40 protein-coding genes, 2 pseudogenes and 1 riboswitch are annotated in these 53706 nt (G+C 41.8%); of the genes and pseudogenes, 14 read left to right on the forward strand and 28 right to left on the reverse strand.

Going from position 1 to position 53706, the window contains the following annotated elements:
* Positions 1-112 precede the first annotated feature (112 nt).
* From JUI58_RS12220 to JUI58_RS12235, 4 genes are all read left to right on the forward strand, one after another.
* Complete coding sequence (locus tag JUI58_RS12220) at positions 113-916, forward strand: Tab2 family RNA-binding protein (RefSeq protein ID WP_204104067.1); 804 nt, start codon at positions 113-115, stop codon at positions 914-916.
* 23 nt (positions 917-939) lie between these two features.
* Positions 940-2691 carry an adenylate/guanylate cyclase domain-containing protein gene (locus JUI58_RS12225; protein ID WP_204104068.1) on the forward strand — a complete coding sequence of 584 codons (1752 nt, stop codon included), beginning with the start codon at positions 940-942 and terminating at the stop codon, positions 2689-2691.
* Positions 2692-2759: 68 nt separating this feature from the next.
* Positions 2760-4247, forward strand: coding sequence for a polyphosphate:AMP phosphotransferase (gene pap / locus JUI58_RS12230; protein ID WP_204104069.1), 1488 nt, complete (start codon positions 2760-2762; stop codon positions 4245-4247).
* Between the two features lie 125 nt (positions 4248-4372).
* On the forward strand, positions 4373-5419 hold the full coding sequence (locus JUI58_RS12235; RefSeq protein WP_204104070.1) for a YdcF family protein: 1047 nt from the start codon (positions 4373-4375) through the stop codon (positions 5417-5419).
* A 1-nt stretch (position 5420) separates the two neighbouring features.
* On the opposite strand, the gene JUI58_RS12240 is transcribed toward JUI58_RS12235, so the two are convergent.
* From JUI58_RS12240 to JUI58_RS27740, 6 genes and pseudogenes are all read right to left on the reverse strand, one after another.
* The gene (locus JUI58_RS12240; RefSeq protein WP_204104071.1) at positions 5421-6593 is read right to left on the reverse strand and encodes a patatin-like phospholipase family protein; all 1173 of its coding nucleotides are present in this window, start codon (positions 6591-6593) and stop codon (positions 5421-5423) included.
* Between the two features lie 28 nt (positions 6594-6621).
* A complete protein-coding gene (locus JUI58_RS12245; RefSeq protein WP_204104072.1) occupies positions 6622-12750 on the reverse strand; it encodes a PAS domain S-box protein in 6129 nt (2042 codons plus the stop codon).
* A 125-nt stretch (positions 12751-12875) separates the two neighbouring features.
* A complete protein-coding gene (locus tag JUI58_RS12250) occupies positions 12876-13349 on the reverse strand; it encodes an NUDIX domain-containing protein (RefSeq protein WP_239121429.1) in 474 nt (157 codons plus the stop codon).
* The gene (locus JUI58_RS12255; RefSeq protein WP_204104073.1) at positions 13346-15097 is read right to left on the reverse strand and encodes an ABC transporter ATP-binding protein; all 1752 of its coding nucleotides are present in this window, start codon (positions 15095-15097) and stop codon (positions 13346-13348) included. The genes JUI58_RS12250 and JUI58_RS12255 overlap by 4 nt, the downstream gene beginning before the upstream one ends.
* Positions 15098-15138: 41 nt before the next feature.
* Entirely contained in the window at positions 15139-16035 is an 897-nt protein-coding gene (locus tag JUI58_RS12260; RefSeq protein WP_204104074.1) for a pentapeptide repeat-containing protein, read from the reverse strand.
* Positions 16028-16165: pseudogene (locus JUI58_RS27740) on the reverse strand (addiction module antidote protein, HigA family); the annotation flags it as partial. The gene JUI58_RS12260 and the pseudogene JUI58_RS27740, both read right to left, overlap by 8 nt.
* A 280-nt stretch (positions 16166-16445) precedes the next feature.
* Between JUI58_RS27740 and bchH the strand changes: the two are divergent.
* Entirely contained in the window at positions 16446-20186 is a 3741-nt protein-coding gene (gene bchH / locus JUI58_RS12265; protein ID WP_204104105.1) for a magnesium chelatase subunit H, read from the forward strand.
* Between the two features lie 56 nt (positions 20187-20242).
* Here bchH and JUI58_RS12270 read toward each other — a convergent pair whose 3' ends face one another.
* From JUI58_RS12270 to pyrE, 6 genes are all read right to left on the reverse strand, one after another.
* Complete coding sequence (locus JUI58_RS12270) at positions 20243-20923, reverse strand: 3'-5' exonuclease (protein ID WP_204104075.1); 681 nt, start codon at positions 20921-20923, stop codon at positions 20243-20245.
* 25 nt (positions 20924-20948) lie between these two features.
* The gene (locus JUI58_RS12275; RefSeq protein WP_204104076.1) at positions 20949-22667 is read right to left on the reverse strand and encodes an RNA-directed DNA polymerase; all 1719 of its coding nucleotides are present in this window, start codon (positions 22665-22667) and stop codon (positions 20949-20951) included.
* A gap of 11 nt (positions 22668-22678) precedes the next feature.
* Positions 22679-23623, reverse strand: coding sequence for a hypothetical protein (locus tag JUI58_RS12280; protein ID WP_204104077.1), 945 nt, complete (start codon positions 23621-23623; stop codon positions 22679-22681).
* Positions 23624-23699: 76 nt separating this feature from the next.
* The gene (locus JUI58_RS12285) at positions 23700-25574 is read right to left on the reverse strand and encodes a methyl-accepting chemotaxis protein (protein WP_204104078.1); all 1875 of its coding nucleotides are present in this window, start codon (positions 25572-25574) and stop codon (positions 23700-23702) included.
* Positions 25575-25619: 45 nt separating this feature from the next.
* Entirely contained in the window at positions 25620-26252 is a 633-nt protein-coding gene (gene ruvA / locus JUI58_RS12290; protein ID WP_204104079.1) for a Holliday junction branch migration protein RuvA, read from the reverse strand.
* 38 nt (positions 26253-26290) lie between these two features.
* Positions 26291-26854 carry an orotate phosphoribosyltransferase gene (gene pyrE / locus JUI58_RS12295; protein WP_204104080.1) on the reverse strand — a complete coding sequence of 188 codons (564 nt, stop codon included), beginning with the start codon at positions 26852-26854 and terminating at the stop codon, positions 26291-26293.
* Between the two features lie 146 nt (positions 26855-27000).
* On the opposite strand from pyrE, the gene psb28 reads away from it, so the two are divergent.
* Both psb28 and JUI58_RS12305 read left to right on the forward strand, forming a co-directional pair.
* Positions 27001-27345: a photosystem II reaction center protein Psb28 gene (gene psb28 / locus JUI58_RS12300; RefSeq protein ID WP_204104081.1), complete on the forward strand. Its 345-nt coding sequence runs from the start codon at positions 27001-27003 to the stop codon at positions 27343-27345.
* 554 nt (positions 27346-27899) lie between these two features.
* On the forward strand, positions 27900-28406 hold the full coding sequence (locus JUI58_RS12305; protein ID WP_204104082.1) for a MogA/MoaB family molybdenum cofactor biosynthesis protein: 507 nt from the start codon (positions 27900-27902) through the stop codon (positions 28404-28406).
* A gap of 175 nt (positions 28407-28581) precedes the next feature.
* On the opposite strand, the gene JUI58_RS12310 is transcribed toward JUI58_RS12305, so the two are convergent.
* Positions 28582-28758 carry a DUF4278 domain-containing protein gene (locus JUI58_RS12310; protein ID WP_204104083.1) on the reverse strand — a complete coding sequence of 59 codons (177 nt, stop codon included), beginning with the start codon at positions 28756-28758 and terminating at the stop codon, positions 28582-28584.
* 45 nt (positions 28759-28803) lie between these two features.
* Positions 28804-28882, reverse strand: a riboswitch (Glutamine riboswitch).
* An 82-nt stretch (positions 28883-28964) separates the two neighbouring features.
* A complete protein-coding gene (locus JUI58_RS12315) occupies positions 28965-29891 on the reverse strand; it encodes a branched-chain amino acid transaminase (protein ID WP_204104084.1) in 927 nt (308 codons plus the stop codon).
* Between the two features lie 495 nt (positions 29892-30386).
* Here JUI58_RS12315 and JUI58_RS12320 point away from each other — a divergent pair.
* Positions 30387-30668, forward strand: a pseudogene (locus JUI58_RS12320) (septal ring lytic transglycosylase RlpA family protein); the annotation flags it as partial.
* Positions 30669-30894: 226 nt separating this feature from the next.
* Here the strand turns inward: JUI58_RS12320 and JUI58_RS12325 are convergent.
* From JUI58_RS12325 to plsX, 4 genes are all read right to left on the reverse strand, one after another.
* Positions 30895-31551, reverse strand: coding sequence for an NAD(P)H-dependent oxidoreductase (locus JUI58_RS12325; RefSeq protein ID WP_204104086.1), 657 nt, complete (start codon positions 31549-31551; stop codon positions 30895-30897).
* Between the two features lie 178 nt (positions 31552-31729).
* On the reverse strand, positions 31730-32008 hold the full coding sequence (locus JUI58_RS12330) for a DUF4212 domain-containing protein (protein ID WP_204104087.1): 279 nt from the start codon (positions 32006-32008) through the stop codon (positions 31730-31732).
* Between the two features lie 177 nt (positions 32009-32185).
* Positions 32186-33187 (reverse strand): beta-ketoacyl-ACP synthase 3, encoded by a 1002-nt coding sequence (locus JUI58_RS12335; RefSeq protein ID WP_348539880.1) that lies wholly within the window; start codon positions 33185-33187, stop codon positions 32186-32188.
* 69 nt (positions 33188-33256) lie between these two features.
* On the reverse strand, positions 33257-34348 hold the full coding sequence (plsX, locus tag JUI58_RS12340; RefSeq protein WP_204104088.1) for a phosphate acyltransferase PlsX: 1092 nt from the start codon (positions 34346-34348) through the stop codon (positions 33257-33259).
* A gap of 103 nt (positions 34349-34451) precedes the next feature.
* On the opposite strand from plsX, the gene JUI58_RS12345 reads away from it, so the two are divergent.
* Entirely contained in the window at positions 34452-35741 is a 1290-nt protein-coding gene (locus tag JUI58_RS12345; RefSeq protein ID WP_204104089.1) for a D-alanyl-D-alanine carboxypeptidase, read from the forward strand.
* Positions 35742-35802: 61 nt separating this feature from the next.
* Here JUI58_RS12345 and JUI58_RS12350 read toward each other — a convergent pair whose 3' ends face one another.
* The 3 genes from JUI58_RS12350 to JUI58_RS12360 form a co-directional block, all read right to left on the reverse strand.
* Positions 35803-36342, reverse strand: a complete 540-nt coding sequence (locus JUI58_RS12350) for a shikimate kinase (protein WP_348539881.1) — start codon at positions 36340-36342, stop codon at positions 35803-35805.
* A 75-nt stretch (positions 36343-36417) separates the two neighbouring features.
* Positions 36418-40224: a CHAT domain-containing protein gene (locus JUI58_RS12355; RefSeq protein WP_204104090.1), complete on the reverse strand. Its 3807-nt coding sequence runs from the start codon at positions 40222-40224 to the stop codon at positions 36418-36420.
* 142 nt (positions 40225-40366) lie between these two features.
* Positions 40367-40765, reverse strand: a complete 399-nt coding sequence (locus JUI58_RS12360) for a gamma-glutamylcyclotransferase (protein ID WP_204104091.1) — start codon at positions 40763-40765, stop codon at positions 40367-40369.
* 81 nt (positions 40766-40846) lie between these two features.
* Between JUI58_RS12360 and JUI58_RS12365 the strand changes: the two genes are divergently transcribed.
* Positions 40847-41449: a GNAT family N-acetyltransferase gene (locus JUI58_RS12365; RefSeq protein ID WP_204104092.1), complete on the forward strand. Its 603-nt coding sequence runs from the start codon at positions 40847-40849 to the stop codon at positions 41447-41449.
* A gap of 227 nt (positions 41450-41676) precedes the next feature.
* On the opposite strand, the gene JUI58_RS12370 is transcribed toward JUI58_RS12365, so the two are convergent.
* The 6 genes from JUI58_RS12370 to JUI58_RS12395 are packed head-to-tail and all read right to left on the reverse strand — an operon-like array spanning position 41677 to position 48269.
* On the reverse strand, positions 41677-42819 hold the full coding sequence (locus JUI58_RS12370) for a glycosyltransferase family 2 protein (RefSeq protein WP_204104093.1): 1143 nt from the start codon (positions 42817-42819) through the stop codon (positions 41677-41679).
* The gene (locus JUI58_RS12375; protein ID WP_204104094.1) at positions 42819-45032 is read right to left on the reverse strand and encodes a hypothetical protein; all 2214 of its coding nucleotides are present in this window, start codon (positions 45030-45032) and stop codon (positions 42819-42821) included. The genes JUI58_RS12370 and JUI58_RS12375 overlap by 1 nt, the downstream gene beginning before the upstream one ends.
* A gap of 35 nt (positions 45033-45067) precedes the next feature.
* Entirely contained in the window at positions 45068-45751 is a 684-nt protein-coding gene (locus JUI58_RS12380) for a hypothetical protein (protein WP_204104095.1), read from the reverse strand.
* Between the two features lie 52 nt (positions 45752-45803).
* Positions 45804-46568, reverse strand: coding sequence for a DNA/RNA nuclease SfsA (sfsA, locus tag JUI58_RS12385; protein WP_204104096.1), 765 nt, complete (start codon positions 46566-46568; stop codon positions 45804-45806).
* A 15-nt stretch (positions 46569-46583) separates the two neighbouring features.
* Complete coding sequence (locus tag JUI58_RS12390; RefSeq protein ID WP_204104097.1) at positions 46584-47246, reverse strand: PspA/IM30 family protein; 663 nt, start codon at positions 47244-47246, stop codon at positions 46584-46586.
* A 24-nt stretch (positions 47247-47270) separates the two neighbouring features.
* The gene (locus JUI58_RS12395) at positions 47271-48269 is read right to left on the reverse strand and encodes an EamA family transporter (protein ID WP_204104098.1); all 999 of its coding nucleotides are present in this window, start codon (positions 48267-48269) and stop codon (positions 47271-47273) included.
* Between the two features lie 113 nt (positions 48270-48382).
* Between JUI58_RS12395 and JUI58_RS12400 the strand changes: the two genes are divergently transcribed.
* From JUI58_RS12400 to JUI58_RS12410, 3 genes are all read left to right on the forward strand, one after another.
* A complete protein-coding gene (locus JUI58_RS12400; RefSeq protein ID WP_204104099.1) occupies positions 48383-50875 on the forward strand; it encodes an EAL domain-containing protein in 2493 nt (830 codons plus the stop codon).
* A gap of 110 nt (positions 50876-50985) precedes the next feature.
* On the forward strand, positions 50986-51249 hold the full coding sequence (locus tag JUI58_RS12405; RefSeq protein ID WP_204104100.1) for a hypothetical protein: 264 nt from the start codon (positions 50986-50988) through the stop codon (positions 51247-51249).
* Complete coding sequence (locus JUI58_RS12410) at positions 51246-51668, forward strand: type II toxin-antitoxin system VapC family toxin (protein WP_204104101.1); 423 nt, start codon at positions 51246-51248, stop codon at positions 51666-51668. Before JUI58_RS12405 ends, JUI58_RS12410 begins: the two co-directional genes overlap by 4 nt.
* 76 nt (positions 51669-51744) lie before the next feature.
* Here the strand turns inward: JUI58_RS12410 and JUI58_RS12415 are convergent, their stop codons facing one another.
* Positions 51745-53010: a DUF3747 domain-containing protein gene (locus JUI58_RS12415; RefSeq protein WP_204104102.1), complete on the reverse strand. Its 1266-nt coding sequence runs from the start codon at positions 53008-53010 to the stop codon at positions 51745-51747.
* A gap of 233 nt (positions 53011-53243) precedes the next feature.
* Between JUI58_RS12415 and JUI58_RS12420 the strand changes: the two genes are divergently transcribed.
* The coding region (locus JUI58_RS12420; RefSeq protein ID WP_204104103.1) for a Uma2 family endonuclease at positions 53244-53706 on the forward strand (463 nt) is incomplete at its 3' end.

Here is a 53706-nt window from a genome sequence, read left to right on the forward strand (position 1 = left end):
TCTAGTCGGATGCTTCGCGATTTCCTTTGTTGGTCTCGCTAACCCTACCCAAATCAAAGATTATGGGTAGGGACTGCGCTCGACATTTTGTTCAATAATCCATCATCCACTCATGACAATTTGGCAAGTCGATCTTTATCAATCTTCCCGTTTGAGTACCGAAACCCAAGCAATCTGGGAATTGATAATCTGCGATCGCCAAGGAAATCTCATCCATGCAGCAAATTGCCCCCAACAAGAGGTGAGTATCAATTGGATCCTGGCTCAATGGCAAAATCTTACCCCAAAAATGCCCGATCGCCTCCAAGTCTTTCGCCCGCAATGCGCTAACTTATTGGCAGAAGTTGCGAAACAACTGGAAATTCCCCTAGAAACCACGCGACACGCGATCGCCATCAAACAACTCCTGAGACAGCGCCATGAGTCTGTAAGCGTCATAAAACCGCCCCCTCAGCCCCTTCCCGATCGCCTTTGGGGGGAAAGATGGCGTTTTGCTAACTTACCTGCGGGGGAAAGCGTCAGGAAATTTCGCGATCGCCCGATTCCTATTCTCGATATTCCTGACGACTTCGATCCGGTTAAACTGGGTCTAGCTTCTTCCATTCTCCTCCCCGGTATTATTATCGAAGGTGGGCGGCGATCGATGCAACTAGCTCGCTGGTTGCAAGAAGTCCAACCTTATTCTCTCGATTATATCCCTACAGAAGTTGGCTTATCTGGAGGAATTGTGTTAGAAGCAGGATTATGCGATCGCTGGATTCTCCAGACTTTTTCCGATCCAGAAGTCTCTCATGCTGCCCAACAATACCAACAAAGATTGCAACAGAGTCAGGGGTTACATTTTCTTCTCATCCAACCCGATAATTTTAATGCGAATTATACGGGATATTGGTTATTAATGAGGGAAGAAAGATAATCATATTCGCGCCTTAATTGCCCATGCACCTCCGACAAAAAACCTTAATTGCGATCGGCAGCCTCCTAACTGGTTTAATTGCCGTTCTTTCCATCAGTTTATCCCTTGTTTTTTTAAGCAGTTTTTCGCAACTCGAAAAACAAGATACCCGTCAGAATGTACAAAGGGCGATCGCCGTTTTTCAAAAAGAACTTTCTCTCCTCAATATTCTAGCAGAGGATTGGTCTCATTGGGATAATACCTACAATTTTGTTAACACTCGCGATCCGAGTTTTCTAAGTACCGATTTACGTCCTCCAACCATCGAAAAATTAGATTTTAATTTTGTTTCTATTCTCGATCTGCAAGGAAAACTTGTTTTTGCCACGGAATTTTACGACGGAGAAATCAATCGAAATGTTACTATTCCTCCCATTCTGACACAACAGCTATCTCCCAATCGTCTTCGCTTGTCTAGTGAGGGTTCTGATAGCAGTATTAAAGGATTTTTTGTATTAAATAAACAGATTGCAATCCTTGCGGCGCATTCAATTTTAAACAGTGAAAAAAACAAACCTATTCGCGGAACTTTAGCATTTGGACGCTATATTGATGACGAAAGAATTCAAGAAATTGCCAAACAAGTTCAACTCTCTTTAAAGATTTATCCTTTGGAAGATCGCCCACTTCCAGAAAACTTACAATCCCTTCGCGATCGGTTAGAGAAACAAGAGAATTTAAACCCTAATGAAACTGCAATCTTAACTCAAACACTCAATTCTGAAGAAATTTCCGGTTATACAATATTTCGCGATCTTTACGATCGACCGATATTTCTTTTACAAGTTACTAACCCTCGTGATATTTATCATCAAGGTCAAAAGAGCTTATACTATTTAATTTTTTCTTTAATTATTGTTGGCATTATTTTTAGTATTGGCATGATTGTTCTTCTGGAAAGAATGATTTTATTACGATTGAGCCATGTTAGTAAAACCGTCCGAAAAATTGGCAAAACTCGCGATCTTTCTCGAAGAATTTCAATCCCAGGCAAAGATGAATTAAACGCTCTTGCTGATACAATTAATTGGATGCTATCTTCTCTAGAAAGTAGCGAACAAGAATTAGAGAAAAAACAAAAACGATTAGAAGAAGAACAAGAAAAAGCTGAACAATTGTTGCTTAATATTTTGCCCCATGCCATTGCTCAAACTCTAAAAAGTGACCAAAGTGCGATCGCGGAACATTTTGATGAGGTGACTATTTTATTTGCTGATATTGTTGGTTTTACGGCTTTATCTTCGCAATTATCCCCGATTGAATTGGTCAAGTTACTCAATGAAATCTTTTCCCAGTTCGATAAATTAGTCGATGAATTTGCATTAGAAAAAATTAAAACAATTGGTGATGCTTACATGATTGCGGCGGGTTTACCGCTTCCTAGGTCAGATCATGCAGAAGCAATGGCAGATATGGCATTAGCAATGCAAAATGCGGTGGAAGAATTTCAAAAAAAATACGATCGTCCCCTGCAAATTCGGATTGGAATTAATACCGGTGTTGTGGTCGCAGGGGTAATTGGTAAAAAGAAATTTATTTACGATCTGTGGGGAGATGCAGTGAATATTGCTTCGCGTATGGAATCATCGGGAGAACCTTCTGCAATTCAAGTGACAGAAGCAACTTATGCCCGTTTAAAAGATACATTTGATTTGGAAAAAAGAGGAACAATTCAAGTTAAAGGAAAAGGGGAAATGGTAACGTATTGGTTGAGAGGTAAAAAAAAGATAGGCTAAAATTAAGATCAATCTGCGTAACTGTTGTATAATGAGGGATAAATTATTGAAATATTAAAAATCAAGTAATGTTAAATACCTTAGATTTAGATCGTTCTCTCGATAAAGCAACCTATAAAATTCAGATTGAGGAATTAATGCGCCAGTTGCGATCGCTGCAACAAGCCTGTTGGGAAAAGAAATTAACCTTTGTGGTGGTTTTGGAAGGTTGGGCGGCGGCGGGAAAAGGGGGATTATTAAAGAAGATGGTTAACTATATGGACCCTCGGGGTTTCTCTGTTTATCCGACTTTACCCCCCACATTAGAAGAACAAAAATATCCTTTTTTATGGCGATTTTGGCAGCAGCTTCCTCCTCACGGAAGTATTGGGATTTTTTATCACAGTTGGTATGGTCACTTACTTGAAGATCGACTCTTCGATCGCGTCGAAGCCGTCAAAGTTCCCCAAGCAATGGCGACAATTAACGCTTTTGAGCGACAATTAAGCGATGATGGGGTGGCGATCGCCAAATTCTTTCTTCATCTCGGACGCAAGGAATTAAAAAAGCGCTTGAAAAAGGCTTCTAAGGACGAATTGACGGCGTGGCGAGTACGTCCGGAGGATTGGCTACAAGTCGATCATTACAAGGAATATCGGGCTTTAGCGGAGGAAATGCTACTGCATACCAGTACCGGAGTTGCACCGTGGATTTTAGTGGAGTCTAATTGCAAGTATTGGGCGAGAATTAAGGTACTGTCTCAACTGGTCGCCGTCTTAACCGAAGCCCTCGATCGCGCCGCGATCGCCCAACCAGAAATCCCCGCACAACCCCAAGAAAAACTCCTCCCTACGGAACCCGATTATTTAGCAAAGGTGGATTTAAGTCTTAGTTTAGAGCGCGATGATTATAAAAAGCGCTTAAGAAAGGCACAAATAAAATTACAAAAGTTACAGTTAAAAATTCACCAACAGAAAATCCCCATCGTTTTGCTATTTGAAGGTTGGGATGCAGCAGGAAAAGGAGGAGCAATTAAGCGCTTAACCGATAGTTTAGACCCTCGCAGCTATAAAGTAAACACTTATGCCGCCCCTACAGATGAAGAGCAAAAATATCACTATCTCTGGCGGTTTTGGCGCAAGTTACCAGAAGCGGGAAAATTTGGCATCTTCGATCGCAGTTGGTACGGTAGAGTATTGGTGGAAAGGGTAGAAGGACTCGCCAAACCAAGGGAATGGCGACGCGCCTATCGCGAGATTAATGAGTTTGAACTGCAACTTATTAGTGATGGTTGCGTGGTAGTTAAATTTTGGCTGCATCTCAGTCAAGAGGAACAATTACAGCGTTTTGAGGAACGGAAAGAGAATCCTTTTAAAGAGTATAAACTCACAGAGGAAGATTGGCGCAACCGAGAAAAATGGAACTTATACGAAGTCGCCGTCAATCATGCGATCGCCCGTACCAGTACCCCTGCTGCACCTTGGACAATCGTACCGGGAAATGATAAGCATTACGCTCGGGTTTTTGTTCTGGAAACAGTTATTGAGGCGATCGAAGCAAAACTCAAACGCCATTAATCAGATAAACTAAAATCAAATAAACTAAAATTGAGTTTGCAGGGTTTTACAATCTTGTCCCCTTTCTTCTCAATTATTTGTGATCATTAAAAAACTTTTGTTCTCTATTTTTACTCCTTGCAGCAATGATCGAAGTTCTTTCCATTGTTTTACTTTCGATTCTGATTTTATTATTTCTTTATTTTCTGATCGCAAAAATTATTCCGACACAAGCATTAGCAATTACTGGTGGTGCATTTTTAATCGGAATTATTTTAATTTCGTATCTTAAACCTACTTTAACTCCAGTTTCTACATTTTGGTCAATTCTTTCTTTTCCTTTAAAACCTTTGGGTTTATCGCTTCTTTTCTTCTTATTAGCTGTTCGTAAAATTGACTTCAAAAAAGGCGATGCAATCAAAAAACCCGGTCACGTTTTTTTGACTATTGGCATCATTATTCTCTTAGTATCAAGTAATCCTTATTTTGCTTATCAAAGCGCCTATACTATAGAAAAATATACCGTTGAAACACAACAAGACCTCCGAGATATTTGTGTAGAAAATTGTTTAGCTACTGAGTCTCTAACACAACAAATAGTAGGGGCAATTGTCTTGTTGGGACAAAATACAACCGAACCTTATATTCCCTATAGAACTCAAATTCAATTTAATAGAACAGGTAATCGAATTTTTTACACAACGCAACTCTATTATCAGCAAAGAAATTTGAGAAATTCCCCCAAAATCATTATTTGTGCGAGTCAAAGAAACTATTTATCTGGAAAACCAGAACAAGTGAATGAAGCCCAAGATATTGCCGGAATTTTAAGACGATTGGGGATTCCCAATAATAGCATTATTCAGGAAACTCGCGGCTTGAATTTACGCATGAATGCGGTAGAAGTCGAGAAAATTTTGGGTCAAGAAAGATTATTAGAACAACCGGTTTTTCTCGTTACATCGGGTATCAAAATGCGTCGCGCAGTACAAACATTTAGAAAAGAAAAAATTCGCGTTATTCCAACACCCACAGATTTTTATACTTTCCAAAAAGACGCTACTCCAAAAAGACGTATTACTGTGCGAGATATATTACCTTCTGTGGACGCATTAAGCATTACAACAGATATTGTTGATGAATATTTGGCCAGTATTTATTATTTGTTACGAGGGTGGCTTTATCAAGTCTAATTTAGTTGTGAATTTTGATGAAATTGGCGATCGCAACTTTAACAAAATCTCCCTCTCCATAAACCCGAGAATAGCGAGTTTTTCCTTGTTCCACAAATTGTTCTCCCGTCGCGATTAATTTTTCGATCGCTTCTGGGCTACCATCATCTATTATTTCGCTAACGTGCTGTCCAGTAAAGCGATTTTTGGTTTCACTGACAGGGATTAAATTGCGCGGATCGCGGAAAGTTTCTCCCGGTTTAGGAATGTACCAATCATTCAAATCGAATTGTAAGCGCAGATAGCGTTTTGATTGATATCCTCCCATTAATTGCTGACAAACCGTGCTATCAATTTCTTGAGGTGCTGCCATAAAAATATCACCAATATGGCTTGCCCATTTCATTGTTTTCCAGCTTTTAACAGTTTGATAGGTAAAAGGTTTTGCTGAATTTCCCGTCCCAATGGAGAGGACAGCAATATTATCTAAAGTTAAATCCTTTAAATTTCGTTCTATTTTAACTTCATCAGAAATAATCTCCTGTTGACTCAATAATAGCGCTTCACTAATCATGGATAAAGTTGGATTATTCGCAGCGACACCCCCATCAATATGAGGGAATTTCCAGTCGCCAAACTTTTCTTGATTTTCGGGTGTTAATTCGTAGGGAGGAAAAAAAGTCGGTGCAGAAGAGGAAGCAACGCAAATTTTCCAAAGTGGTGTATCGTCATACCAGCGATCGCCAAGATGAGGATGAAAATTAGTAAATCGGGTCGTATTGCGATAGAATGTATCGTAGGCAAGGATATGCAAAATTGGCTTGTTAATTGCTTTTATGGGTGTATTCTCTAATTGCTCCTGCAAGACTTCTTCTAAGCCCTGATGAGTGTATTTGGGAGACAAAACCAATCCAGCAATGAGTTTTAAAGGATCGGGAAGATTTTCTTTCCAAGACTTAGGAAAAATGCGATCGCCATTTTGTTGATAGAGTTCTAATAATTCTTGACAAGTTTTTCCCTTCGCTAAACCCGCCGCTAAAATTGACCCAGTAGAAACTCCGGCGATCGCATCGAAATACTCATGTAGTTTGAGTTTTTTCTGCTCCCAGAGTTCTATTTCTACCGCTTGTAGAATCCTAGCAGAAAGTGCGCCGCGCATTCCGCCACCGTCTAAACTGAGAATTTTGAAGGTCATAATAGTTTTCCTTTTCCTCGATTCCTTGTTATATCAAATCCGATTCGAGAGGAATCATAACGTAAAATGAACTACCCTCCCCCACTGTACTTTTCACCCAAATTTTGCCTCCGTGTAGTTCCACCAAACTACGACAGATCGCCAGACCCAAACCCGTGCCTCCCTTTTGGCGAGAATCCGAAGCATCGACTTGATGAAACCGTTCAAAAATGCTATCTTGATGCTCTGGGGCAATACCCCGACCGCGATCGCCCACGCAAAACAAAAATTGACCTTCATCTTCTCTCGCTTCTAAACTTACCACCATTCCCGGTTCGGAAAACTTAATCGCATTAGTGAGTAAATTGCTGAGAATTTGCATGAAGTAATCGGGATCGACCCAGATTTCCGATGTATCGGCGCAAGAAAGAGAGAAAGTGACACCTCGTTTTTGCGCCAAATCTTGGAGCATTTCTAAGGCTTGGGTGCAGAGGTCGTAAGCATTACAACGCTGAAATTTGAGATTGAATTGACCGGACTCGATACGTTGGAGATCGAGAATGTCATTAATCAAACGACTGAGGCGATCGGTATTATTAATGGCAATTTCTAACATAGACTGCCCCTTATTCGTTAACTCACCTAATTTTCCTGTTGCCAAAAGTCCCAAAGCACCGCGCACAGAAGTCATCGGGGTTCGTAACTCATGGGAGATCACCGAAATTAGTTCATCCTTCATGCGATCGATCGCCTTGCGATCGCTAATATCTTTATGGGTTCCGGTCATGCGAACGGGTTTACCCTCCTCATCCCATTCAAAAACCTGAGCGCGGGCGCAAATCCATTTCCAGTCCCCTTGTTTTGTCGCCATGCGGAATTCTGCCTGATAAACTGGGGTACGACCTTCAATATGGGCGTGTAGAATATCGAGAACTTCCGGTAAATCTTCCGGATGAACGAGGCGCTCCCATGTCCCATAGACGTTTTCGAGTTCTTCTTCCCGGTAGCCGAGCATGGTTTTCCACTGGGGGCTGAAGTAAGTTTCCCCAGTGGTAAGATGCCAATCCCATAATCCCAAAGCACTGCCTTCTAAAGCCAGTTGCAAGCGTTCTTTGCTGGTTTGTAGGGCTTCTTCTGCTTGCAAGCGCTCTAATTCTGCCCCAGCCCGAGCCGCAAAAATCCGCACTATCAATTCTGGGGTGCGGGTGTCGGTCATGGGTTTGACATCCATAATGGCGAGATGCCCTAAAATATTGCCCCCAGAATCATTAAGGGGAATGGCTGAGTAACTCTCAACGTTGAGGGTTACGAGGTCTTCGTCTTTGGGAAACAATTTTTGACTATCGCAAGGATAAAGGCAAACCTTTCCCTGAATCACGCTCTCGCACGGGGTATGAGCGAGATCGTATTCAAAGTTATCGCCAAAATCTTGCCCTTGCCAAAAGGCTAAGGTGCGAACTCGGGTTTTTTCGGGGTCGAGACATTGGGAAATAAAGGCATAGCGAACTTGTAGAACTTCCGCTAAATGGCGAACTAAAGAGCGGAAAAATTCACTGCCAATTTGAGCGGCGGTTCCTTCGGCGATCGCCCTTAAGGCTTCGTCGGAGCGCTTGCGATCGCTGATATCTTCAGCGATCCCCGCGACGCGATAAACTTGGCCAGATTTATTGCAAATGGGGAAAGCGCGATCGCGGATCCAGCGTATTTCTCCATCGGGCCGAAGTATGCGATATTCTTCGTCGTATTTGCCGCAGATTTGTTGAGGAAAAGCAGCAATGACGCGATCGCGATCGTCCGCATGAATGGCTTCAATAAAAGAGAGAGGGCGAGTATAAACTTCTTCGCAGGCACGTCCCCAAATGGTTTCGTAAGCCGGAGAAACATAAATTATTTGCTGTTTGGCCGGATCTGTCATCCAATCTGTCATCCAAAAAACACTGGCAATATTTTCCGCCAGTTGACGGAAGCGTTCTTCGCTCTCTCGGACTTGCAGTTCTGCCCGTTGGCGTTCTAAAGTATGGGCAAAGATTTCGCCGATAATTCGCAGCAAGCCAATATCGTCTGCATTCCATTGTTTTTCGCTGTGGACGGCATCAAAGCCCATAAATCCTAATAGTTTGCCTCGCACGAGCATGGGAACATTGAGCATAGAAAGAACGGATTGAGCTTCAAGGCATTCTTTCTCAAAACCCGCTTCCGGGGGCAGATCTCCCAACCGAGGAACATTCACCACTTCAAAGCGCTGAATTTGCCCAATAAACCACGGATAAACGCTTAAGGGAACATCTTCTCCCGTGGCACGATGGGATTGAACCCCTGGGGTACACCATTCGTAAAGGTTTCTCATGGTTTGCCTTTCGGAATCGATCGCGAAGACGTAACAGCGATCGACTTCCGCAAATTTGCCGACTTGTTGCAGGGCGGCTTGAATTCCGAACTTGACTTCTTCGCTTTCAAGATTAATAAATTGGCTGGAAATAGTGGCGATGAGACGTTCGAGGGATAAGCGATACTGAATTTTGGCTTCTGCTTGCTTGCGATCGGTAATGTCGTAGAATACTCCCTGAACGAGCCATTTTCCACCCACTTTGCTAAAGTTACTGCTAATATCAACAGAGATGCGCTGCCCATCTTTGGTTAACACGAGAGTATCTGCAAAATAACTGGGACTTTTTGTGAGGGCATCTTTCTGAAAATTGGCGATCGCCTTGGGCAGTTCTTCGGGGGGGTGAATTTGGCTAAAGTGCATCTGGGACAATTCCGCTTTGCTATAGCCTAAAAGTTCTTCCGCTTTGCGATTGGCTCCCAGTAAGTTTCCTTCTAAATCGGCAATCAAAATCGCATCGCTGAAGGTTTCTTGGAGGTTGCGATATTTTTCTTCCGACTCTTTGAGAATGATATCAGCTTGTTGGCGATCGCGATGTGCAGCTTGTCGTTCGCTAATATCCCGCACAAAACAAAAACAAAATTCTTCTCCTTTAAATTCAAGGTAATTCACGCTCATTTCCACGGGGAACGTGCGATCGTCCTTGGTGCAATGAATACTCTCAAAAATCAAATAGCCTGTATCTTTAATTCTCCGCCAATATTCGCTAAATATTTTTACAGGCAAATTGGGATCAATATCACTAATATTTAACTGCAACAATTCTTCTGAGGAGTAATCTAAAGACCGACAAGCGGCTTGATTAACATAAGAAAAATTGCCTTGGCTGTCAATGCGGAAAATCGCATCAGTGGCGCGATCCACGGCAAATTTTGTCAATTGTAGGGCTTCTTCTACCCGCTTCCGTTCTAAAGCATTGGTAAAAATTTCTCCCACCAACCGCAGGACATTCATGCTGGCAACCGTCCACCTTTTGTGATCGCCCACAGCATCAAATCCGACAAAACCGACAAACCGTCCGCGATCCGTCATGGGCAAGCAGAGAATAGATTGAATGGATTCTGCTTCCCATTTTGCTTGTTCTACGCTTGCTTCCACGGGAAGGAGGTAAAGATTGGGAACATGGAGAACTTGACCGCGTTTTAATTGAGGCAATGCCCAAGGAAAGGCAGTTACGGAAACCTCTTCTAATTGTTCTCTTTGAGTATCGATGTCCATAGCACACCATTCGTGAGTCTTGCTAATGGTTTCGCCATTGTCGGAAAGTTGGTACAGATAAGCGCGATCGATCTTGGCAAATATGCCGATCTGCTGCAAAGTATCGTTAATTCCGCGATCGATCTCATTGGCATCTAAATTAATAAATTGTGTAGAAATATGGGTCACTAAGGCTTCGATCGCCATGCGATGCTCGAGGGTAGCTTCGACTTGCTTGCGATCGCTAATATCCAAGGCAGTTCCAAACAGGCGAATCACTTCTCCGGTATCATTGGTTACGGGTTGTCCTCGCAAAAGGAGATAGTGAATTTCTCCATCAGGACGCTGAATGCGCTGTTCTAATTCATAAGGTTGACCAGTAGAGATCGCCCGTTGCATGGCTTCCTGGCTGGCAAGGCGATCGTCGGGATGAATATATTGGAGATATTCTTGTCCGATCGGAGTGGAAGAGGAAATGAATTCTCTTGTGGATAGATTATCCTGTTTTTTGTTTTCTAATCCATAGATGCGGAAGAGTTCATCAGACCAGGTAACTCGACCGGAAATCAGGTCGATTTCCCAGTCCCCCACATGGGTCACTTTTTGCGCCTCCGCCAGCCTTTGCGTACTTTCTTGTAGTGCGGCTTGGGATTCTTTTTCCGGGGTGATATCTCGCGCTACGGCATAGATTAAACCTTCTTCGAGATAGGATGTGGCACTCCATGCCAGCCATTTATAATCTCCATTGGCGCAACGGTAGCGATTTTGAAAATTGACGTTCAACACTCCACCTTTACCCAAAGTTTGCGTCTCGGCAAGGGTTGAGTCGCGATCGTCGGGATGGACGAATTCGAGATAGGGTTGAGCCAATAGGGTTGCGTGGCTATGCCCCAATATTTTCGACCAGGCTGGGTTAATGCGCTTGAAATAGCCGTCAATTCCCGCAATACAGAGCAGATCTGCTGACAGGGTGAAAAAGCGATCGCGATCGGCTTCGGCTTTTTTGCGTTGGGTAATATCGGTCATCATGCCCAAGGAACCGATAAACTGTCCCTTCTGCCAAAGAGGAGAAATAGAAATCATCACCCAAACTGATTCTCCCGAACGATGGGTTAATTTCAAATCGTATTGTTCCGAACCGACAGTTTGTGGCTGTTGTAAAATTGGGGCGAATATTTCCCGCATTTCTGCGTTTATAAAACGGGTGTAAGATTTGCCAATAATATCTTTGGGATCGTATCCAATTGTGTTTGCAGCGCGGTGATTGGCGAAATCAATGCAGCCTTGGCGATCGATGATAATGATGCCCTCGTTTGCCGTTTCTACAATATAACGATAGCGTTCTTCGCTTTCTTTGAGGGCAACTTCAGTTTGCCAGCGTTGTTGGGTTGAAGAGATAGACACTGCGACAGATTGAAGCAAGGAAACTTCAGACGCATCCCATATTTTGGCCTCGACGCAGTTATCAAAGCCAATAAAGCCGAAAAATATCCCATTCACTTGTAAGGGTAAAACTAAAATCGAGAGAATCTCTTGTTCGGTGAGAATCTCTTGCATGGGACTGGATAAATTAGTCACCAAGTCGGAAATCGTTTCTCCTCGTCTGAGAATCTCTGCAAATTCGAGGCTAAAATCCTTGTAGGGCAGATTTTGATAAATCGGGTTATTGATTTCGGGGTTAATGCCTTCGGCACACCATTCTGCTTTTTGGCTCATCCGCAGTCCTTGCAGTTCGTCTCGGTCATTTTCAAATAAATAAACTCGCGATGCCCCTGAAGTAGTTCCGAGGATGTGAAGGATGTTATCGTAACAGGAGCAAGGGTTTTGGCAATCTAAGAGTTTTTGCCCGATTGCGACTAAGGCTGCTAAATAGCGCTGGCGTTTTTGCCCGATCGCCTCTTGTTGTTTCTGCTGTATAATATCACTTATGCAACCGATTAGGGGTTTTTCTCCATCAGGATGAGTAAAAATACTTTTTTTAGTTGAGATTGTATGTTGAGTGCCTTCTGCTGAACTGTGGGCAATACTTTGATTCTCTTGGTTTTTCACGAAAACCGGTTTTGCGATCGCCTTCAAGATTTGAGCGGCAAATTTCCAGTTTGTTTCGATGGGACAGCGATCGCACTGCTTCTGAGTGTTTATACTATGGCGCAGGGTCGTATGACGCAAGATTCGTAAAAATTGGCGGCGATTGAGGTCTTCTAGGACTAAAAAATCTTGGACTCCTGCCCTAAGAGCTAGTCTAGCAAGTTCGGGATCGTCGCGATCGCTGAGGAGAATGAGAGGGGGTTGGGAAAAGTAAAAATTGGGGAAATAACGATCTTCTACAGGGTTATTTTCTTCTCTATTGAGGGGAAAACATTGTGCGATCGCCTTGATATTTTCCTCGCGATCGCCAGAGAATAGAGCTAATAAAACAAGATCAAAAGTCTCTTGCTTCATGCGAGTCATGGCGATCGCAGCACTATCCACACGAGTCAGGTTGATTTTGTCGCGAGATTCATCTAGCCATCTCGCGATCGGGTTATTGAATTTTGATTGACTTTCCAACAACAAAAGTTTAATTGACTTTTGAGCGATCGTTTTTTCCAACATTGCCTTTACTTGTTGCTACTCTGTTGAGGCAAGATATCCCTAAACTATCAGTTTACAAAAAGATTGTGAAAAACTCGTGAAAATTGTGGGCTGGATCGATGGGACTCTTGGCGATCGCGATACCTCTATAGCTGTATTTTCCCATTCTGCACCCATTTACGAACGGTTTCAACCAGTTCTCTTTGCTCTTTCCAGAAAAATGCGGGTAAATGCTCTAAAGGAAACCAATAAAGAGTATAGTTGATAGTCGAGTCCGTCGGTTGCCCGTGTATTTGCTTCGTTTGATATAAAAAATAATAAACTTTCTTCCATTCTTTCTTAAATAAACTTAGTCTTTCTTTCATGCCTAAATCCGCAATAAGTTCTAACTCTGTTAGTCCCGCTTCTTCCTCAATTTCCCGACGTGCAGCTTGTTCTGGGGTTTCTCCTGCTTCAATATGTCCCTTGGGTAAAACAAGTTTATCATTCTTTCCTTCTCCCACTAAAGCAACATAAATCACCTCATCTTCCGTGCGAAGAACGACTCCTCCCGCAGAAATACTTTCGGGGATATTGGCAGGTCTTTGGTACCAACTGTCATCAATTACAATCATTGTCATAACACGGCTTTTTCTAATTGTTGTTGTTTCCAGAGATGTTGATATAAACCCGGTTTTACGATTAATTCTTCATGAGTTCCCATTTGCACAATCTCTCCCTCATTCATGACAAAAATGCGATTGGCTGTAGCTGCGGCTGAGAGTTGATGAGAAATAAAAATAACCGTGCGATCGCCTACTTCGCTGGTAGAAAGAAGCCCTAAAATTTCCGTTGCGGTTTGATTATCCACACTAGAAAGGGCATCATCTAAGATTAACACGGGAGCATCAACAATGAGGGCGCGAGCGAGAGATGCGCGTTGTCGCTGTCCTCCTGAAAGAGTAATTCCTCGCTCTCCTACAAGGGTATCATATTGACGGGGAAAGTTGAGTATTTCTGGGTGAATTTGTGCCTGTTTGGCCGCATCTTCGATCTCAAATTGTTCTGCTAAAGGTTGACCATAACGAATATTATTTTTAATGGCCGTACTGAAAAGAAAACTATCTTGAGGAACGTAGGCGATCGCCTCTCGTAAATCCTTTAGGCGCAGTTTTGTGATATCATATCCATCTAGGAATACTTGTTCCGGGGCGAGATCCAATAAGCGGGGTAAAGCATTAGCCAAAGTTGATTTTCCCGAACCAATTGGACCGACAATTGCAATAGTTTCTCCAGGTTCGATAATAAAATTTATGTCTTTTAATACCCGTCGCTCCGTTCCTTGATAGGTGAAATTAAGATTTTGAACGCTAATTTTTCCTTGAACTAATTCTGGAGGTAAAACCATTGCTCCCTCTTCATCTTGGATAGAAGGAGAAGCCATAAGAATAGATTCAATGCGATCGATGCTAACCTCTCCCCGTTGATATGCCGTAATCGTAAACCCTAATAAAGCAGTAGGAAATACTAATCGTTCTACAAACAGAATTAAAGCCACAAAATCGCCAATAGAAATTTCTCCAACTTCGATCGCTGCTGTTCCCAACCACAATAAAATCAATAAAGAAATATAAACCAATCCCTCAATAATAGGAAAGAGTAAATTTCTCGTTCTTGCTAACTTTAAATTGGCTTCTAATAAACTGCGATTTTTGCCTTTAAAAGCACTTATTTCATTCAGTTCTTGAGCATAAATTTTAATTAAAGCAATTCCACTCATATCCTCTTGAATCAATTGACTCAGATCGGAAAGATTTTCTTGTACATCTCTTTGCTCCATTCGCAGTTTATCACTAAATAACTGCACGGCTATTAACATTAAGGGATAAATTGCTAAAGCACACAATGTTAGCTTAATATGAATACCCAACATGACCGGAAGAGTAAAACAATAAGCAAACAGCGTATTCACTAAACTCAAAACTGCAAAACCCAATAAGCGACGAATATTATCAACGTCACTGGTAGAGCGATTCATCAGATCGCCAATAGAATTAACAGCAAAATAAGCCGGCTGTAGTTTTAATAAATGTTGAAAAATTCGTTGTTTGAGGTCAACTTCGACTTGACGACCAACCCCAAACATGGTAATTCTTGAAGCCATGCGGAATGACCACATGAGGGAGGCAAAAATAAAAATAAGAAAGACAAAGCGGAGAATATTACTAAAATTTAGTGCGCCTTGGAGATCATCGATCGCATCGCGAATGAATAAAGGAATAAAAACACCAATAACATTAACAATAAACAACGCGATCATCCCCAAAGTAACGTGCTGCCAATGGGGACGAAGATAAGTTAATAATTTTTTCAGTCTCGGATTCAACATTTTTCAATTAGCAAGTATTTTAAATTCAAACCCGTTGGATGTTAGTCGCAGTCTGCTCCCGTTTCAATTAATCTTCGGATTTCTTTTTCCTCAGAAATAATAACATCGCAAAAGTCAGTATTGACCAAATAGGCTCGGTCTAAATTTACCCCCATTAAATTTGCTTCTCGTAAGATAGCGCGATCGAGATTGGCATTTTCTAGATTACTCTCTTGCAAGTCTGCTCGGGTTAAGTTGGCCAAGGTTAGATCGGCTGAAGTCAAATCGGCTGATTGTAAAATACTCTCCGATAAGTTAGCTTCTACTAAACTCGTCCCTCTGAGGTTAGCATAGCTCAAGTTTGCTCCCGATAAATTCGCATTTCTCAATTTTACACCCCTTAAATTCGCCTCAAATAAATCCGCTTCTGCTAAATTTGCTGCAACAAGATCGACATTTTGCAAAATTGCTCCAACTAAACTGGCACCTTGAAGGTTTGCTCCTCCCAGATAAACATTTTGCCAGCGAGAATTGTCGAAACTGGCGTTTTGAAATTGTCCGGCTTCGAGGGCGATCGCAATTAAACTGGCTTCATTCAGGTTAGCATTGCCTAAATTTGCCCCTTGTAAGCTGGTACCGTGCAGAATTGCTTCGGTTAAATTCGCCCCAGTTAAATTGGCATTTCGCAGATTGGTACCCACGAGTCGAGTATGACTGAGATTAGCACCCATGAGGTTAACACCCTGCAAATTCATTTGAGATAGGTTGGCATGACTGAGGTTGACACCTTGCCAGTTTATGGGCATTCTGCGACCATCAATCCCTCTGAGGTTGACATTTTGCAAATCGCAGTAAGGGCAGTTATTGAGTTGATTTAAGAGGAAAGGGGCAGAAAAAGCAATAGGAGTCGCAAATCCAATCAGGAGAAAAGCGGCGATCGCATTAAGTTGTTTAAACATCAATCCATTGCTCCAAAAAAGGACTAACTTTGACAAGGAGTCTGCGAAGATTTTTGTAATCAACTAAACCATCATGGTGTAAACGTCCCAGAATAATTCCAGGATGTTTCTTTTGCGATCGCGCAAAAGATTTATTTGAGTTACCGGATATTGTACTATTTGTGATATTGGCGTTTTTAGCATAAATACCGCCCCTCGACTATCACTTAAATTCAAGAGGGAACGCCATTGATTGTTTCTTGTCAAGTATATCAGCAAAAATTGGCGATCGCCACAATCTCACCCCTCTGCAAATCATACCAAATCTCCTTTGGTTTGCGATCGCTTCCTCTCCCTCAGTATTTATACACAATCAAAGCATCGTTCTCCCATCTACAATAGAAAAGAAGCAAGTTAGCAAGGTTGAGAAAATGAAACGCATCGTTTTAATTACGGGGTTTGAAACCTTTAACGCGGACTTGTACCGAAAAGCTGCTAAATTAGCGCGATCGCGGTGTCCTGAATTAGAAATCTTTACGTTTAGCGATCGCGATCTCGCTACCCAACCGGATACTGTTACAGAATCTCTCAAAAATGCCGATGTTTTCTTTGCCAGTCTCCTCTTTGATTACGAACAGGTTATCTGGTTGCGAGAAAGAGTGCAAGAGATTCCTATTCGCCTTGTTTTCGAGTCTGCTTTAGAGTTAATGAGTTTGACGAAATTGGGTAAATTTGCGATCGGTGACAAACCGAAAGGAATGCCTAAACCGATTCAATTTATTCTCAGTAAGTTTTCTAGCGGACGAGAAGAAGATAAACTGGCAGGATATATTAGTTTTCTCAAAATAGGTCCAAAACTACTCAAATTTATCCCTGCGAAAAAAGTTCAAGATTTGCGAAACTGGCTGATTATTTACGGCTATTGGAATGCGGGAGGATTGCAAAATGTTGCCTCTCTCTTTTGGACGTTAGGGGAGAAATACCTTAATTTAAAAATTGGTGAAATTCCCGCCCCCATTGAAACGCCAAACATGGGACTCTTACACCCCGATTATCAAGGTTATTTTACATCACCGCGAGAGTATTTAGATTGGTATATTTTGAGGCAACAGGCAGCAGGCAACAGGCAACAGACCCCAGTTATCGGTATTTTGCTGTACCGCAAGCACGTTATTAGTCAACAGCCTTATATTCCTCAATTGATTAGTAAATTTGAACAAGCTGGACTCATTCCTCTCCCCATTTTTATTAATGGAGTTGAAGGTCACGTAGCGGTTAGAGATTGGATGACGACGGTAGATGAAGGGAAAAATAAGCCCAAGAATTCTACTCTTTCTCAAGATGCTGTAGAAGTAGATATCATTGTTTCTACGATTGGTTTTCCCCTCGTTGGCGGACCGGCGGGATCGATGGAAGCAGGACGACAAATTGAGGTTGCACGGCGCATTCTCACCTCAAAAAATGTTCCTTATATTATTGCTGCACCGTTGCTCATTCAAGATATTTACTCGTGGACACGACAAGGGATCGGTGGACTGCAAAGCGTTGTTCTCTATGCTTTACCGGAATTGGATGGCGCGATCGATACCGTCCCATTAGGAGGATTAGTCGGTGAAGATATTTACCTCGTACCTGAAAGAGTGAACCGTTTAATCGGCAGAGTAAAAAATTGGATTCAATTAAAACAAACTCCTCCAGAAAAACGAAAAATTGCAATTCTTCTCTACAACTTTCCGCCTGGATATGGGGCGACAGGAACAGCCGCACTTTTAAATGTTCCTAAAAGCCTTTTAAATCTACTCAAATCTTTACAAAAACAGGGTTATAATGTGGGAGAATTACCCGAAGAAGGAGAAGCATTAATCGATCGCATCAAAAAAGAAGACGAAAATACAAACACTGCTCACAGAGTGAACATTAAAACCCTAGAACAATGGTTAGGATATCTTTTAACAACCCGCATTGAGAAACAATGGCATAATCTCAAAGATACGGGAATTAAAACCTTTGGCGATGATTTTCTCCTGGGTGGTATACAGTTAGGTAATATTTGGATTGGTGTACAACCTCCTTTAGGCATTTCTGGCGATCCCATGCGCTTAATGTTTGAAAAAGATTTAACACCCCATCCTCAATATGCTGCTTTTTATAAGTGGTTACAAAATGATTTTCAAGCCTCAGCCGTAGTTCATTTTGGAATGCACGGAACAGTCGAATGGTTGCCAGGATCGCCATTAGGAAATACGAGCTATTCTTGGTCGGATATTTTGTTGGGAAACTTGCCAAATTTATATATTTATGCTTGTAATAATCCCTCAGAATCAATTTTAGCAAAACGTCGGGGTTATGGTGTTCTCATTTCTCATAATGTACCGCCTTATGGTCGTGCAGGATTGTATAAAGAGTTAACAGTATTACGGGAATTAATTGCTGAATATAGAGAAGATACAGAGAAAAATCAGCTTCTCAAGGAGGCAATTTGTCAGAAAATTATTGATTCGGGAATTGATTCTGATTGTGTTTTTGCAGAGGGAGAAAAATTAGGGATTGCTTTTACAATGGAAAATGCAAAATTGTTTAGCAAAAACGCATTAAATCAATATTTTGTCAAGGTGTATGAGTATCTGCAAATTGTTGAACAGCGTCTCTTTTCTTCCGGCTTACATACCCTGGGAGAGAATCCTTCTTTTGAGATATTGCGATCGTATTTAGATGCGTATTTTGGCGAGTTTTATTTTCCCGAAGAGACAATGCAAGGGATTTATGAGGGAGAGGAAGGCGATCGCCTCCTCAAAGCAGCAGAATATTGGCATCTCAAACAGGAAACTCAACTCCCAGAAGATTTTCCACAAAAGCTAGAAGAAGCCTTACAAATTCGCCATCTACTCATGCAAACAGAAGACGAATTAAACAACTTATTGCGAGGGTTAAATGGAGAGTATATTCCTGCTGCACCAGGAGGGGATTTATTACGCGATGGTGTGGGTGTATTGCCCACTGGAAGGAATATTCACGCCTTAGATCCCTATCGAATGCCCTCTCCCGCAGCCAATGCGAGAGGACAGGAAATTGCCCGTAAGATCATCCAACAAAACTTGGACGAAAAGGGAACATATCCCGAAACCGTTGCGGTGATGTTATGGGGATTAGATACAATTAAAACCAAGGGAGAATCTTTAGGAATTTTACTCGAATTAGTGGGGGCTGAACCTGTTAAGGAAGGGACGGGAAGGATCGTCCGCTACGAGTTAAAATCTTTGGCAGAAATTGGACATCCTCGCATTGATGTATTAGGTAATTTATCTGGTATTTTCCGCGATAGTTTTGTTAATATTATTGAACTGTTAGATGACCTGTTTCAACGAGCAGCAAATGCGGAGGAATCTGAGGAACAAAATTACATTCGCAAACACGCTTTAGAACTGCAAAAACAAGGTGTAGAAAACCCCTCTGCACGCTTATTTTCTAATCCTGCGGGAGATTTTGGTTCTTTAGTGAACGATCGCGTCGTGGATGGCAATTGGGACTCCGGGGATGAGTTAGCGCAGACATGGGAAAGCCGTAATGGGTTTAGTTATGGACGCAAGGATAAGGGAGAAGCAAGGCCAGAAGTTTTGCAGCAATTATTGGGGAAATGCGATCGCATCATCCAAGAAATTGACTCGGTAGAATACGGTTTAACGGATATTCAGGAATATTACGCCAATACAGGTGCATTGAAAAAAGCAGCAGAAAAGCGCAGTGGGAAGAGGGTAAATGCGAGTTTTGTGGAGAGTTTCTCGAAAGATACCACCCCCCGCAAATTAGAAGACCTGTTACGCTTAGAATACCGTACTAAGCTATTAAACCCCAAATGGGCGCAAGCAATGGCAGATCAAGGGAGTGGGGGTGCTTACGAAATCTCTCAGCGCATGACGGCCCTGCTGGGGTGGGGAGGGACCACCGATTTTACTGATGAGTGGGTGTACGACCAAGCAGCCGATACCTATGCGTTGGATGCAGAGATGGCAAAACGCTTACAAGAAGCGAACCCAGAAGCCTTTCGTAATGTTGTCGGACGTATGTTAGAGGCAAATGGTCGGGGCTTTTGGCAGCCGAATGAAGAGAAGTTACAAAAGTTACGGGATTTATACGATCGCATTGATGAAGATATCGAAGGGGTTAAAGTTTGATAACTAGCAATGCAAACACTTTCCACTTTCAAGGATTGGAGATGCGATCGATCGCTTCAACTGTAAACTTTAATTGCTTTAAATGGTAGCAAGGGGATATCTTCTTCCGGCATATATTTTGCCCAAGCTAAAGGAATAATTGAGTTCCATCGAAATCCATGTTTCTTGCTCAATCTGCCGGGTTTTTCTTCCAAACTTTTAACTAAAACTTTGGGTCGAGCAGCTTTCGATAATTGTACTTCTAAATCGGGGACTAAAGTTAGTAGATTAGCTAAGACTTGACAATCACTGAGAGCGCGATGAGCATTCAAAATTGGGATACCATGAATAATCGCTAAATTACTTAAGCTGGTACTGTTGCTATATTGAGATTTAGGATAAATGATATCCTGGGTATCGATCCAATTGTCCATAGGAAGTTCTAGCCCTTCGACATTTTGACAAAATGCACGATCAAACCTAGCATTATGAGAACAAATATAAAGTGCAAACGAAGACATTTGCACGATCATTTTTAACCCACTTTTATAGTTAAAAGTAAATTCAAGTGTTTGAGATAGTATACCATTAATCGGTTCAGCCGGGTTCTCAATTATTGGTTCGTAACAAATTAAGGTACTCGCTTGCATGAGTATACAACGATGCTCTACAGACCATAAAATTGCTGCTATTTCTAACAAGCGATCGCTATTTGGATTGAGTCCAGTTGTTTCAGTATCGAGAATTAAAATTTTCATAATTATCTTTTCATAATATTAAAACCTAGAAATAACTAGATGCTTGTAATTGATCGATTATATCAAAACTGAGAGGTTCATCTCTATCAAAAGCACTATCTAGTATATCAGTGTGTTTTAATCGTTTGTCAACTCCACGAATACAGGCAATTTCTTTGATAAATAAATCATTTGATCTCATCAACTCTGCTGAATTTATATCTAATGCAAACTGATTGAGAGGATCGAGCTTGGTGTGGTTATCCCTATTATCTGAGAATTTAATCTCAATACCATTGAGTCGCAAAATTGCTAAACCTTGAAGCTCAACTTCTCCAAATGAATCAAGAGAACAAGTGACTGGATTTCCTTGAATCCGTAGTATTTGAGCAGCTGCCTGAACAGCATTAGCTCCTAATTTAATTAATGAAGATATATCTTGAGAGTAAAGGGTACGCATTACTCTTGATTCCAACAATAATTCTGGGTAATTAGAAAGGGCAGGGCTTAGTATAGCAAGAGTATCTGAAGTCGCAAGATAACTTAATCGTTTAGCATAAAAGCGAAGTTTTGATATTAATTGTTTTCTTGCGTACCCTTCAAGGTTATGGTTTTTATCCAGAAGAATATTGATTTCCTCATGATAAATATTTTTTGCTTGAAGAGCATCATTTAATAACTTATCTACAGTCAGTGAATATTTTGCCAACCTATCGTAGACTTGTTTAAGATATGATGATTCTGATACTACCTTTGAGTAGTCAAGTAATGATATTTTAATCTCCGATTGAGAGAAAGCTCGTTCGAGATTGACTCTCTCTTCTGGCTTGGCAATTAAAAATCGCTTAATATTTGCAATTAAGCTAATCCAAGTTTTACTTTTTGAAGGATCGATATTATTTGTCTCTTTAAGCCATACAGTAGATTCAACCTCAAAATCTTTACCTTCGTCGTGTAATGAAAAACCCATATCCGTTAATATTTTACTTAATTGCTTGCGCCCTACTTTTATTTGCTCAACATCACCAGCAAGAACAAAGTCATCTACATATCGCCAATATTTGCCTTTCATATATTTAGACATTAATCGATCGACCTCAAAAAGAACTAAGTTAGCAATCAAATGACTAAACATAGGACCGGTAAGTAAACCCAAACCTTCATTATGAGCTTTGGCTATCTCAGCATATTGTGTTAATAATTTTTCTCCAAGGTCGCGAAATTTAGTAGAGAGCTTGGAGCGATTGCAAGCCGCTCGCCATGTTTTGAGTGCAAATTCATAGGATATACTGGGATAAAATTTTTTAATATCAGTATAGCGAACTCTTGCATGATTAGAACTCTTGCAAAAGTGTATAATAGAATGATTGCGTTCCTGAAATTTAGGAAAATAATTTTTAAATATTCCTTCCTTGGTAGACGGGTCTGGAAAAGGATAACTATAAACACAGGGTAATGCTTGAAAAGCAGTATCTAGAGAACATTCATAGAGCAATGCTGATTCAGCAAACATCTCATTTGCTCCTGGTAAATAAATATTTCTGTAAACTACATCAATATTATTATCAGCCATTTTCTTGAAATGATAAGACCGAAAATAAACAGGTAATTCTCGTGTCTGAACAAGGTGCGTTGAGATATCTCTAGCCCAAATATCATTCTTTGCACAATCATTATCCAAATAATAGCGTAGTCCAAGATAGGCAAGTATGTCACGCCGTCTATACTGATTAATTGCTCTAACTGCTAGTTTTTCTGGTTTCATAATTAACTCCTTCAAGGAAGATCGAATCGAATGACTGCTAAATTGACTCTAAATGCACCATCCATCAGTGGATGATTTACGTTAACGGATGAATCAGCATAGCTATTTTGCTTACTTTCTTTTTCGTTGCCAATGAACTTAGAGAATTGTTGGTTAAACCAATTAATTAAGCGGGAAAAAAATTGACCTTCCTTGGTTACATTATTCTTGCTCGGCTCTATCCAAAGAGCAATACTGTTATCATCTAAACTATGTCGAAAAAGTTCGTCGAATTGTTTGCTTGCTTTTTTCCATTTTTGCTCACGCTCTAAAAAGCCAGAGAAATTAGCCATAACTAAAAGTTTTGCTGAACAATCTGTACTTTTTCTTGTTAATTGTTTGATGAGTGCAGTATTTGAAAATTTATCACATACATCCCATGAAATAATATCAAACTCAACTGTAATAGCTTGCGCTTCTAATTCAATCATTAGAGACTCTAAGGCTTCTTTTGCATAATTTCGTGCATACTCTGAAATTTCACCACCAACGATTACTATATGAAGTGGCATCCGTGGTACTCGACTTTGTTTCCGTAACTCACAAAGTACTGAAAGAATACTCATTGATGCTGCTCCAGATCCACATGGCAAATCTGCTAAAAATACTTTATTACCAGAAAATACACGAGCAAATACATCAGGAATATTGAATAATTTCTGCTCTGGATCGAGTATTGTTAGCATAACTCTTGCTGATGAACCGGTAAATCGCCATGCTAAATGATTATCAGTGTCTTCCTTGCTCATACCTCCCTCAAATCCCTTTGGGGCTTCTGTCATTGCTTTTTCTCTCAACCCATATTTGTCCAAAAGCATCGTCCAGCTTGAAACTAGCTGTGGGGGTAAATGCAAAAGAGAATTTTCTTTGCTCCATAAAGAGTTAGGAATCATTTCTACAGGGATTAAGCGTGCCATCAATTTCTACATTAGAATGAATATTCATTTTACCATAATTTAATTTAATACAACTGCACGATCGGACAACCAACAACTAAACAATTTGTTTAAGATCGATCGCCGTTCGATTCAATTTCTCTGTTTCCTGTCGAGTTTGACTGACTCCTGTTGCAGTTTCTCTGACTCCGCGATCGATCGCATCCACAGCATCGATCGCCACCTGAATAGCTGCAACTTGCTGACGTAAATTCATAGCAATTTGTTGATTATTCAAAACCACATCATTGACGGCATTTTTCACTTCACTAAATGCCAAATCTGTCGATCGCGCAATTTTCACCCCTTCCTCCACCGTGCGATCGCCATCCTTGACCACTCGAACAACGATATTAATTTCCTTGTTAATATTTGTCACAATACCATTAATGCGATCGGCAGATTCTTTGCTTTGGTCGGCTAATTTTCGGATTTCTACTGCTACCACAGAAAACCCTTTACCATGTTCTCCTGCATGAACTGCTTCTACAGAAGCATTTAAGGCTAAAAGATTGGTTTGATTGGCAATTTCAGAGACTAATTGAGAGATTTTGCCAATTTCATTGGTTTTTTGATTTAAAGTTGCAATTTGTTTGGCGATCGCATCTACTTTCTCTCGAACTTCAGACATTTTAAAAATGTTTTCTTCTACAGAACTATTGCCACTTTCTGTCATTTCTAAGGCTTTTTGGGCTGAAATTAAAGATGATTGTGCTTGCTCCTCCGACTGACGCGCAACGATACCCAGATCGTCCATAATAATCTTAGTTTGATTCGTAGAAGTTGATTGATCCGTCGAGATTCTTTCTTGGCCGATCATAGTCGTGACAATTTCGTGACAAGCAGTTAAAACGCGATCGCTTAATTGTTTGATAAGATTGCTTAATTGTTGAATTTTAGTCACTCCGATCGCCAATGCAAGCGCTAGAGAAGAAAGAATCACCAAACTGGCAACCCATCTAAAATTAGCAATAGGTTGAAAAACAATCGCTTTGGGAACGAGATAAATAATCTTTAAAGATGCTCCCGTTTTTTCATTGAGAACCACCGTATCAAAACTAATTAATTTGTCAGTTCCGCGATCGATATAGCCGAGATCGCTCTCTAAAATTTGCTTGGCAATGCTTTCAGAATAATCTTGAGAAAAATTATCATCGCGTTCTAGATCGAAGCCCCATTCTTTGTTAGAATCAGGATGATAAACATAATATCCATCTTGATTAATAACAAAAATTTCTGTATTCTTATCTTTATCTTCATTTCTGATAAAATCAACCAAACGTTTTGCTGATACATTGATGATAATTAACCCTTGATGATTGCCCGCAGGATCGAAAATAGGAGTCGCATAACGAATTACTAACTTATAGGGATATTCAATAGCTCCTCTTTCTTGATTGAGATCAACAGGACTGACATAGGTTTCCCGTTCAGATAATTTTACTGTATCTTGGAAATAGGGACGATCTGCTTTATTTTGTAACTGCGATCGCGGAATAATTTTCACATCATTATCTTCAGAATCGACTCTAACAATTTCATCCCCTTTTTTATCAATATAGCGCAGACTAAAATAGTAAGACTTTGATTCTAACTTTGCAGAAAAAATCTCATTAAGTCGCTTCTGCCACTGTTCAAAAGTTGAACTATTCTCGGTATCAACACCTTCATTTGCTTCAGCACGAATCATCCCTTGAATCGGAGGTACTTTGCTTAAGAATAAAACATCATTTTCAATCCCTTCTAAAAATGTAGTTACTTTTTCTTTGCGTTCCTTGACTCGATTTTGTTCTTGAGTAGTGGCAACTTTCGAGAGAGCATTGGTTGAAGAATAAATCCCGTAAATCCCCACAATCAAAACGGGAATCGAGGTACTTCCCACTAATAAAACTAATAACTGAAATTTGATTGTACCAAAAAATTTATTAAACATTACTAATCATTAAATGTTGAGAATTTTCTCTAGCGCGAGGAAATCTTACTGGCTCAACCAGGCGATCGCACTTCTAATCCATTCCTCAGATGCAGGATTTTTCAGTAATTGTGCGTCTGTACTCAAAACAGAAAGTGCTTGTTGAATTTCCTCATTCTCATATCCTAATGCAAGGAGAGTCATTTCTACATCTTCTTGAATTTCTGATGAGGGTCCCACGGAAGAAGTTGAAAGAGAAATTCCCGCAGCTTGTCGCCATTGTGACAGTTTTGTTTTTAATTCTAAAGCAATGCGTTCGGCAGTTTTTTTGCCTACACCAGGAGTTTTTGCCAGAAGATGAGTATTTTCCGTCACGATCGCCTGCACCAACTCTGTTAATCCGAGGGTATCAATTAAGGCGATCGCCAGTTGTGCGCCAATTCCGCTAACCCCGATCAATTGGCGAAATAAATCGCGTTCGGCTGCGGCAGAAAAACCATATAAAATCAAATTATCCTCGCGAACTTGTTGATGGGTAAAGACTTGCGTTATTTCTTCCGTACCGATGGGAATTTGCCTAGCTAAACGGGATGTAATTTGTATTTCGTAACCAATATCGTTGGTTTCAACCACTAAAATAACGCGCTTGTTGAGGGTTTTGGTCAAGGCGATCGCTTTTCCTCTGAGATAGCTAATCATTAGGAGTAGGGAGTAGGGAGTAGGGAGTAGGGAATCAATTATTGATAATTGCTTTTCAGTTCTTTTATAGAAAAGAGAGTCTTAAATTTTAATCCTTCTGACTCGTATAATTCTTGTCCACCTTGCTCGCGATCGACTAAAGCGACGATCCATTCAACCGTATATCCTGCATCGCGCAAGCGTTGTACTGCTAACAAAGCCGATTTTCCTGTTGTAACAACATCTTCTAAGACAACAACTTTCGCACCCACTTTCAAACTGGGACCTTCAATATAAGCCTTTGTACCGTGTCCTTTCGCTTCTTTGCGAATAATCAGACCAGGAATAGGAGCATTTTCTAAGGCAGAAATCAGACTAACAGAAGTAACGATCGGATCTGCACCTAAAGTCAACCCTGCTACAGCTTGCGTCTCCTCGGGAAGCTGGGAAAATAATAGTTTTCCGATCGCCAATGCGCCTTCTGCTTTCAAGGTCACTGGCTTGCAGTTAATATAATAGCTGCTGCTCTGTCCGGAAGAAAGCAGAAAATCTCCCTCTTTATAGGCGTATTGTACCAATAATTCGAGTAAAGTTTGGCGAAGGGCTTCAGTATTTGCGTTCATCGGTTTTATGGGGATAGCTAATCGGTAATGGTACAAGGTAATCGGTAAATTGTATTCTCTTCCCCATTTCCCCAATGCGACAAAAGGAACGCAATGGGATATACTTTATTAGAAAAAAGTTGCGAAATGTTAAGGAAAAAACCGGAATGACTGCTCAAATTCAATTTTCTAGAGGCGTTGTTGAGGAAGAAGTGCCTAACGTCCGTTTAACGCGAGCCAAGGATGAAAGTAGTGGCACTGCAACATTTTACTTTGAAAATCCCAAAATTCTTGCTCCTGACTATAACGATGATATTACAGGATGTTATCTCATCGATGAAGAGGGGGAAATTGTCACGCGAGAAGTCAAAGCCAAATTTATCAACGGAAAAGCCGTCGGAATTGAAGTCTTATTAATTATGCGATCTTCTGAAGAATGGGATCGCTTTATGCGCTTCATGGAGCGTTATGCTGAAGAACAAGGATTAGAATTTACTGGCAGTCAAAAATAGGGGAAACAGGAGAAGAGGAGGAAGCAAACTTGATTTTTTTGATTAGAACTTACGCATTAGCGGGCAAGATGTCCGCACTACCATAACAATAGAATATGGGAGTGGGAGCGTCTCGCTCCCTGGCTGCGTAAGTTCTATTGATCTCTCATCCTTTATCTTCTCCTAGTTATCAACTACTTACCTATCAACTATCAACTCTCAACTCTCAACTATCAACTACTTACCTATCAACTCTCAACTCTCAACTATCAACTATCAACTACTTACCTATCAACTCTCAACTCTCAACTCTCAACTATCAACTACTTACCTATCAACTATCAACTACTTACCTATCAACTATCAACTCTCAACTCTCAACTACTTACCTATCAACTATCAACTCTCAACTCTCAACTATCAACTACTTACCTATCAACTATCAACTCTCAACTCTCAACTACTTACCTATCAACTATCAACTATCAACTCTCAACTATCAACTACTTACCTATCAACTATCAACTATCAACTACTTACCTATCAACTATCAACTCTCAACTCTCAACTATTAAATGTCTCCTCATCCCGATCTTAAACCTCGTTCTATTGGTTGTGCTGTGGTCACTGCAAGCGATACTCGCACTCCTCAAACCGATCGCAGCGGCCAACTCATTCAGGAGTTACTACAAGCGCAAGGTCATCGTATTGAGGCATATCAAATCGTTAAAGATGAACCCGAACAAATCTTAGAACAAGTCCAAATGCTGTGCGATCGCCTTAATATTGAAGTTCTTATTTTTAATGGTGGGACAGGAATTGCTCCGAGAGATACAACCTATGACGCTCTAGCGGGTATCCTAGAAAAAACACTTCCCGGTTTTGGGGAGATTTTTCGTTATTTAAGTTATCAAGAAATTGGCTCGAGGGCGATCGCCTCCCGTACTGTTGCAGGTATTTATCGCCAACGCTTAATTTTTTCCCTACCCGGATCAAGTAATGCTGTGAAGTTAGCGATCGACAAACTTATCCTACCTGAACTTATTCACCTCGTTACTCAGGTTCGCGGTTCTTCTTTCTGAATTAAAATTGTAATAGAGAAAGAGAGAGAGAGACTATAGCCTCTCTCCCTCAAGTATGCTCAAGTTACATCACATTCTGATGATTAACCATAATTTGAGAATGCAAGTATTGCCCTCCTACAGTTGGGTTTACCGAGGTAGGGGTGTAGGCAATACACCCTTCCGATACTTGCGTTTAACCGCCAGTATGCCGAACCCCACGATAAGTGAGTTGGTCTGAGTGTTTAACCCGTGCCTGCTTATTATGCCAAGTAATATTAGCGCCGCGATATTTTCCTTCTACAGTAACATCGGTAGCGGGGATGGCATGAGTATGAGCCGTGTAGCTATGTCCGCGATAAAAGAGTTTCATGGCCTTCGCCTCCATTCTAAATCTGTGGTTTATACTTAGATTTGAGGCGCGTTCCTTCGGGTTACTGCCCTACTTCCGTCCCGATTCTCTGAAATTGGATTCTCTAAAAACTGGGATGAACGATTTATTTTGTTTCTGTATCAATTATTACAGTTTATTTTCGCGTTTGTCAAGAGGAAAATTAACAATTTTCTTTTTTCCCCCATTTAATCCCCCGATCGCCCGATCGCCACAGCATGAACCCAGTCTTGATAATGGCGATCGCGATTTTCCGTAATCGCGACGAGTTTAGCTTGTAATTGGGTAGTAATGGGCTTTTCTAGGGGCAATTCGTAATTCTCGATGCGTTTGACAGGGGCAATTTTCGCGGCGGTTCCGCTTAAGAAAACTTCATCAGCGATGAGGAGTTCAGATTTATCGATCGCCCGTTCTACAACGGGAATTCCCATATCTTTAGCTAAAATGAGAATACTATCGCGGGTAATTCCTTCTAAAACATCTTGATCGAATCCTGGGGTAATTAATTCCCCTCTGCGAATCATGAAAATATTCATCCCCGAGGCTTCACAAACTTTGCCTTGAGAATTCATTAAAATCGCTTCATCAAAGCCAGATTCAACAGCTTCAGTTTTAGCTAAAGAAGAGGTAATATAGGCAGCGCTAATCTTTCCTCGTAAAGGAAAAGAGCGGTCTTCTTGACGATACCAAGAACTAAAACGACAGGTTACGCCATCGGGAGATAAATAATCTCCTAAAGCTAAACCATAGACAAAAAAGTTTTTTTCAATCTTATGAAGTCGCGGTGCAATTCCTAAGCCGGAAGTATAAACAAAAGGACGAATATAACAAGAAACTTGAGGTTTATTTTGTTGAATGAATTCGACCAAAATATGTTGAATCTTATCGGCAGGTAAATCGTACTGTAAGAACTTGGCACTCTGGGAAAGGCGCTGACAGTGGCGATCTAAGCGAAAGAGGAGGATGCGATCGGAGTCATTGGGATCGGGAATGGCTCGCATTCCGGCAAAAGCTCCAGTTCCGTAGTGCAGAGCGTGGGTCGCTATGGAAATATTAGCTTCTGCAAAAGGAACAAATTTGTTTTCAAAGTAGGCGATGGGAAGGAAATCGTGCATAGTCTTCTAGGGCAAGAGAGAAAAAGTCGTTTGATAACTATAAGCGAGTTGTATGGTTTCGTCAAATTCACTTTATTCACGGGTTAGCAAGGGATTTCAGGACTCGAACAATCTCAATATTTCTTTATCTAAGGACTCTCAAACAATTAGATTTTCTAAACTTTACACTTTTTTGGGATTCTCCGGAAACTAGGGGGAATTCTAAAGAATGAGAATAAAGATTGCTTGCAATTGCCGCGTGATTTTCGAGGTACCAGATTGTCAGGGTGACAACGCGACGCGATCGCAATCTTATGAACTGCGTCAATCCATAATCCTAAATCCTGTCATTTTTAGGCTCCTAATAAATCAATGAAGAGAATATTTGCTATTTCCCTCGGTTTGGCAACCATAGGGGGAGGACTCGTTTGGTCTTCTTTGGCGATCGCCGGAACTCCTGCTAAAGAAATCACTGCAACTTTCCCTCAAAGTGAGATTTCCGCCCTTCGCACCCATCGCGGTATGGCTTCTTGGTACGGTCCCGGTTTTCATGGCAATCGCTGTGCTAATGGCGAAATTTACAATCAATATGGGTTAAGTGCGGCACATCGCACCCTTCCCTTTGGCACGCAAGTACGAGTTACTAATCTTAACAATAATCGTGCTGTGGTAGTTCGCATCAACGATCGCGGTCCTTTTATCAGGGGACGAATTATCGATCTTTCTCAAGGTGCCGCACAAGCGATTGATATGGTTGGTTCTGGGGTTGCTCCTGTAAAGGTTGAAGTGCTGCAATAGTAATCAATCGTCAATCAGAACTGGCAAACTGACTCCCTTGGGTCGGTTTTATTTGCTGGTCAAAATTCATCTCGCCGTTAAGCCTGTCGGCTCTAACGGGAGTCCTCTTTTGACATTTAAGATAGGTTTGGTTGATTGCCTCTAGTTCAGGGTGCTATTTGTGTAGTGGGACAATCTTGCTTGAACAAAATGCCCCTACTACAAACAAATTGGCGCGATCAATCAATTAAATATACTGCACTACGTCTTCGGTAGCATAACGAACTTTTTTAGGGGCTGCAGATTTATCATCTTCGGCGCGATATCCTGCGGGACAAACAACAACGCTTTTATAGTCCGTTCCTGTTAATCCTAATACTTCATCGTATTTATCGGGGACAAATCCTTCCATCGGACAAGTATCGATTCCCAACATAGCCGCACAAGTCATATACTGTCCCAGGGCAATATAAACTTGTCGGGTTGACCAAGCATTAATATCGAGGGGATAGGGCGGTTTTTCGAGGAAATTTTTGACGATATTCCCAAATCCTTGTAGGTTCTCGATGGGGATTTCTTGGACTTCTGCCATGCGTTGAAGGTAGCGATCGACATCGGCGGCGTTAAGATCTTTTTTGATGGCTAAAACGACGAGATGAGAGGCTTCAATGACTTGTTTTTGTCCCCAAGAATGTGCCAATAATTGTTGGCGAATGGCGGGATCGCGAACGACAAAAAATTTCCACGGTTGCAACCCAAAGGAAGAAGGGGCAAGGACAAGACTTTGTTCTAATACTTTCCAAACTTCATCGGGAATTGTTTTGGAATCATCAAACTTTTTGACAGCATAACGCCAATAAAGTTGTTGGTGAACGTATTCGGGGGATAATTCGGAAGGATTCATAAATTTAAGGCAGTGCGATCGCAAATGCAGGTTTTATCGCTCGTTATGGTAGCAGAAAACTTATCGGTATGGCTGCGATCGCAATGCAATTTTCTTAGTTTACGTCAGTTCGAGTTAAGCAAATCTGGCTTTATCTTGCAGAAGCTAAAGTACAGTCATGGTTTTCAGGTTTTAAAGTTTATTCTTCTTCTGTGCTAGAGGTGTCGCGATCGACTCGATATTTGCGATCGAGTTTGTCCATTTGGAAGGCATAAATAAAGATTAAGATCACGAAGATAAAAATCGTCCCTTGTTGTGCCATCCAAAATCCGAAAGGAAGGTTTCCAATGCGAATATGATTAAGGACTTTAACGAAAAGGATACTCGCCCCAATGGATGAGATCGCCCAAACAATCAAAAGATTCCGAATTAAAGCGATATTGGCACTCCAATAGGCTTTTCTCTGTTCTTTATCCATGTTTTGCTAACACTTAATGCCAAAAACGAATTCAGTGTACACTAAAATGGTCTAGAGGTTTTACTAGCACAATCGATCGCCAGTTCAGGTAAAACTTGAGAAGTGCGAATTTGAGAACTACCGCGATCGCGTACAGAAAAAGAGAGAAAGCCAATAATCAAAAACTAAATTAAATAATTAAATTCCCCACTCAAAAATTGCAGCACCCCAAGTCAGACCTGCGCCAAAACCCGCCGCCGCAATGCGATCGCCAGTTTTAACCTTCCCTTCTCGTACTGCTTCATCGAGAGCAAGGGGAATAGAAGCCGCCGAAGTATTGCCATATTTGGCTAAATTGCTAATCACCTTCTCCCTAGATATATTCAACCGATTGGCCACCGCATCCATAATGCGTTGATTGGCCTGATGGAGAAGCAACCAGTCGATCGCCTCTGTGGTCAGTTCGGCATTATAGAGTGCCTTAGAAATTACCTCTGGTACTTTGTCTACTGCAAAGCGATAGACTTCACGCCCATTCATGGTAATCGATTGATAATTTCCCTGCCTCACTTCAACTCCATTCACTAAGGTTAGATTTTCGCCCTGAAAAGATAAGTTAAGCGTGTTATTTTTGTGACCATCACTGTGAAGAGAAAAACCGAGCAAGCGATCGCGGTCTTCCGTTGCCTGCATCACCACCGCCCCCGCACCATCCCCAAACAGAATACAACTAGCGCGATCGCTCCAATCTACCCAAGGAGACAGAACATCTGCACCAATGAGTAAAACATGGCGATAGACCCCCGTGCGAATAAATTGTGCTGCCGTTACCATACCAAAAACAAACCCCGAGCAAGCCGCCGTCAAATCAAAGGCCACCGCACTCACTGCGCCAATTTCGCTTTGAATTTTCGCCGCGCTGCCAAATAAATCATCGGGAGTAGAAGTCGCCAAAACAATCAGATCGATGTTCTCTGGGGCAAGATTTGCCATAACGATCGCCTTTTTTCCCGCTTCTGCTGCCAGTTGGCTCAAGGTTTCCTGGGGAGAAGCCAGATGCCGCATCCCAATCCCCGTGCGGGTTCTGATCCACTCGTCCGAGGTTTCTACTAAATGGGAAAGTTGGTGATTGTCCAGGGTTGCTGCTGGAGTAGCCGACCCGCTTCCGGCGATCGCAATTCCTGCCCTAAATTGTTTCAAAATCTGTTGTCCTCCTTCATCGGTCATCATCAAATTTGCTGGCTTTCTAGAAAAAATAAAATCTCTTTTTTAGTTGGTTTTTTCCAGACTATAGTTTGCGTGTAGGCGATCGAGAACGCGATGGTCGATCGCCTCTTTAGCCAAACGAATAGCACTAAAAATAGTCGGTGCTTGGGAACTACCATGACTGATAATGCAAATTCCGTCTACCCCCAACAGTAAAGCACCGCCATGTTCGGCATGATCGACCCGTTGTTTAAGGCGCTTCAAATTAGGTTTGAGTATTCCCACCCCTAATTGCCCGCGAATCCCCTGGGGAAGCTCTTCTCTGATGATTTGCAATAAGATTTCACCAACAGCTTCAGCAAATTTTAGGAGGATGTTGCCCACAAAACCATCGCAGACAATAACATCAAAGTTGCCCGAAAGAACATCTCGTCCCTCTGCATTGCCAATAAAGGGGATTTCGGGATTGGCTTCGAGAAGTTCGTGGCTTCGTAAAGCCAGATCGTTTCCTTTGGAAGACTCTTCACCAATATTGAGCAAACCGACTTGAGGCTTTTCCACCCCTAGCACGTATTTACTATAAATAGTTCCCATTAAGGCAAACTGTTCTAAATACTTGGGACGACAATCTACATTTGCCCCCACATCAAGGATAATGACAGATTTTCCGGCCAGGAGGGTGGGGAAAATAGCGCCGATCGCCGGGCGATCGATGCCCTTAATACGACCCAAGCGCAGTAAAGCTGATGCCATCGCCGCCCCAGAATGACCCGCAGAAATGACGGCATCCGCCTTGCCTTGCTTAACCAAATCCATGGCCACATTGATTGAAGCCTTGGGTTTTCGTCGTACCCCCGTGGCTTCTTCGTGCATGGCGATCGCATCCTCGGCAGCGACAATTTCAATATTAGCCCCGAAATCGGGTTCAGTATTGCCAGATTCTTCGCGATCGCGACGACCGTGTTTTTGACCGTGTTTTTGACCGTGTTTTTGACCGTGTTTTTCCATGCAAGCTCGAATTTGTTGGGGATCTCCCACCAACAAAACGCGAACGTCTAATTCTTCTGCTGCTCGAATTGCACCAGCAACAATCTCGTCAGGGGCGTGGTCTCCCCCCATTGCGTCAATTGCAATTCGTTCCTTTGTGGATGCCATTGCTCGAAGTGTATAGAAGCCGTAACGAAAATTTTATCAGATTACGGTTATTATTGTTGATGATTTATTATGGGTTGTTGTCGATCGACTGATAACTGACTAAATGTACGGAATTGTTAGCGTCTTAAGCACTTTGAGCCTTCTGTCAGTTTTGTTCGGACCGCCAGAAATCAAAACTGTCCAAACCTTGTCTTGGCAAGAAGCGAAAATTTTCCAATTACCCAAGGAACCCAATCCGGAAGCGGAGGAAATCTTGCAGCAATACCTGCGAGACTTAGCCAGCAAAGGTTTTTCTCCCCAAGGTCAAGGGGTTTTGCTGCAAGCGGAGATGACTAAATTAGCTTTTCGTAATGATAAGGTTCCTTTGTCGGCGGCTTCTCTGACTAAAATTGCCACAACCCTTGCTGCTGTTGATAAATGGGGACTTGACCATCGCTTTCAAACGCGAATCTATCGGGTGGGAGAAATTCGCAACGGCACCTTATACGGAGACTTGATCGTTGAAGGAGGAGGAAATCCCTTTTTTGTTTGGGAAGAGGCGATCGCCATCGGGGAATTTCTCAATCGCTCGGGCATCAAGGCAGTGCAAGGGAATTTGCAAATTACGGCACCGTTTTATATGAACTATAAAACCCAGCCGGAAATTGCCGGGCAACTGTTTCAGCAGGCGATCGATGCAGAAAGTTGGCCGGAGGTTGCCAAAAAACAGTATGAAAAAATGGCGATCAAGATACCTCGTCCCCATGTGAAGATATCGGGAAAGGTTCTTGTTTCTGCTACACAGCCCATTGATTCTCAATTGTTGTTGCGCCATCAGTCCATGACTTTGGCCAATATTCTCAAGCAAATGAATATTTATAGCAATAATGTTATGGCTGAAGTTTTGGCACAGTCAGCAGGAGGAGCGCAAGCTGTGGCACAATTGGCTGCTAATGCTGCCAATGTCCCTAAAGATGAGATTCAATTGATTAATGGCTCGGGTTTGGGAACAGCTAATCGCATTTCTCCTCGGGCAGTTATTGCTATGTTAGCTGCTTTAGAGCGTCAATTGGCTGACCAACCATTAGGGGTTGCGGATCTCTTTCCCGTCGCAGGGCGCGATCGCCAAGGTACCACCATTGGCCGCAAATTACCCCCCAATACGATGTTCAAAACGGGAACATTAAGGGCGGTGAGTGCCTTAGCTGGAATTCTTCCTACCCAAAAGCAAGGTTTGGTTTGGTTTGTGGTTATTAATGAAGGTAGCGATGTTTACGAACTTCGCGCCCAACAAGATATTCTCCTGCGAAAATTAGGACAAGCGTGGGGAAGCGGTTCATTGAACAATGGAAAACCCCAAACTCCCCACAAATCAGAAGTTCTAGGCGATCCAAAGCGCATTTCTGCCCCCTAAAATCCTTCCCCACTCTCAACTATCAACTCTCAACTCTCAACTCTCAACTCTCAACTACTTTCTACTTTCTTTTCAACACGGAAGGAATGCGATCGAGGATTTCTTCTACAATTTCTTGAGGGGTTTGTTGCGATCGCGCGATCGCAATGTGAAGATCGGCTTGAGCGTAGAGGGAACGACGTTCTGCTAATAGGATAGTAAGTTTCTCAGATAAGTCGCCATCTTTCAGAAGTGGGCGAGATCTATCTTCCTGCAAGCGCTGCACCAAAATTTCTACTGGAGCATCTAACCAAATAATCAAGCCGTGGTGCAAATATCCCCAATTCTCGAGTTTGAGAATAATACCACCTCCAGTGGCGATCACACTTTGGGTATAAGCACAAATTTGTTCTAACACTTTAGTCTCTAAAGAGCGAAAATAGTTTTCTCCCTCGGTTGCAAAAATCTTATCAATCGTTGTTTCGGCGACCCGCTCGATTAATACATCGGTATCGAAAAAACGATATCCCAGCCGACCTGCCAGTAATTGTCCTAGGGTTGTTTTGCCAGTCCCCATCATACCCACAAGAAATATACTCGTACCGTGTAACAACTGCTTTATAACCTCTTAATTCATTTGTTAGCAATTCTACTGCATGAGATATGCTGATTATTTCTTTATTGGAACGGGAAGCGATTACCACGGAGAACCAATCATCGTAAAACCGGCCCAATAATAGGGGTGTTGAAAACCGCGATCGCCTAAATTTGCTAACTCGGGGGGTAGTGTCACCCGTCCGAAAGGACTAACTAATTCACCAATTTTTTTACTGTCTAATTCACTATCTTCTTTTTCCAAGCGCACTTCTCCTTGAATTAAGGCCATTTGCCCTTGTCGTAAGGCTTGTGCTTTGGTTGGTGTTTTTCGCAACTGACGATAGAATTCTGTCATTAATGCTAAAGTGCCTGCATCATCGGCATACCAAAGACTAGCGACGGCGGAACTTACCCCAGATTGTATCGTTAACCCCGCAAAACCATACTCGGCACTCTCATCTCCCAAAGCCGTGCGACAGGCACTCAAGACCAATAACTCAATATTTTTTGTTCCCCAATTTAATGCTCCCATTTCTTCCAAAGTCAGAGGGCGATCCCAGAGTTGAATATAGGACTCGGAGGGAGTACCGGGTTGAAACTGTCCGTGGGTGGCTAAATGGACGATTTGTGCGTGGTTGCGTTGGGGTTCCTGTTGTACGGCCTTGAGAGTAAAGGTTTCGTTGAGGAAGGTTTCTGGGGCATTGAATTGTTGAGCAATGGTATTGATCTCCACCGGAACTGCCGGTAAAGCGCCATTATTGGTAAATTCTGACATTCCCATCGCAACAACTGAACTGTTGCGAATATCGACGTAATGAGGAGGGATTAAATGCAGACTGGGAACGAGGGATATGGCATAATTTTCGATTAAAAACTTATTACCATCGTGAAGTGCTGCCATTGGTAGGGTTCGCAAGCCGTCATCGAGGACAAACATAATCGTTTCAATATTAAAGCGCTGTAAATCTTTTTCTGCGATCGCAATTAACCATTTGTAGAGTTGTTGTGCGGGGGCGAGATAGCGGGTATTACGACGGTGGAGGGGATGGGCGATCGCATTTTGAAAATTATAGATTTCCGCGAGGAGAGTTTCCTGGGAAATATCGGGAAGGCTGTAATGGATGGGGTCACTGGTGGGGGGGACGAGGATGAGATCGAGGCGATCGCTACGGCTAAAAATATACAAACTTGCGGTCATTTCCCCAGTTTCCTCACTCATGCGATGGAGGGTTAATTGCAGGTCTTTTAGAGAAGGGGTGGTGGTGGCTTCATCCTTGCTAAAATAGCGCAAAAAACTTTGAGAATGGTAAGCATCTAAGGCTGCGATCGCCTCTTCGATATTGCCGCGATCGAGCAAATTACCGACACGATCTCGAGATAATACTAAAGACTCGTCATCTGAGTTGAGGGAAAACAGAGATAATGGGGACAGCGATCGCGTTTGGAGAGAAGCAACGAGAGATGCAGGTAAAGATGTTGTTATTGGTGTTGGTGTTGTTGTTGCTGTTGTTGCTGTTATTGTTGCTGTTGTTGTTCCAGAAGCGGGTGGCGAAATAACATTTTCAATGTTAGCGATCCCTAATGTCCCTGTTGCCGTACCGTTAATGATATCGACGGAAACAGCATTGCCATAATTGGCATAATCAAGGGTATCAAAACCCGCTCCCCCATCAATCTTGCCATTAAAATTAACACCATTGGCGAAAGCAAAGGTATCATTCCCACTCCCTCCAGTAATTTTGGCGACATTGCTAAAAGTCAAACTATTCGCCAAACCGTTTACACTACCACTATTACTTCCCGTTAACGTCCAAGCTGTATTTTGATTCGCACCGATAAAATTACCGGCTCCAGCAATCTGCGTGTTTTGGATTAAACTATTTGGGTCGTTTAAAGTAATATTCCCTGTTCCATCGCTTCGACCGATGGTGACAGAACTAAATCCATTTTGTAGTGTTTGCAGTTGACTTGTAGTCAGGTCTAATGCTGTTGCTGTTGCCCCGGTCCCTCCTAGAATGATATCTCGATTTGCCGTAGCGGTTTCTAAAACGAGATTGCCTGTACCATTAATTGTTGTCGGAATATTGAGATCAATGCGATCGCTGCGAATGGTCAGGTCTTGGGTTGAAATCGTGGGAGTATTGTTAAAAGTAACTTCATTTTTGCCATTGAGAGTTATTTTGCCCGTTCCCGCATCGATATTCTGAACGAAAATTTGATTTCCACTCAAGCTCAGATCTGCTCCATTGGTGTTAATTGTGGAAGCATTCGCCATATTAACATCACCAATACTATTATTGTCAGCATCAGCGATAAAGGCGATCGCAGTAGCTCCCGTAAAATTCAACGTGGCATTATTGAGAAAAATATTGTTATTGGCTTGGAAAGTCACCGAAGTTGCTGCCGTAAAGTTGAGGTTAACACCAATATTGGTAAAAATATCTTGTGTTGCTTGGAGAAGAATCGTACCGCTTAAACTCTGTAATGTTCCTGTAGAAATTGTAAAGGTTGTTGCTCCGCCATCTGCAAAGAGAATCTGATTATCTGCAAGTGCTGCATCATTAGCTTGACTTGCTTGGGCTCCCGCAACAATGTTAATATCTTGCGGGTCGAGAATAATAAATCCGTCTTGACCTTGGGAAGCACTAACATCAATATCGCCGCGAAAGATGAGGTCTTGTTTCCCCGAAGTTTCTACAAACCCCCCATTCCCTCCATTCTGTCCCCCTCTGGCACTGATATTGCCATAAAATCCCGTTATTTCATCTGCCCAAACTATAACTCGTCCCCCGTCCCCCTCAGAGATTGCGTCAGCATTGATAGTAGAATTGGTATCAATATAAACCCGATCGCCTGTTGGTAAATCTCCCAATCCTTGATATTCTCCCCCGATTAATACTGTACCGCCCCCACTGTCTCCCGAAGCATCAATATTGGCGTTAAATAGACCCAGGCGATCGCCAAATATCCCTACATTTCCCCCCCCACTTCCTAATGTTCCCAAACTAACATCAACGTTTCCCGTAACAATTGCCGTTCCTGTTTCCCAAGGGATATTTTCTCCAGAAGCGAGTTGAATTTCTCCTGTATTATTCGTTTTTAAACCTGTCTCTATCCCTTGAGATTCTGCCCCTACCAGTAAAGCTGGCAAATCAAGGGCAGTCACGGTTAAGGGATTTCCGGTTGCTGAAGTGGGAATATCCGGTTCGAGGCTTAAAATCATTCCTGCTTGGGAGATTTTGACACGATTGGTTCCCGGTATGGCTGCGATCGTGATATTTCCTCCTGGTGCATTCAATTGCCCAGTATTAATAACTGTTCCCCCCGTTAGCATTATATTATGACCCGTTCCTACGCTTAAATTTCCGGCATTAATAATCGGTGCAGCATTATCAATTCCGAAATCAAAACTGGTGGGCATCCCGAGCAAACTATCATAGTCATTGCTGCCGATCGCCTGAAAAGCGCGATCGCCCCCAAAACCAATTCCCGTTGCTGTCGTCGCGAAAAAGTCCCCAGGCACATTTAAACTGGCATTATTTCCGAAAATAATTCCAGCAGGATTCATTAAATAAAGATGAGAATTACCGCCACTCACTTGCAGCAATCCGTTAATAAGAGAAGGATTGCCTCCTGTTACTCTGGCCAGAATATTTTCGATGTTGGGTTGCGAGAGAAAATGAGCAATTTCTCCAGAACTTAAACCAAATTCTTGAAAGCTATGAAATAAATTAGTTCCGGTTTGCGTTCCCCCTTGAATGAGATAAGTGTTACTATTGCGATCAACATGGGTATCCGTGCCATCGAATGCAGGTTCAATGGAATTTGCCCTCACGGCTAAGGCAGTGAGGCTATTGAACCCCAAAATAATTGGGAGAGAAAAAATCAAGGCAACGCGATCGCTCATGAGGGGAGTTTTATCTCAAAAATAAAGAGCTAGTTCCATTTTAGCCTTGCCATATTTTTTGTTACAAAATAATTTTCTAAAATTATTCTTGTTTCTGTGCGATCGCCTCTCTCTCTCGGGGAGAGTTTCTGAGACGACGATCTTAGGATTTGCTGGCTTTATAAGCCGTCCAGCCATTATAGTTAGAAACATCAAGATAGTTTCGTTCTGCGATAATTTCCCGAGGATAGAGCATAGCGATCGCCTCTCCACCTCCTTCTAAAGTAACAGGAAAGGGATAAAGATGAGGAGGTTCATTCGCCAATAAATATTGATATTGTTCCTCTGTCATTTCATAAAGTTCCCCTGGTATTGCTATACCGTCTTCTTTGACTTCATAGATACCGGGATGTTTATCTTCAACAGAATGCAAGCGATAACGAGGTTCAGTTTTAGTTTCTTTAATAAACTTCGTTTCGGCGATGTTTTGATGATCCGGTTGTCCTCTCAAGGCGGAACCGCAGATGAAAACAAGATAAGAATTTGAGTCAGAATTTGACATTTTGTTGCTCCTTTGGCTTACAACTTTCCAAAAATTGTAGAGTATTATATACTATGGGTTCAAGGGGAGTTAGCTGATAGTATGAAAATTCAAATTCGCTTGGCAAAACCAGAAGAAATGGCCACAATTATCGAACTACAATCCCAAGCATTAACGTTTCTTTCTGCCGGGGATTATACAGCAACAGAAATTGAAGCAATAATTCAAACTCAAGAGAAAGCAAGAACAGATTGCCAAGAAATTGTTTTTGTCGCAGAAGAACATGATACACCAGCGATCGCTTTTCCACAAGCTAACTATATTACCCAGAAAAAAATCATTGGTTTTTCTTGTCTGTCCTCTCATTCAGCCGATATTAATGGTATCTATATTCATCCCGATCGCATCCGTCAAAATATTGGTACACAACTTCTACAGGCGATCGAGGAAGTTGCTATTGCAAAACGATATCGACGACTTTGGGTTAGTTCTTCTCTCAATGCCCTTAAATTTTATCAGGCTAATGGTTATCAAAAGAAATTTTATCAACGTTTGCGGCTCAATAATATCCCCATTACTGTTGTTATTATGTCCAAAATATTGATTCCCCTCACGACATCAGAAAAGGCAATCCTCAGTATAGGAATTTTTGCGATCGCAATTTTTGCAATTATTTTTATTCTTTTTGCCTTCTGGAATTTCTAAACTAATACAGTTTTGATGCTACCAATCTAATCTACAACCTATATCCACAACCTATATCCACAACCTAATCCATCTTGGCAGCAAACCAAAATGCCCAGAGAACTGTCAAAATGAATAATATGGTACAGAAGCGATCAATCCAAGTATGCCAAAAGTAAGAATCAATAAAAGTCATCTTCTGAAAATATAAATCTTAAACAAAACTATCTTTATCCCCATTATAATTATTATTGTAATTTTGTCCAGTTGCGATAACCTGAAACATAATGTAATTTAATGGGCTGTGCGATCGCCAAGGGGGTCAAATCCGGCTGCATCCCTGCTTGAAATTCTCTCTGATTTACCTTTGCACGGGCTTTTAATGCCTTTAAAAGTGTTTTTCTTTTTGGAGAATCCAAACCTGTTTCTAATGCTGTTGTTAGCGAATTTGGGCGTTTTCGACGAAAGTAACAAAATTCGGGAATGTTAACTATTTTTGCAGAAAAGACTGCCCGCAATAAAAACTCCGTATCTCCTCCAAATCTTAATCCTGTTGCAAACCCTCCGACACGCATCACTAAATCCCGCGAGACTAAGCTACTGGGGTGCATTAAAGCATGACCTGGTTTTTCTTGCAACGCCCTATTAACATCTAAAGGATAGCACACAGGAGTTAGTTTAGATTCTAATTCATCGACGCGCCATTCTTGCGTCCCAATTAATTCTGCACCTGTCTTTTCCGCAGTTTCCAAAAGTTTTTCTAGGCGAATATTAGCTGACCAATCATCAGCATCTTGGAACAAATAAGTATCATAATTTGTATCTGCGATCGCTTGTTGAATTAAACGATAAGGTCCCACATTCTCAGAGGATCGAACTAGGGTAACTTGAGGGAATTTTTCGGTTATTGTAATGGGAGGATCGGGAGAGTTATCATCAAGAATGATAATGCGATCGGGGGGTCGAGTTTGATCGACTAATGATTTAATACAGCGATACAACCAAGGGTGACAATTATAATGAGGAATTAAAGCAAGAATTTGAGAGTTTTTGCTTATCTTGGGAGAGGATGGAGAGTAATTTAGTTTGGGTTGTACTTTCAAGGCCATTGTACTCCAAGAAAACTCAATCTTGTTTTTTTCTAACAGTGCGATCGCGTTTAAAAAATGCCAAGATTCAGGGGTTTTAAGTTGAGAGAGAATTGGCGCGATCGCTTCTCTCGATCCCATCCAAGCAATGTTTTCTAATGGCTTCTCTTTGGCAGTTTCTAGGGGAAATTCTAAGGGAGGAAGTAAGGGAAGAATAAAAGGAGATTTTGGGATTAATATATTTTCAGCAATCGATGTATTTTTGGGCAAATAGGTAATTGTAGAAGGGGATAATATATTCATTAAATCACAAATAAATCAGAAATGACGGACTGTTTTTTGTTTATTTCTTTGCTTCTGCGATCGAAGCTAGATTGATGAGGAGAAGGAAGCGCAGATAATAGCAGACATTGATAGGCTAACTCTAATTCTCCTGCATTGAGTAACGGTTGTGCCAGCGATCGCAAGATGGGAATCCAAGGTGCTGAATCAATAACTCGATCTGACTGATCCTTATTTTTTAATCTTACATATTTTTGTAAGATTTTCAACCATTCTCGAACATTAAATTCTTGATTGAGGAATAGAGTATAATAGCCTTGCTCTAAATTAATTCTGGCTTTCTCTTCTTTTGTCTCAGCAATAGATTGTAAATTAGCAAAATATTGCTCTAAATCTTCTGAATTTTCTAACATTGCTTTACGCCATTTCAACCAGACTCTAAAAAAGCGATCGCTAGTTTCTTTAACTCCTAAGTTGACAATCTCTCGATCATGTACTAAATGACACCAATATGCTAGTAATGTAAGATTAAAACAGGAACTAAAAAACTCTAAATCCCCTATAAATAAAGATAAAATCGGTCTGAGAGACTGGGATATTTTACTGTTATTTCGATTTGCTAATCGCCATGCAGGTTCAAAACTATAGAGAAGATTTTGCAGATTAAAGCGATCAAGAATCAGGCGATCGCCTTTGATTTCAAAAAGATAATTATTCCATAGCGATCGCGCTAAATTCTCCTCTAAATATAAACTAGGAATTAACAGATCAAGGAGTAAGGGATTCTCTAAGTTGTTTGTTTGAGAAACAGTCCTTTTTAAGCGTTCTGCTGCGTGGTGATAAATTGAATAAATCTGCGGATCTGCGGCTAAAAAAGAACAAGAAAACAACAATATTCGCGCTGTTATTTTCTCGACTTCTAGATCTTGACAAGATGGTGAATTTAAGATATCATTGATTAGTTCTCGCGTTGATGGTGCAATTCCTGAATAAAGAATTAAGCGAGGATTAATTAATTCATAAAGTAATTGTGCTATTTTCCTTGCTTCTCCAATTGGAAATTGGGGAGAATTAAGCCATTCATTCCAAGGGCGATCGCCAATCATCTCGATCCATTCGCGATCGCCAATAGATTCTGATTTTGTCTCAATTATATCTCTAGATTGAACATAAATTTGTGCTTCAATCTCTCCAAAGATGGGATCTGTCCAATTTTTCAGATCCTCGAGAGGAAGGCGATCGCTTTGAGTCGGTTGTAATAAAAATTCCACCTGTTTATGTTTTCTGCGTCGAACTTGATAAGTTAAAATTCCTGCTAGGGAAGGTAAATTAATTTCGCCAGTATATTTAGTTCCTGTTAATGTACGAATCTTATCTTCAACCCGTCCTTTAATTTTAGCAGTGATACCCCTGCGATCGCATTGACATCCCTCTCGATCTAATTCTAGAATATCCCCGCATTTATAACGAACTAAAGGCATTGTTACATTAAATAAATCCGTTGTCACTAATTCATCATCAATGATTTCATAGAAACAGCGTTCTTGATCTAAATGTAAGCATCTTTTCTCTGGACAAGTCAACCCCGATATCCCCGTTTCTTGACAGCCATATTCATTAATAACGGGGGCATTAAAAACCGATTCTAATAAATCTTTTTGATACTCAAATAAACATTCTCCCGTGCAAATAACCGCTTTAACCTGCGGGAAATAACGACGATATACATAAGCTGCGATCTCGCATAACTGACTTGGATATCCGCGAATAACTCTAAATCGATTTTGTAGTAAACTTAAAAATAACTTGATAAATTCTCGGTCAATTTGACCTATTAAAGAGCCATCCATTAATCGTACTGGAAACAAACGACTCGCAACATTAAGAATAGGAACATTTTCCTCTATTCCCCACCCAGATAATGTTCTTTGTCTGGCTGAAATTCTGGCATTATTCCACGCTTCTCCCGCAAAATAAACAAAACTTTCTCCTTGACTTCCGCTAGTCATTCCCCGATAAACAAGATCCGACGCATTTGCTAAAAATAAACTAGGATGTTTGCGAATTTCTTCTCTCTCTAAAGGGCGCAATCTTTGAAAATTTGCGTGCCAATTCGGTATAATACTACCATTGGGATCGCAAATTTCAGCTTCTCGAAATCGCCCTTGATAGCCAGGAAGTTTAGCCGCAACCTCCAAGACTCTCTCTATTTTCTGGATCTGAAAATTATTCATCACAAACTTGACAAGATCGCGAGATTGTGCATTATCTATTCATTATTTTGAATATTGAAGGTAATAATACTATCTTCAAAATCTTTGACGCGATCGGTAAACTCTTCTGTTGGGGTAGAGTAGGTGACAACCCAAAAAATACCGCGATCGAGAATAATGTAAACTAATTGTGTAATTTTGGTTTTGCCCGTTTCAATTTTAACAGTAATTCGTCCAGCTTGCCATTTTTTTAAGTCTTGAACATCTTGTGCTAAAATCTCATAACCTACTCGTTCTAAATCGTTACTTATCGCTTGCTGAAACTCTTCTAACTTCGTCCCTTGGGGCATCTTTTGAGAAGTTACATTAACATTGGTAACAAATCCACCTTGGGAATTTTTGTTATCAAAAGCCACTAAAGCAACTAAATCTTTTGTCTCTCTAAGGGCGCTACTGAGATTTTCATATTCTGAACCCGCACCCTCTAAATTAACAGCCATTTTTTCAATATCTTTCTGAGGATCTCCTCCTTCGTATCCAGGAGGTAAATACAAAGAAACTCCATCACCTTGTAATTTGCGAAAATCAGGATTTATTCTCTCTTCTACCGATGTTGCACTAGCTTGATAAGAACTTGTTTGACTGTCTGTTTCCGTTGCATTAGAACTCGGACGATCGCAACCAATTAAAGGAAACATCAGTAAAAGAACGATCGCAAATCTTCTCAGTTTTTGGCTCATCGAAAACTTTCCTCAAGATATTCTGAAAAAAAGCGTTAAGTTTTTTCTTGCCCTATATTACACTCTTTGGGTCACTATCGGCGGGTTGATAGCTCACAAATTCTGCTAAACCCCGAAAGTAAATGCCTTGGGGGGTGATTTCAAAGCGGTAAGGAAAAACTTCTACCCCCGAGGCGATCGCCTCTCGCAATAACTCTCCATAGACCCGATCCCGGCGATCCCCTGGTGCAAAGCGATCGCAGTCTCCTCGATTGATAAAATAGAGAATTCCAGCCTTTGTTGTCCCTAATACCCCCATTAATTCTCGCAGGTGTTTTTGTCCGCGAGTGGTGACGGTATCGGGAAATAAAGCAATATTTCCTTGGGACCAAGTTGCGCTTTTCACCTCAAGAAAATAGCCCGTAGAAGTTGCGCGATCGCTAAGAAAAAAATCAATACGACTCTTTTTTTCTCTACCGCAAGGAACTTCAGAACGAATTGTATCGTAATGTTGTGCGAGTTCGGGTAATAATTTTTGTTCTAAGGCTAGTTTAATAACCCGATTAGGTATAGCAGTATTAACTCCAACCCATGTCGGTTGTGTTTCCGCATTAACGCAAATCATTTCCCAAGTATAAGGAAGTTTCCGTTTAGGATTATTGCTGCGAGAAACCTGTACAAAACTACCTGGATCGTGAAGTCCAATCATGGGTCCAGTATTAGCACAATGGGCGGTAATTATCTCACCAGATTCTAGTTCGATATCGGCTAAAAATCTTTTGTAGCGTTTAATAAGAATACCAGATTTGAGAGGAGGATATGGGTAGATTAAAGTCATTAATTCAGTGATCGGTTACTGATTATTAATTTGTCGGCGGAGTTGAGCTAATTCAGCTTCTATAATTGCAGAGGTTTCTAAGTTTGCAAATTTCCCTTCGAGAGAATCATTTCTGAGTTGGGAGGCTAATTCTGCGCGGGCTTCTAAAGTTTGTACTTTTTCTTCAACGCGATCGATAAGATTAAGGGTACTTTTGCCCACCCCTTTTTCTAAAAGTTCGTGTAAGCGACGGGTTGCTTCTGCGGAAGTAGCTCGAGCGAGATACATATCTTTTTGTATTTTAACATGAGCGAGCTTACCTTCAAGAAGGCGTAAATCTTGTTTGAGTTTGACAATAATTGCATTTTGCTGCTCAATGTGACTGTGAAGAAGAGTAGCATTATCCCGATAGGTTTTGCGACGGTTGAGGGCATCTCTGGCGATCGCCTCTTCCCCTCCTTTAAGGGCAATATGGGCGCGTCGATACCAATCTTCGGCAGCAACTCGGTTTTGCATAACTTGGCGTTCTGTGCGCTTCTGAGTGGCGATCGCGTGGGCAACAGCTTGACGCATTTTTACCAATTCTTGCTGCATCTCATCCACTGTATTCTCCAAAGTTAGTACAGGATCTTCAGTAGCACTTACCCAACTATTCACATTTGACTGTACAACGCGCCAGACGCGATCAAACAATTCCATGATTTTGTCGCTATTTTCCCCATTTTATCGTATTACCGGAAGAGAGGGGAAGAGGTAGCGATCGCGAAAATTCTGCCAAATGCGATCGAGGCGATCGCGTTGATTAATTAGGTAAATACTAACAAGAGTTAAGGTGACTCCTACCCATTCGAGAGGACTGAGAATTTCCGCAAGGAAAATATTACCGAAAATCAGAGCAAAAATTGGGGTTAGGAAAGTTAGAGAGGTAAAACTGGTGAGATTGCCTTTGGAAGCGATATAGAAAAATAAAGCATAGGCGATCGCGCTACCAAATACCGTCGAATAGGCCAAGGCCAGCCAGCCATTACCATCAATATTAACCCATTGATTTTGCTCCCAGAATGCTGACATAGCAAACAGTGGTAAACCCCCTAAAATCATGTGCCATCCCGTCGCTACCACCGGATCGGCATGGCGACTGACATAACGAATGCTAATAGTTCCCAAAGCCATTGAGAGGGAAGCACAAAGCATCAACCATTCTCCATTGTTAAATAAGTTCCCTCCATTGGCGAAACCGGAGAAAGAAAAATGGGTTAATCCCTCAATAATCCATTCATCGGGTAAACCCAAAAAACCAATGCCAATAACACCGATCGCCAATCCGAGAAAACCCCAAAACCCGATCGCTTCTGCAAATAACCAACTCGAAAGTAAGGCGATCGCGATGGGTTGGGAGTCAATAAGGGTAGACCCCAAACCCGCGCTAGTTCTCATTAGTCCCTCAGCCAGAAAGCCTTGAAACATTAACCCATCCAAGAGGGCAAAAATACCAATCCACCCCCAAGCCCGCCATGTTTTCGGTTGTGGAAGTTTGAAAATTGCAGCTACGGCTAAAATTAAGATTCCGGCGGGGAGAAGGCGAAAACCGGCCATAAACAAGGGCGTTGAGTCAGCAATAACGCCTTTCATGGCGACCATTGCTGTCCCCCACAGGAAAAACGGGGATATGAGAATCAGGGGAGTTAGAAAGGGGTTTTGGGTACTGGATTGGGCTTGCATCGAAGGACGATTGAGTTTCTTTGCTCCATTGTAAGCAAATATTGAGTTTTGTTACAGTCCTGAGACTATTATCCAACTACTTATCAAATCATCTACATCACTTTATTTTACTCGTGAAAGTCATTCAACCCCTGCGATCGCTCTCTCGCATCATCTGGGTTTCCAGTTGTTCTATTGTCGCGTCAAGCACTGTGGTGACGGGGCTATTTTGGGGACTCCAAGAATTGGGGGCGATCGAACCTTTAGATTTAGCAGTTTTCGATCGCTTTGTCCAACTGCAAGGGGATGCACCTCCCGATCCGCGTTTGTTGGCGATCGCCATTACTGAAGAAGACTTGCACCGCTATGGCTGGCCGCTATCCGATGCCATTCTCGCCCAAACCCTCCAGAAATTACAATCCTATCAACCTCGAGTCATCGGGCTCGATCTTTACCGAGATATCCCCAAACCACCTGGAGAAAAAGCCCTCGTCAAGCAATTACAAGCAGAAAATATCATCGCCATTACAGAAATTGTTAGCAATATTCCCCCTCCTCCCCCTGTAGAAAATGAAAGAGTCGGATTTAATGATTTTGCCCTCGATCGCGATGGAATCCTCCGTCGCAACCTTCTCTTTGTGGCGGGAAAAGAACGAGATTACTATTCCTTTGCCTTGCGAGTCAGTTTAGCCTACGGTCGCAAAGAAGGCATTTCCTTTCGCTACAATACTCGCTCTTTATTTCTTGGAGAAACAGAATTAGTCGCGCTACAGTTCAATTCTGGGGGCTATCAAACCGCAGATACGCGGGGATATCAGATCTTAATGAAGTATTGTAGCCGCAGCAATATTATCGAGTCAATCGGGCTGAAACAATTCCTAGAAGGGGATATCCCTCCTGAAGCAGTGCGGGACAAAATTGTTCTTATTGGTACCGTCGCCCCTAGTTTAAAAGATTTAATCTTAACTCCCTATAGCGGCGCTCGTCAAAAAAATGCCTTTCAAATGTCAGGAGTTATCGTTCATGCACAAATGATCCGTCAGCTTTTGGGAATTATCTCGGGAGAAAATCGGCAATTTTCCTTTTGGTCTCAAGGAAGCGAGCTTCTCTGGCTCTGGGTTTGGGCGCTTGTTGGGGGGATTTGCGTCTGGAGTTTAAAACATCCTCTCGCTTTTAGTTTGACGGGGATTTTAGGAATAGGGGCGATCGCGGGAGTGGGATGGCTTCTTTTAGCTCATCTGGTTTGGATTCCCATCGTAGAACCCGCATTAGCCTTTACCGTCGCTAGTGGCTTGGCCGTAACCCATCGCTTGCTTTATACTACCACCCGCGATCCCTTTACGGGTTTGCTCAATCGGGAATCTTTAGTGAGTTATATTAAGCGATCGCTGTCCAAAATTCGTCGCCGTCGCCTTCCTTCCCGCCTCGGGGTGATGTTTTTACAATGCGATCGCCTGCAACTGATTCAGGAAAATTGGGGAAAGGCGATCGGCGATCGCTTTTTCCTAACTTTAGTGAAAAAAATGCGAAAAAATATCCCCCATTCTGCCAAACTTGCCAGGGTGAGCGAAAGCGAATTTGCCCTTGTTCTTAACTTACCTCCCGAGGCTCTCACCACTTTAGCCGATCGCCTACAAAACATCCTAGAAGAACCTTTTTCCATCGAAAGCAAACAAATTGTTACTAAAGTAAATATCGGCATTGCTACAACCCAAGAAAGGCATCTCCACACCCCCGAAAACTTACTGAGAGATGCCAATACAGCCATGTTTCGCGCAAAAGCCCTAGGAAAAACCCATTCCGTCTTTGCCACAGGAATGTTTGAAGAAGCTGTAGCACAATTCGCCCTTGAAAATGAATTGCGACAGGGAATTACCAAGGAAGAATTTGTACTTTATTATCAACCCATTGTTGCCTTAAAAACAGGGAAAATTATGGGTTTTGAAGCCCTGATACGCTGGCAACATCCCGATAAAGGTTTTATCTCACCTTTTATGTTTATTCCTCTCGCAGAAGAAACCGGACTCATTATTCCCTTGGGAGAATGGATTTTTCAGGCAGCGTGTCGCCAGGCTCGTCAATGGCAAGAGGAATTTGGCGATCGCGATTTAATATTAAGTATCAATCTCTCCGGTCGTCAATTTGAGCAACCAGACTTAATCGAGATGTTAGCAAAAATCATTAAAGATACAGGAGTAGGAGAACATATTCTCAAAGTCGAAATTACCGAAAGTATGGTCATGGATAATGTGGAGAAGGCGATCGATCTAATGCTGCAAATTAAATCTCTTGGTTGCAAACTCAGCATGGATGATTTTGGCACCGGATACTCGTCTTTAAGCCAACTTCGGCGCTTTCCCGTCGATACTCTCAAAGTTGACAAGTCTTTTGTACAGAAAATGGGGGAAAGTCGCGAAGATTACGAAATTGTTCGCATGATTATTAACCTCGGTCATATTTTGGGTATGGATATCATTGCGGAAGGGGTTGAAACCCAAGAAGATGCAGAAAAATTAAGCACTTTAGAATGTGAATTTGGCCAGGGGTATTTGTGGGCTAAACCCTTACCCGTAGAAGAAGCAACAGCATTATTACAAGGAGAAAATGCGAGGGAATTAACTGAGTAAAGTCGAATCAAGTCTCGCCATAATTTGCGATCGAGAGAGTACATGATTTTCAAGCATAACTCTCTTAAAATTGTTATTATTAGTGAAGATACACACAGGAGTTTAGATTCATGCCAGTTTTAGATTTAACAATCGAACAGGTGATCGAGTTGGTCAAACAACTCCCAGCCGAAGAAAAAAAAGCAGTTTTGGAAGCACTTCAGGAGAATCAACCAGAAGAAACAGAACATCCTTGGATGAAGATTGCTGGAAAATATGCAGACGATCCTCAATTTGATGAAATGTTGGCGTATATTGAAGAAGATCGTCGCCAGTTAGATGCAGAGATGGAAGAATATTATCAAAAAATGGACGCTGAAGAGGCAAAAAAATGACAATATGGATACTTGATACAGACCACTATTCTTTGTTAGAAAGAGGAAATTCTAATGTTACGAGACGGATTTCTACACTCGAAGCAAAATTCATTTTTCTAACAATTATTTCAGCCGAAGAGCAAATTAGAGGACGGCTGAATATTATCAGACGGGCATCATCTTCTGAAGAGGTTATTGTTGCTTATCGGCGATTGCGAACCTTATTGGACGATCTTAAAAATATTAACTTACTAGATTTTTCGATGGAAGCTGCAATAATTTATAATAATTTAGTTCGGCAAAAAATTCGTATCGGAACGAGAGATTTAAGAATTGCTGCGATCGCCCTTTCTGTTAAAGGTATCGTCGTCACGCGCAACCGTCGCGATTTTGAGAAAGTGCCGGGATTAGCATTACAAGATTGGACGGTAGAATGAAGAAGGTAAATAATGAAACCGATAAAAATAGAGAGATAATTTATATTTACCTCTCTATCTTATAATAGCTCTGGAATTAACTATCGGATTTAAGGCAATTAAGGGTTCTTAAAGTTGCCGCCGCCGCATAATTCCGCAAAGAGGCGGAGTTCGGCGCAAAGGCACTGCCTTGCTCATTTAAAGGAGAGGCAATACCGCAATAACTGGACATTTGCTGGATCAAAGCATTCGCCCAGTGACCCGTCGTATCGGAAAAAGCCGTCGGTGTTTGTTTTTGACCCAAAGCGGAAGAAAGTCCTCGCTTGGCCTTGCCATATTCCGCCGCTTTTTTCATTACCGCCATTAACTCCGCCCGCGTTACGGGTTGAGTGGGGCGGAATTGCCCATCGGGGTAGCCCGAGACCACATTATTCGCTTTAGCCCATTGAATCTTAGCAGCACTCCACCGAGATGCTGGAACATCTGGAAAAGGATTGCTACTGGGAGACGCAGGATTAGGTAAATTGATATTGGGAATAGTTTGGATAGCCCCAAATACCATCGAAACCAATTGTTCGCGGGTTAATGTGTTCTGAGGTCGGAAGGTATTATCTTCGGGGAATCCGGCAATAAAGCCCAGTTTAACGGCTTCTTGAATTTCTGTTTTGTAGATGTCGTTGGAAATATCGGGGAAACTAGAAGTTGGAGTTGGGGTTGGAGTTGGAGTTGGGGTTGGGGTTGGTGTTGGAGTTGGGGTTGGGGTTGGAGTTGGGTTTGGTGTGGGGATTGCACCATCATAGGTGAGATAAACGTGACCAAGAGTTTTCCCTTGATATGTTCGTTTTGTGAAGCGCCAACCTGGTTCGAGAAAAAACTTGTAGAGAATTTCGCCATGAGGACCGCTAAAAGTGCCTCGGCTGCGTGCGATGGTAATTTCATTTAACCCTGGTCGGGCGCTTCCTACCCGAGGAGTTCCGACTAATTGCAACTCGCTGTTGCGGTTGATAATGCGTAATAAGTATTCGATCGCGAAGTCTTCCCCGTTAATGCGGACGGAATAACCATTACTGTCTACGCTGCGGTTACAACTGCCAGTAAAATCAAAGGTTGTCCACAGCGCGTCGATTCTAATGGGTGCTGTCCCAGCTTCATTCCAGCACTGTCTTTTCCCCGGAATTTGCTCGATAATCGTGAGATTATAGGAGGAGACATCAAAAGGGGAGGCGATCGCGGCAAAGGCGCTTTGATCGACTTCTTGCTGGCCAAATAAAGATTGGGCTGTAGTCAAATTCGTAGCGACGAAGGCTGTAGATAAGGCGACTCCGCCGATCGCAGCTAATTTGAACGGAAGTGCAAATTTCATTCTCTATCTCTTTACTCAGTACATTCTCTTATTTTCCAAGTATTTGTCCGCTAAACCGACAAATTTACTGGAAAATAAAATGTTTTTGATTTGGGTTAATGATAATGGGTTATGGGCAAGGGGAAAGGAGGGATAGAATGGGAGAGGCGATCGCCCCTCTCGTTCTTATCCGAAATCCTTAAGAAGAAATAGTATCGTATTAAAATACCAGTCCCCCTCGTTGTCCTCTAATTATGACTCAAGCGATCGCCCCCCCTAAAGTTACCCCAGAAGAATATCTAGATCGAGAAATTCAAAGCGAAAATCGCCATGAATACATCAATGGAGAAATTATCCCCATGACCGGTGGAACGCCGAATCATAATAAAATTAGCTTGAATTTTGCCAGCAGCTTAAATTTTGCCCTTAAACGCAAACCTTACCAAGTTTTTATGGCGGATCAACGCTTATGGATCGGCGATCGCCAAATCTACACTTATCCCGATATTGCGATCGTTAAAGGCGAACTTATTTATCAAGAAGGACGTAAAGATACGATTATTAATCCTTGTCTAATTGCAGAAGTTCTCTCAAAATCCACTCGCAGTTACGATAAAGACGAAAAATTTGCGGCTTATCGATCGCTTCCCAGTTTCTGCGAATATCTTCTCATTGATCAGTATAGTTTCCATGTAGAACAGTACAGCAAAACCGAGG

Source organism: Spirulina sp. CCY15215, from assembly GCF_016888125.1.
GTDB lineage: Bacteria > Cyanobacteriota > Cyanobacteriia > Cyanobacteriales > Spirulinaceae > CCY15215.

Excerpts from the sequence above, each read along its gene's own strand:
- JUI58_RS12220 (WP_204104067.1), top strand. The coding sequence starts at position 113 with ATGACAATTTGGCAAGTCGATCTTTATCAATCTTCCCGTTTGAGTACC.
- JUI58_RS12355 (WP_204104090.1), bottom strand. The coding sequence starts at position 40,224 with ATGAGCGATCGCGTTGCCTTGATTTTTTCTCTCCCAATTATTTTGGGG.
- JUI58_RS12225 (WP_204104068.1), top strand. The coding sequence starts at position 940 with ATGCACCTCCGACAAAAAACCTTAATTGCGATCGGCAGCCTCCTAACT.
- JUI58_RS12240 (WP_204104071.1), bottom strand. The coding sequence starts at position 6,593 with ATGACCTTCAAAATTCTCAGTTTAGACGGTGGCGGAATGCGCGGCGCA.
- JUI58_RS12395 (WP_204104098.1), bottom strand. The coding sequence starts at position 48,269 with ATGCAAGCCCAATCCAGTACCCAAAACCCCTTTCTAACTCCCCTGATT.
- JUI58_RS12405 (WP_204104100.1), top strand. The coding sequence starts at position 50,986 with ATGCCAGTTTTAGATTTAACAATCGAACAGGTGATCGAGTTGGTCAAA.
- ruvA (WP_204104079.1), bottom strand. The coding sequence starts at position 26,252 with ATGATTAGCTATCTCAGAGGAAAAGCGATCGCCTTGACCAAAACCCTC.
- JUI58_RS12410 (WP_204104101.1), top strand. The coding sequence starts at position 51,246 with ATGACAATATGGATACTTGATACAGACCACTATTCTTTGTTAGAAAGA.
- JUI58_RS12280 (WP_204104077.1), bottom strand. The coding sequence starts at position 23,623 with ATGGCACGCTTAATCCCTGTAGAAATGATTCCTAACTCTTTATGGAGC.
- JUI58_RS12330 (WP_204104087.1), bottom strand. The coding sequence starts at position 32,008 with ATGGATAAAGAACAGAGAAAAGCCTATTGGAGTGCCAATATCGCTTTA.
- plsX (WP_204104088.1), bottom strand. The coding sequence starts at position 34,348 with ATGGCATCCACAAAGGAACGAATTGCAATTGACGCAATGGGGGGAGAC.
- JUI58_RS12250 (WP_239121429.1), bottom strand. The coding sequence starts at position 13,349 with ATGACAATGATTGTAATTGATGACAGTTGGTACCAAAGACCTGCCAAT.
- JUI58_RS12270 (WP_204104075.1), bottom strand. The coding sequence starts at position 20,923 with ATGAAAATTTTAATTCTCGATACTGAAACAACTGGACTCAATCCAAAT.
- JUI58_RS12275 (WP_204104076.1), bottom strand. The coding sequence starts at position 22,667 with ATGAAACCAGAAAAACTAGCAGTTAGAGCAATTAATCAGTATAGACGG.
- JUI58_RS12360 (WP_204104091.1), bottom strand. The coding sequence starts at position 40,765 with ATGTCAAATTCTGACTCAAATTCTTATCTTGTTTTCATCTGCGGTTCC.
- JUI58_RS12370 (WP_204104093.1), bottom strand. The coding sequence starts at position 42,819 with ATGAATATATTATCCCCTTCTACAATTACCTATTTGCCCAAAAATACA.
- JUI58_RS12365 (WP_204104092.1), top strand. The coding sequence starts at position 40,847 with ATGAAAATTCAAATTCGCTTGGCAAAACCAGAAGAAATGGCCACAATT.
- bchH (WP_204104105.1), top strand. The coding sequence starts at position 16,446 with ATGAAACGCATCGTTTTAATTACGGGGTTTGAAACCTTTAACGCGGAC.
- JUI58_RS12305 (WP_204104082.1), top strand. The coding sequence starts at position 27,900 with ATGTCTCCTCATCCCGATCTTAAACCTCGTTCTATTGGTTGTGCTGTG.
- JUI58_RS12315 (WP_204104084.1), bottom strand. The coding sequence starts at position 29,891 with ATGCACGATTTCCTTCCCATCGCCTACTTTGAAAACAAATTTGTTCCT.
- sfsA (WP_204104096.1), bottom strand. The coding sequence starts at position 46,568 with ATGACTTTAATCTACCCATATCCTCCTCTCAAATCTGGTATTCTTATT.
- JUI58_RS12415 (WP_204104102.1), bottom strand. The coding sequence starts at position 53,010 with ATGAAATTTGCACTTCCGTTCAAATTAGCTGCGATCGGCGGAGTCGCC.
- psb28 (WP_204104081.1), top strand. The coding sequence starts at position 27,001 with ATGACTGCTCAAATTCAATTTTCTAGAGGCGTTGTTGAGGAAGAAGTG.
- pap (WP_204104069.1), top strand. The coding sequence starts at position 2,760 with ATGTTAAATACCTTAGATTTAGATCGTTCTCTCGATAAAGCAACCTAT.
- JUI58_RS12390 (WP_204104097.1), bottom strand. The coding sequence starts at position 47,246 with ATGGAATTGTTTGATCGCGTCTGGCGCGTTGTACAGTCAAATGTGAAT.
- JUI58_RS12235 (WP_204104070.1), top strand. The coding sequence starts at position 4,373 with ATGATCGAAGTTCTTTCCATTGTTTTACTTTCGATTCTGATTTTATTA.
- JUI58_RS12255 (WP_204104073.1), bottom strand. The coding sequence starts at position 15,097 with ATGTTGAATCCGAGACTGAAAAAATTATTAACTTATCTTCGTCCCCAT.
- JUI58_RS12245 (WP_204104072.1), bottom strand. The coding sequence starts at position 12,750 with ATGTTGGAAAAAACGATCGCTCAAAAGTCAATTAAACTTTTGTTGTTG.
- JUI58_RS12310 (WP_204104083.1), bottom strand. The coding sequence starts at position 28,758 with ATGAAACTCTTTTATCGCGGACATAGCTACACGGCTCATACTCATGCC.
- JUI58_RS12285 (WP_204104078.1), bottom strand. The coding sequence starts at position 25,574 with ATGTTTAATAAATTTTTTGGTACAATCAAATTTCAGTTATTAGTTTTA.
- JUI58_RS12375 (WP_204104094.1), bottom strand. The coding sequence starts at position 45,032 with ATGAATAATTTTCAGATCCAGAAAATAGAGAGAGTCTTGGAGGTTGCG.
- JUI58_RS12325 (WP_204104086.1), bottom strand. The coding sequence starts at position 31,551 with ATGAATCCTTCCGAATTATCCCCCGAATACGTTCACCAACAACTTTAT.
- pyrE (WP_204104080.1), bottom strand. The coding sequence starts at position 26,854 with ATGAACGCAAATACTGAAGCCCTTCGCCAAACTTTACTCGAATTATTG.
- JUI58_RS12380 (WP_204104095.1), bottom strand. The coding sequence starts at position 45,751 with ATGAGCCAAAAACTGAGAAGATTTGCGATCGTTCTTTTACTGATGTTT.
- JUI58_RS12260 (WP_204104074.1), bottom strand. The coding sequence starts at position 16,035 with ATGTTTAAACAACTTAATGCGATCGCCGCTTTTCTCCTGATTGGATTT.
- JUI58_RS12345 (WP_204104089.1), top strand. The coding sequence starts at position 34,452 with ATGTACGGAATTGTTAGCGTCTTAAGCACTTTGAGCCTTCTGTCAGTT.